53 protein-coding genes and 2 tRNA genes (1 of these 55 cut by a window edge) are annotated in these 55,246 nt (G+C 68.9%); 36 read left to right on the forward strand and 19 right to left on the reverse strand.

What is annotated here, in order from left to right:
- Positions 1–557 precede the first annotated feature (557 nt).
- The 4 genes from ACZ7OI_RS21200 to ACZ7OI_RS21215 all read left to right on the forward strand — a co-directional run bounded on the left by ACZ7OI_RS21200 (position 558) and on the right by ACZ7OI_RS21215 (position 3,359).
- Positions 558–836, forward strand: a complete 279-nt coding sequence (locus ACZ7OI_RS21200) for a DUF397 domain-containing protein (RefSeq protein WP_470265895.1) — start codon at positions 558–560, stop codon at positions 834–836.
- 154 nt (positions 837–990) lie between these two features.
- Positions 991–1,869 carry a helix-turn-helix domain-containing protein gene (locus tag ACZ7OI_RS21205; protein ID WP_470265896.1) on the forward strand — a complete coding sequence of 293 codons (879 nt, stop codon included), beginning with the start codon at positions 991–993 and terminating at the stop codon, positions 1,867–1,869.
- 31 nt (positions 1,870–1,900) lie between these two features.
- A complete protein-coding gene (locus tag ACZ7OI_RS21210; protein ID WP_470265897.1) occupies positions 1,901–2,770 on the forward strand; it encodes an SAM-dependent methyltransferase in 870 nt (289 codons plus the stop codon).
- 40 nt (positions 2,771–2,810) lie between these two features.
- On the forward strand, positions 2,811–3,359 hold the full coding sequence (locus tag ACZ7OI_RS21215) for a phosphoribosyltransferase family protein (RefSeq protein WP_470265898.1): 549 nt from the start codon (positions 2,811–2,813) through the stop codon (positions 3,357–3,359).
- On the opposite strand, the gene ACZ7OI_RS21220 is transcribed toward ACZ7OI_RS21215, so the two are convergent.
- Positions 3,360–4,202, reverse strand: coding sequence for an NAD(P)H-binding protein (locus ACZ7OI_RS21220; RefSeq protein ID WP_470265899.1), 843 nt, complete (start codon positions 4,200–4,202; stop codon positions 3,360–3,362). It lies immediately after the preceding gene.
- Between the two features lie 89 nt (positions 4,203–4,291).
- On the opposite strand from ACZ7OI_RS21220, the gene ACZ7OI_RS21225 reads away from it, so the two are divergent.
- Positions 4,292–4,669, forward strand: coding sequence for a winged helix-turn-helix transcriptional regulator (locus ACZ7OI_RS21225; RefSeq protein WP_470265900.1), 378 nt, complete (start codon positions 4,292–4,294; stop codon positions 4,667–4,669).
- Between the two features lie 50 nt (positions 4,670–4,719).
- Here the strand turns inward: ACZ7OI_RS21225 and ACZ7OI_RS21230 are convergent, their stop codons facing one another.
- The gene (locus tag ACZ7OI_RS21230; RefSeq protein ID WP_470265901.1) at positions 4,720–5,559 is read right to left on the reverse strand and encodes a helix-turn-helix transcriptional regulator; all 840 of its coding nucleotides are present in this window, start codon (positions 5,557–5,559) and stop codon (positions 4,720–4,722) included.
- 101 nt (positions 5,560–5,660) lie between these two features.
- Between ACZ7OI_RS21230 and ACZ7OI_RS21235 the strand changes: the two genes are divergently transcribed.
- Positions 5,661–6,425 (forward strand): SDR family oxidoreductase, encoded by a 765-nt coding sequence (locus ACZ7OI_RS21235; protein WP_470265902.1) that lies wholly within the window; start codon positions 5,661–5,663, stop codon positions 6,423–6,425.
- Between the two features lies 1 nt (position 6,426).
- On the opposite strand, the gene ACZ7OI_RS21240 is transcribed toward ACZ7OI_RS21235, so the two are convergent.
- The gene (locus ACZ7OI_RS21240) at positions 6,427–7,881 is read right to left on the reverse strand and encodes an amidohydrolase (RefSeq protein WP_470265903.1); all 1,455 of its coding nucleotides are present in this window, start codon (positions 7,879–7,881) and stop codon (positions 6,427–6,429) included.
- 376 nt (positions 7,882–8,257) lie between these two features.
- On the opposite strand from ACZ7OI_RS21240, the gene ACZ7OI_RS21245 reads away from it, so the two are divergent.
- Together ACZ7OI_RS21245 and ACZ7OI_RS21250 are read left to right on the forward strand one after the other, a co-directional pair.
- Positions 8,258–8,593 (forward strand): ArsR/SmtB family transcription factor, encoded by a 336-nt coding sequence (locus tag ACZ7OI_RS21245; RefSeq protein WP_370935557.1) that lies wholly within the window; start codon positions 8,258–8,260, stop codon positions 8,591–8,593.
- Complete coding sequence (locus ACZ7OI_RS21250; protein ID WP_470265904.1) at positions 8,590–9,060, forward strand: SRPBCC domain-containing protein; 471 nt, start codon at positions 8,590–8,592, stop codon at positions 9,058–9,060. Before ACZ7OI_RS21245 ends, ACZ7OI_RS21250 begins: the two co-directional genes overlap by 4 nt.
- A gap of 155 nt (positions 9,061–9,215) precedes the next feature.
- On the opposite strand, the gene ACZ7OI_RS21255 is transcribed toward ACZ7OI_RS21250, so the two are convergent.
- Complete coding sequence (locus tag ACZ7OI_RS21255) at positions 9,216–10,445, reverse strand: alkaline phosphatase (protein WP_470265905.1); 1,230 nt, start codon at positions 10,443–10,445, stop codon at positions 9,216–9,218.
- Between the two features lie 134 nt (positions 10,446–10,579).
- On the opposite strand from ACZ7OI_RS21255, the gene ACZ7OI_RS21260 reads away from it, so the two are divergent.
- Positions 10,580–11,302 carry a dienelactone hydrolase family protein gene (locus ACZ7OI_RS21260; RefSeq protein ID WP_470265906.1) on the forward strand — a complete coding sequence of 241 codons (723 nt, stop codon included), beginning with the start codon at positions 10,580–10,582 and terminating at the stop codon, positions 11,300–11,302.
- Here ACZ7OI_RS21260 and ACZ7OI_RS21265 read toward each other — a convergent pair.
- Positions 11,299–12,432, reverse strand: coding sequence for an ROK family transcriptional regulator (locus ACZ7OI_RS21265; RefSeq protein ID WP_470265907.1), 1,134 nt, complete (start codon positions 12,430–12,432; stop codon positions 11,299–11,301). The two genes, ACZ7OI_RS21260 and ACZ7OI_RS21265, sit on opposite strands and share 4 nt — an antisense overlap.
- Positions 12,433–12,511: 79 nt before the next feature.
- On the opposite strand from ACZ7OI_RS21265, the gene xylA reads away from it, so the two are divergent.
- Positions 12,512–13,660, forward strand: a complete 1,149-nt coding sequence (gene xylA, locus ACZ7OI_RS21270) for a xylose isomerase (RefSeq protein WP_470265908.1) — start codon at positions 12,512–12,514, stop codon at positions 13,658–13,660.
- Between the two features lie 289 nt (positions 13,661–13,949).
- Positions 13,950–15,194: an aspartate--tRNA(Asn) ligase gene (gene aspS / locus ACZ7OI_RS21275; protein ID WP_470265909.1), complete on the forward strand. Its 1,245-nt coding sequence runs from the start codon at positions 13,950–13,952 to the stop codon at positions 15,192–15,194.
- Between the two features lie 51 nt (positions 15,195–15,245).
- Here the strand turns inward: aspS and ACZ7OI_RS21280 are convergent, their stop codons facing one another.
- Positions 15,246–15,698 carry a MarR family winged helix-turn-helix transcriptional regulator gene (locus ACZ7OI_RS21280; protein ID WP_067587712.1) on the reverse strand — a complete coding sequence of 151 codons (453 nt, stop codon included), beginning with the start codon at positions 15,696–15,698 and terminating at the stop codon, positions 15,246–15,248.
- Between the two features lie 311 nt (positions 15,699–16,009).
- Here ACZ7OI_RS21280 and ACZ7OI_RS21285 point away from each other — a divergent pair, with 311 nt between their 5' ends.
- Both ACZ7OI_RS21285 and ACZ7OI_RS21290 read left to right on the forward strand, forming a co-directional pair.
- Positions 16,010–17,320: a serine/threonine-protein kinase gene (locus tag ACZ7OI_RS21285; RefSeq protein ID WP_470265910.1), complete on the forward strand. Its 1,311-nt coding sequence runs from the start codon at positions 16,010–16,012 to the stop codon at positions 17,318–17,320.
- A gap of 94 nt (positions 17,321–17,414) precedes the next feature.
- Entirely contained in the window at positions 17,415–17,576 is a 162-nt protein-coding gene (locus ACZ7OI_RS21290; protein ID WP_470265911.1) for a hypothetical protein, read from the forward strand.
- Positions 17,577–17,606: 30 nt separating this feature from the next.
- On the opposite strand, the gene ACZ7OI_RS21295 is transcribed toward ACZ7OI_RS21290, so the two are convergent.
- Positions 17,607–19,118 carry a SpoIIE family protein phosphatase gene (locus ACZ7OI_RS21295; RefSeq protein ID WP_470265912.1) on the reverse strand — a complete coding sequence of 504 codons (1,512 nt, stop codon included), beginning with the start codon at positions 19,116–19,118 and terminating at the stop codon, positions 17,607–17,609.
- Between the two features lie 155 nt (positions 19,119–19,273).
- Between ACZ7OI_RS21295 and ACZ7OI_RS21300 the strand changes: the two genes are divergently transcribed.
- On the forward strand, positions 19,274–23,986 hold the full coding sequence (locus tag ACZ7OI_RS21300) for a HAMP domain-containing protein (protein ID WP_470265913.1): 4,713 nt from the start codon (positions 19,274–19,276) through the stop codon (positions 23,984–23,986).
- Here ACZ7OI_RS21300 and ACZ7OI_RS21305 read toward each other — a convergent pair.
- Positions 23,955–24,028, reverse strand: a tRNA-Gly gene (locus ACZ7OI_RS21305). The genes ACZ7OI_RS21300 and ACZ7OI_RS21305 overlap by 32 nt on opposite strands.
- 100 nt (positions 24,029–24,128) lie before the next feature.
- Here ACZ7OI_RS21305 and ACZ7OI_RS21310 point away from each other — a divergent pair.
- A tRNA-Pro gene (locus ACZ7OI_RS21310) sits at positions 24,129–24,202 on the forward strand.
- Positions 24,203–24,240: 38 nt separating this feature from the next.
- A complete protein-coding gene (locus ACZ7OI_RS21315) occupies positions 24,241–25,305 on the forward strand; it encodes a tyrosine-type recombinase/integrase (RefSeq protein ID WP_470265914.1) in 1,065 nt (354 codons plus the stop codon).
- 364 nt (positions 25,306–25,669) lie between these two features.
- Here the strand turns inward: ACZ7OI_RS21315 and ACZ7OI_RS21320 are convergent, their stop codons facing one another.
- The 3 genes from ACZ7OI_RS21320 to ACZ7OI_RS21330 all read right to left on the reverse strand — a co-directional run bounded on the left by ACZ7OI_RS21320 (position 25,670) and on the right by ACZ7OI_RS21330 (position 26,960).
- Positions 25,670–25,990, reverse strand: a complete 321-nt coding sequence (locus ACZ7OI_RS21320; RefSeq protein WP_470265915.1) for a DMT family transporter — start codon at positions 25,988–25,990, stop codon at positions 25,670–25,672.
- Positions 25,987–26,355, reverse strand: a complete 369-nt coding sequence (locus tag ACZ7OI_RS21325) for a DMT family transporter (RefSeq protein WP_470265916.1) — start codon at positions 26,353–26,355, stop codon at positions 25,987–25,989. Before ACZ7OI_RS21325 ends, ACZ7OI_RS21320 begins: the two co-directional genes overlap by 4 nt.
- A 92-nt stretch (positions 26,356–26,447) precedes the next feature.
- Positions 26,448–26,960: a TetR/AcrR family transcriptional regulator gene (locus ACZ7OI_RS21330; RefSeq protein ID WP_470265917.1), complete on the reverse strand. Its 513-nt coding sequence runs from the start codon at positions 26,958–26,960 to the stop codon at positions 26,448–26,450.
- A gap of 481 nt (positions 26,961–27,441) precedes the next feature.
- Here ACZ7OI_RS21330 and ACZ7OI_RS21335 point away from each other — a divergent pair, with 481 nt between their 5' ends.
- The 4 genes from ACZ7OI_RS21335 (at position 27,442) to ACZ7OI_RS21350 (ending at position 30,536) form a co-directional block, all read left to right on the forward strand.
- Positions 27,442–28,341, forward strand: coding sequence for an NmrA family NAD(P)-binding protein (locus ACZ7OI_RS21335; protein ID WP_470265918.1), 900 nt, complete (start codon positions 27,442–27,444; stop codon positions 28,339–28,341).
- Positions 28,338–28,742, forward strand: a complete 405-nt coding sequence (locus tag ACZ7OI_RS21340; protein ID WP_470265919.1) for a cupin domain-containing protein — start codon at positions 28,338–28,340, stop codon at positions 28,740–28,742. The genes ACZ7OI_RS21335 and ACZ7OI_RS21340 overlap by 4 nt, the downstream gene beginning before the upstream one ends.
- A 179-nt stretch (positions 28,743–28,921) precedes the next feature.
- Positions 28,922–30,100: a saccharopine dehydrogenase family protein gene (locus ACZ7OI_RS21345; RefSeq protein WP_470265920.1), complete on the forward strand. Its 1,179-nt coding sequence runs from the start codon at positions 28,922–28,924 to the stop codon at positions 30,098–30,100.
- A gap of 31 nt (positions 30,101–30,131) precedes the next feature.
- Entirely contained in the window at positions 30,132–30,536 is a 405-nt protein-coding gene (locus tag ACZ7OI_RS21350; RefSeq protein ID WP_470233625.1) for a RidA family protein, read from the forward strand.
- A gap of 76 nt (positions 30,537–30,612) precedes the next feature.
- Here the strand turns inward: ACZ7OI_RS21350 and ACZ7OI_RS21355 are convergent, their stop codons facing one another.
- Together ACZ7OI_RS21355 and ACZ7OI_RS21360 are read right to left on the reverse strand one after the other, a co-directional pair.
- Positions 30,613–31,356 carry an SDR family NAD(P)-dependent oxidoreductase gene (locus ACZ7OI_RS21355; protein ID WP_470265921.1) on the reverse strand — a complete coding sequence of 248 codons (744 nt, stop codon included), beginning with the start codon at positions 31,354–31,356 and terminating at the stop codon, positions 30,613–30,615.
- A 5-nt stretch (positions 31,357–31,361) separates the two neighbouring features.
- A complete protein-coding gene (locus ACZ7OI_RS21360) occupies positions 31,362–32,168 on the reverse strand; it encodes an SDR family NAD(P)-dependent oxidoreductase (RefSeq protein WP_470265922.1) in 807 nt (268 codons plus the stop codon).
- A 163-nt stretch (positions 32,169–32,331) separates the two neighbouring features.
- On the opposite strand from ACZ7OI_RS21360, the gene ACZ7OI_RS21365 reads away from it, so the two are divergent.
- Both ACZ7OI_RS21365 and ACZ7OI_RS21370 read left to right on the forward strand, forming a co-directional pair.
- Positions 32,332–33,267 (forward strand): alpha/beta hydrolase, encoded by a 936-nt coding sequence (locus ACZ7OI_RS21365; protein ID WP_470265923.1) that lies wholly within the window; start codon positions 32,332–32,334, stop codon positions 33,265–33,267.
- 4 nt (positions 33,268–33,271) lie between these two features.
- Complete coding sequence (locus tag ACZ7OI_RS21370) at positions 33,272–34,861, forward strand: flavin-containing monooxygenase (protein WP_470265924.1); 1,590 nt, start codon at positions 33,272–33,274, stop codon at positions 34,859–34,861.
- A gap of 57 nt (positions 34,862–34,918) precedes the next feature.
- Here the strand turns inward: ACZ7OI_RS21370 and ACZ7OI_RS21375 are convergent, their stop codons facing one another.
- The 3 genes from ACZ7OI_RS21375 to ACZ7OI_RS21385 all read right to left on the reverse strand — a co-directional run bounded on the left by ACZ7OI_RS21375 (position 34,919) and on the right by ACZ7OI_RS21385 (position 37,881).
- On the reverse strand, positions 34,919–35,395 hold the full coding sequence (locus ACZ7OI_RS21375; protein ID WP_470265925.1) for a VOC family protein: 477 nt from the start codon (positions 35,393–35,395) through the stop codon (positions 34,919–34,921).
- Positions 35,376–36,053, reverse strand: a complete 678-nt coding sequence (locus ACZ7OI_RS21380) for a LuxR C-terminal-related transcriptional regulator (RefSeq protein WP_470265926.1) — start codon at positions 36,051–36,053, stop codon at positions 35,376–35,378. Before ACZ7OI_RS21380 ends, ACZ7OI_RS21375 begins: the two co-directional genes overlap by 20 nt.
- Before the next feature lie 253 nt (positions 36,054–36,306).
- The gene (locus ACZ7OI_RS21385) at positions 36,307–37,881 is read right to left on the reverse strand and encodes an AMP-binding protein (RefSeq protein WP_470265927.1); all 1,575 of its coding nucleotides are present in this window, start codon (positions 37,879–37,881) and stop codon (positions 36,307–36,309) included.
- A gap of 211 nt (positions 37,882–38,092) precedes the next feature.
- Between ACZ7OI_RS21385 and ACZ7OI_RS21390 the strand changes: the two genes are divergently transcribed.
- From ACZ7OI_RS21390 to ACZ7OI_RS21410, 5 genes are read left to right on the forward strand one after another with little or no spacing between them, the layout of a single operon-like run.
- Complete coding sequence (locus ACZ7OI_RS21390) at positions 38,093–39,202, forward strand: acyl-CoA dehydrogenase family protein (protein WP_470233618.1); 1,110 nt, start codon at positions 38,093–38,095, stop codon at positions 39,200–39,202.
- 26 nt (positions 39,203–39,228) lie between these two features.
- The gene (locus tag ACZ7OI_RS21395; protein ID WP_470233617.1) at positions 39,229–40,449 is read left to right on the forward strand and encodes an acyl-CoA dehydrogenase family protein; all 1,221 of its coding nucleotides are present in this window, start codon (positions 39,229–39,231) and stop codon (positions 40,447–40,449) included.
- Between the two features lie 31 nt (positions 40,450–40,480).
- Positions 40,481–41,269 carry an enoyl-CoA hydratase-related protein gene (locus tag ACZ7OI_RS21400; RefSeq protein ID WP_470265928.1) on the forward strand — a complete coding sequence of 263 codons (789 nt, stop codon included), beginning with the start codon at positions 40,481–40,483 and terminating at the stop codon, positions 41,267–41,269.
- A gap of 26 nt (positions 41,270–41,295) precedes the next feature.
- Positions 41,296–41,700 (forward strand): RidA family protein, encoded by a 405-nt coding sequence (locus tag ACZ7OI_RS21405; RefSeq protein ID WP_470265929.1) that lies wholly within the window; start codon positions 41,296–41,298, stop codon positions 41,698–41,700.
- 16 nt (positions 41,701–41,716) lie between these two features.
- The gene (locus ACZ7OI_RS21410; RefSeq protein WP_470265930.1) at positions 41,717–42,490 is read left to right on the forward strand and encodes an enoyl-CoA hydratase-related protein; all 774 of its coding nucleotides are present in this window, start codon (positions 41,717–41,719) and stop codon (positions 42,488–42,490) included.
- 62 nt (positions 42,491–42,552) lie between these two features.
- Here ACZ7OI_RS21410 and ACZ7OI_RS21415 read toward each other — a convergent pair whose 3' ends face one another.
- Both ACZ7OI_RS21415 and ACZ7OI_RS21420 read right to left on the reverse strand, forming a co-directional pair.
- Positions 42,553–42,966: an acyl-CoA thioesterase gene (locus ACZ7OI_RS21415; protein ID WP_470265931.1), complete on the reverse strand. Its 414-nt coding sequence runs from the start codon at positions 42,964–42,966 to the stop codon at positions 42,553–42,555.
- Between the two features lie 29 nt (positions 42,967–42,995).
- Positions 42,996–43,982 carry a hypothetical protein gene (locus tag ACZ7OI_RS21420; protein ID WP_470233612.1) on the reverse strand — a complete coding sequence of 329 codons (987 nt, stop codon included), beginning with the start codon at positions 43,980–43,982 and terminating at the stop codon, positions 42,996–42,998.
- A gap of 102 nt (positions 43,983–44,084) precedes the next feature.
- On the opposite strand from ACZ7OI_RS21420, the gene ACZ7OI_RS21425 reads away from it, so the two are divergent.
- From ACZ7OI_RS21425 to ACZ7OI_RS21455, 7 genes are all read left to right on the forward strand, one after another.
- Complete coding sequence (locus ACZ7OI_RS21425) at positions 44,085–45,419, forward strand: flavin monoamine oxidase family protein (RefSeq protein ID WP_470265932.1); 1,335 nt, start codon at positions 44,085–44,087, stop codon at positions 45,417–45,419.
- Positions 45,416–46,690 (forward strand): flavin monoamine oxidase family protein, encoded by a 1,275-nt coding sequence (locus ACZ7OI_RS21430; RefSeq protein ID WP_470265933.1) that lies wholly within the window; start codon positions 45,416–45,418, stop codon positions 46,688–46,690. Before ACZ7OI_RS21425 ends, ACZ7OI_RS21430 begins: the two co-directional genes overlap by 4 nt.
- Before the next feature lie 86 nt (positions 46,691–46,776).
- On the forward strand, positions 46,777–49,095 hold the full coding sequence (locus ACZ7OI_RS21435; protein WP_470265934.1) for a LuxR C-terminal-related transcriptional regulator: 2,319 nt from the start codon (positions 46,777–46,779) through the stop codon (positions 49,093–49,095).
- A 221-nt stretch (positions 49,096–49,316) separates the two neighbouring features.
- Positions 49,317–50,378 carry an extracellular solute-binding protein gene (locus ACZ7OI_RS21440; protein ID WP_470265999.1) on the forward strand — a complete coding sequence of 354 codons (1,062 nt, stop codon included), beginning with the start codon at positions 49,317–49,319 and terminating at the stop codon, positions 50,376–50,378.
- Positions 50,379–50,463: 85 nt separating this feature from the next.
- Positions 50,464–51,333, forward strand: a complete 870-nt coding sequence (locus tag ACZ7OI_RS21445; RefSeq protein WP_470265935.1) for an ABC transporter permease — start codon at positions 50,464–50,466, stop codon at positions 51,331–51,333.
- Positions 51,333–52,124 (forward strand): ABC transporter permease, encoded by a 792-nt coding sequence (locus ACZ7OI_RS21450; RefSeq protein WP_470265936.1) that lies wholly within the window; start codon positions 51,333–51,335, stop codon positions 52,122–52,124. The genes ACZ7OI_RS21445 and ACZ7OI_RS21450 overlap by 1 nt, the downstream gene beginning before the upstream one ends.
- The gene (locus tag ACZ7OI_RS21455) at positions 52,117–53,271 is read left to right on the forward strand and encodes an ABC transporter ATP-binding protein (RefSeq protein ID WP_470265937.1); all 1,155 of its coding nucleotides are present in this window, start codon (positions 52,117–52,119) and stop codon (positions 53,269–53,271) included. Before ACZ7OI_RS21450 ends, ACZ7OI_RS21455 begins: the two co-directional genes overlap by 8 nt.
- Positions 53,272–53,696: 425 nt before the next feature.
- Here the strand turns inward: ACZ7OI_RS21455 and ACZ7OI_RS21460 are convergent, their stop codons facing one another.
- Positions 53,697–54,149 carry a molybdopterin dinucleotide binding domain-containing protein gene (locus ACZ7OI_RS21460; protein ID WP_470266000.1) on the reverse strand — a complete coding sequence of 151 codons (453 nt, stop codon included), beginning with the start codon at positions 54,147–54,149 and terminating at the stop codon, positions 53,697–53,699.
- Between the two features lie 105 nt (positions 54,150–54,254).
- Between ACZ7OI_RS21460 and ACZ7OI_RS21465 the strand changes: the two genes are divergently transcribed.
- Both ACZ7OI_RS21465 and ACZ7OI_RS21470 read left to right on the forward strand, forming a co-directional pair.
- On the forward strand, positions 54,255–54,482 hold the full coding sequence (locus ACZ7OI_RS21465) for a hypothetical protein (protein ID WP_470265938.1): 228 nt from the start codon (positions 54,255–54,257) through the stop codon (positions 54,480–54,482).
- A 185-nt stretch (positions 54,483–54,667) separates the two neighbouring features.
- Positions 54,668–55,246: the 5' portion of an enoyl-CoA hydratase/isomerase family protein gene (locus ACZ7OI_RS21470; protein ID WP_470265939.1), read on the forward strand. It continues 240 nt past the right edge of the window; the window shows 579 of its 819 coding nt (coding positions 1–579); it begins with the start codon at positions 54,668–54,670; its stop codon lies off the right edge, out of view.

Below are 55,246 nucleotides of genomic sequence, written 5' to 3' on the forward strand. Positions count from 1 at the left end.
ACCCAGCCCAGCCCAGCCCAGCCCAGCCCAGCCCAGCCCAGCCCAGCCCAGCCCAGCCCAGCCCAGCCCAGCCCAGCCCAGCCCAGCCCAGCCCAGCCCAGAGAGCGTCGGCCCCGGCACCCAGATCCGCAACACCCCCGCGAAGCCCGCACCCCGAGCCGCGCCGCAGCCACCCCACCACCCCCAGCCGCCCCGGAGTCACCGAGCCAGAAAGCCGCATCGCAAGCGGCACAACCGAAACAGCACCGAACAGCCAACCTAATCAACCGCTCAACAGGTGTTACCAACTGCAGACACCCCCACTCGCCCCCCACCCCCGGAAAACCACGAAAAAAGCAATCCAAACCCCACCACCCAACGAAATCCGCAAAATCATTTCTGTATTGCACGTGCGAAAGCACCCCCCAATGCACGAGAAGTGTCCATTCAGGTGAAATCCCCGAAGCACAGCGCGATTGATCCACCGGCCCACTACCCTCAGGAATATTCCGGACACATTCCGTGCATCGCGGAATATTCCATTACCCGACCCGAAAACAAGAAAACGAGGGGTTGCAGTGGACACCTTCGACCCGCACGAGCACCGGCACGCGCTCCCGGCCCGGGCGCACCGCATCCCGGCGGCAGGACCGGGGGCGAAATTCCCCGACCACGCTTGGCGGAAACCCGCTGCGTGCGGGCCGAATTCCGGCAACTGCGTCGAGGTCAACCTGGCCGCCGACGGGCTCGTCGGGGTGCGGGACAGCAAGATCGACAGCTCCCCCGTGCTGGTCTTCGACCGCGGCGAGTGGGCCGAGTTCGTCGCCGCGGTGCGGCGCGGGGAATTCGACGGCTGACCAGGCACGACGACAATCCCGCCCGGCCGAAACCGCCGTCCGGCCGCAGAGAACCTTGCGAAAAAGGCGCCGACCCGGCGAGCACCGCGCCGGGCCGGCGCATTATCATCGGAGGTTCTCACATCGGCCCCTGGACGAAATGACGGAGCCCCTGGTGACCTCGCCGATCCGGCAACCGCCGCCCTCCCTGCGGACCCAGCGTTCCCGGCTGGGGTCCCGGATCCTCAAGTGGCGCACCGAACGCGGGCTGACCCAGGTCGAGCTCGCCGACGGGATCGGCTGCAAGCAGCCCAAGATCCAGAAAATCGAATGCGGCAAGGCGGGCACCCGGCCCGACGACCTCGAGCGGATCGTCGAGGTCCTCGACATCCCGCCCGCCGAGGCCGACCAGCTGCGGGAACTCAACCAGGCCAACGATCCTTCCGCACGGCGCGCCGAGCGGAGGATGATCACGCCGCAGTGGTTCCGCGAGATCCTCGAACGGGAGCAAGCTGCCGCGGAGATCCTCAGCTGGACCGGAAACCGCATTCCGGGGCTGCTCCAATCGGAGTACTACATGCTCGCGCAATTCCAGGCGAGCCGCCAGGAGCGGGTCACCGACCGGGTCGCCGAACGCAAGGCGCGGCAACGGCTTTTCGACGCCTGCCCCGGCCCGCGGGCGATCTTCATGATGGAGTACAGCTGCATCGAGAAACTCGTCTACGGCACCAAGGCCAGCATCGCCACCGATCAGCTCGAGCACATGATCCGGATCGTCGAAACCCACCCGTTCGCCGAGGTCCGGATCCTCCCGCGCGACGCGGCCGCCTACCCGGACGAGGACTTCACCATCCTCCGCTTCGGCCACCCCGACCTGCCCGATTTCGCTTACCAGGAAAGCAAGGTCAAGCTGATCACCGTGCCGCAGGGCCAGGACGAGTTCGCCTCCTACGAGGAATCGTGGGAAGCCCAGCTCGCCGCCACCCTGTCGCGCGATCTGTCCCTGCAGTACCTCAAGGAATGGGCGAGCCGCTGCGCGCCGCCCGCCCGCTGACCGAAGTCCCGAACGAAAGGAACAGCCACCGGTGGCCGACGAACCCTTCCCGCCTCCCGGGGTCGATCTCGACCACCCGAGCGTCGCGCGGGTGTACGACTACTACCTCGGCGGCACCACGAACTGGACGATCGACCGGGACTTCGCCGACGAGGTGATCCGCGAATTCCCGCTGATCCGCCCGATCGCGAAGGCCAACCGGCTGTTCCTGCACCGGCTCGTGCGGCACCTCGTCAAGAAAGGCGTCCGCCAGTTCGTCGACATCGGCTCCGGCGTGCCGACGATGGGCCACGCGCACCAGGTCGCCGACGAGCTCGCGCCGGGCGAGAGCCGCGTCTGCTACGTCGACTACGAACCGGTCGCCGTCGCGCATTCGGAAACCCTGCTGCGCGAGACAGGCGACCTCGACCGGCACGCGGTGATCCACGCCGACATGCGCGACCCGAAGCGGCTGTGGGAGCAGATCGCCGCCACCGGCGTGATCGACGTCGAGAAGCCGCTCGCGCTGCTGCTGATCGCGGTGCTGCACGTCCAGCAGCCGCCCGCCGAGGACAGCGGAGGCACCGACGACCTCGGCCCGTCCATCGTCGCGCAGTACCGCGATCTCCTTGCCCCTGGCTCCTTTCTCGCGATCTCGCACATCACCGACCAGGGCGTTCCCGCCGACGTGGACGCCGGGCTGGTCGAGCTGAAGCAGCTCTACGACAGGTCGAGCAGCCCGGTGATCTGGCGGTCGCGCGAGGAGATCCAGGCGCTGTTCGGGCCGTTCGAGATGCTGGAACCGGGGCTCACCTGGACGCCGTCGTGGCATCCGGAGGAATCCGGCGAGGGCGCGCCGCAGGTCGAGTTCCTGACGCCGGCGCATTCGGTGATCCTGGCCGGAGCGGCGCGGAAGCCGTAAATCGCTCGCTTCGGGCAAGCGCCGCTGCGACCATCGACGCATGCGTACGAGCACCGTGGCGGACCGGATCCGCGAGGCCACCGTCGTGCTCGGGGACCGGACGGACTACGGCCGCTACCCTGACCCGACGGGCTGGTGGCGTGCGCCCGAACTGCTGCGGGAACTGGGGCCGGCGCTCGCCGGGTTGTTCGCCGACGAACGGCCGAATGTCGTGCTGGGCCCCGAATCCCGCGGGTCGCTGCTCGGGCCGCTGGTCGCGGTGGAACTCGGCGCGGGCTTCGTCGAGGTGCGCAAGAACCGGTACCCGGCCTGCGATTCGGACCGGTGGCTCCAGCGCACCTCGCCGCCGGACTACCAGGACCGCCACCTCCGGCTCGGCTTCAGCCGCCGTCTGCTGCAGGCAGGCGACCGCGCGCTGCTCGTCGACGACTGGATCGACACCGGCGGCCAAGCGTTCGCCGCGCAAGCGCTGGTCGCCGACGCCGGGGCGACGTGGATCGGGGTCGCGGTGATCGTCGACGGCCTCCGCCGCCACGAACCCCGTCGACAGCTCGGCGTGCGATCCCTTCTGCACTCCCGCGACTTCTGATCACCGGAACGCATCGGCGTTACGGCTGGCCCACGAAGCGAAGGACGTAGCCGGACGGCCCAGCACCTTCTCGACGTCGGGGCTGACTCGAAGCTCCTCCGGCGTGGGCTCGCCGAGGATGGCGAGCGTGCCGTCGGCGACCGGCTCCGGCATCAGCTGCAGCATCTGCTCCCGGGCCTGTTCGCGGTCGAGTTCGACGAATTCCAGTGGCTCGCCGAGCGCGGCGCCGAGGATCTCCGCACGCTGCCGCGGACTCGTCGCCTCCGGTCCGGTGAGGACATAAGTCCGACCCGCGTGACCGCGGCCGGTCAGCGCGGCAGCGGCGACTTCAGCGATGTCGAGCGGGTCCACGGCAGGGAGGGCGACGTCGCCGAACGGCGAGAAAACCTTGCGCTGCGCCCGAATCGACGGAATCCACGCGAAGGTGTTGGTCGTGAACCCGCCGGGACGAATGACCGTCCACTCCAGACCGGACGACCGGACCGTCTCCTCCAACGCGGCCAGCGGCGCGTGCGAAACCGCGCCGGGCCGAGTACCGGCGGCCTGTGACGACTGCAGGACAACCCTCTCGATTCCAGCGTCGACGGCCGTCTTCAGAACGGCTTCCCCATCGACGTGCGCTCCCGCGCCGGAGACCAGCAGAAACAGGGCGTCCGCCCCCTTCAGCGCCGGGACGAGGCTGTCCGCGTCAGCCAGATCCGCGACCATCGGGGTGACGCCGGGCAGCGAAGGCGGCGGGGACGTCACCCCGCGGGAAACGGCGGTCACGGCATGGCCGGATCCGGCGAGGGACTCGACAAGCAGGCGGCCGACGTTGCCCGTGGCACCAGTGACGACGATCATGACTTGCTCCTCAGCTAGGGGTCGAAAGCGACACCGCGAGGCTAAAAGCCGCCGTACAGTAGGTTCCCCAGGGAAAGTATTGGAGCCGCATGACCGCCGTCTCGGACACCGGGGCCGATCCGCTCGCCGCGTGCCGGATCAGCCCGGCCGTCGACCTGCTGTTCAGCCGGTGGACGACCCCGATCCTGTGGACGCTCAGCCAGTCCGGCCCGGTGCGCTTCGTCGAATTGGAACGGCGGCTCGGCGCGACCGGGAAGGTCCTCACGCAACGGCTCCGCCAGCTCGAGCGCGACGGTTTGGTGCAACGGCGCTACTACGCCGAGGTGCCGCCGCGCGTCGAGTACGAGATCACCGAACTCGGCCGGAGCCTGTCGCCGGTGTTCGCCGCGCTCGCCGAGTGGACTGACGAGCACCTGCCGGACGTGGAAAAGGCCCGCGAGGGGTACACCGGGCCGTTGCCTCGCTAGGGTTCTCGTGAGCGGCAATGCCGGTTAGAACCGGTGCCAACACTCACGAGCTAGCCCGCGAACTGCTCGTTCCCCAGCACGCCCAGCAGCTGGATCTTCTCGAACGCCTCGCTGCGCGGCGGCGCGGTCAGCACCAGCAACGCCTGCGACTGGTCCTCGGTGAACAGCACCTGGCAGTCCACCTCGATCTCCCCGAGCTGCGGATGCACGAGCACCTTGTGGTCCTCGAACCGTTTGGCCACTTGGTGTTCGTCCCACAGCCGCGCGAACTCGCGACTCTCGCGGGTCAACGCGCGCACCAGCTCTCCCGCGCGCGATCGCGGTCCCATCGACCCGTGCGCCACCCGGAGATTCGCCACCAGCGCCCGGCTCTGCCGGTCCCGGTCGTGCGCGGGATAGACCAGCCGTTCGTCCGGGATCGTGAACCACCGGTAGATCTCGCTGCGCGCCAGCCCGCTGTACTGCGACCGGTCGCCGTACAGCGCCTCGGCGAACCGGTTTTGCACCAGCACCTCGCCGAGGTTCGACAGGATGAGCGCGGGAGTGTCCGACAGCCGGTCGAGCACCCGCATCAGCGCCGGCGCGACGTGCGTCGCCGCCACGACCGGGGACGGCGCGGTGCGGCCCGCGAGGTGGAACAGGTAGTCCCGCTCGTCGTCGGTCAGCCGCAAAGCCCTGGCCAGCGCGGCCAGCATCTGCTCGCTCGGCTGCGGTCCGCGCTGCTGCTCCAGCCGGGTGTAATAGTCGGTGGACATTGCCGCGAGCGCCGCGACCTCCTCGCGCCGCAACCCGGTCGTCCGCCGCCGCGCGCCCGCGGGCAGCCCGACGTCCTCGGGCCGCAACCGTTCGCGGCGGCCGCGCAGGAAGACTGCCAGCTCAGCTCGATCCATGCGTCCAGTATCGACTCGGCCGGGCGCGCCAGCCAGGGATCGCCGATCCCCCGATATGCGGTCTCTGCCGCCGTCGCGCCGGCGCGCCGAAACTCAGTGGCATGAACATCACCGGAAACACCGTCTTCATCCCCGGCTCGACCAGCGGCATCGGCCTCGCCCTCGCTCGCGAGCTGCAAGCGAAGGGCAACACCGTCATCGTCGGCGGCCGGCGGGCCGAACTGCTCGCGCGGATCGCCGCCGACAACCCGGGTCTCGACACCGTGCAGATCGACACCACCGACCCGGCGAGCATCGAGGCCGCGGCCAAGGAGGTCCTCGCGAAGCATCCGGATCTCAACGTGCTCGTCCCGATGGCAGGCATCATGCGGGTCGAGGACTGGCATCGTCCCGAGTCCTTTGCAGACAGTGCCGAAGCGACCGTGACCACCAACGTCCTGGGCCCCATCCGGCTCATCGCCGCGTTCGTCGAGCACCTGCAGACCCGCCCGGACGCCACCATCCTCACCGTTTCGTCCGGCCTCGCCTTCGCGCCGCTGAAAGCCACGCCGAGCTACAACGCGTCCAAGGCCGCGATCCACATGCTCAGCGAATCGCTGCGGCTGCAGCTGGCCGACACCTCGGTGAAGGTCGTCGAACTGGTGCCGCCGTCCGTGCGCACCGCTCTTCTGCCCGGACAGGAGGAAAGCGAGTTCGCGATGCCGCTGGGCGCTTTCGTCAGCGAAGTCCTGGAGCTGCTCGAAACGCAGCCGGACGCCACCGAGATCCAGGTGGAGAACGTCAAATTCCTCCGCCACGGCGAAGTCCGCGGCGACTACCACCAGGTGGTGGCGACGCTCAACGCCGCGGACCCGCACGGGAAATGAGCTACGCCACGTACGTCGTCCTCCCCGCCACGATCGTCGCGGACACCGGCATCTCCCTCAGCTCCTTCGCGGACAGTCCACTCGGGTCAGCCGCCGTAAGCACCAGATCAGCCACGTCGCCGACCTGGACGCCGCGGCGGCCGCCCGAGGACGCCGCCAACGCGTCCGCGAGCGGGATGGCCTGCTCCGGATGCCACGGCTCTCGCTCGTCGTCAGTCCGGCCGACCGCGGCGGCGATCCCGTCCCACGGATCAAGCGGCGCGACCGGGGCGTCCGAGCCGAGTTCCAGCCGGGCCCCGGACTCCAGCAAGGCGCGATAGGCATACGCGCGATCAGTGCGGCCATGCCAGTGGCGGTCGGCGACGTCGCGGTCGTCGGGCTGGTGCGCGGGCTGGACACTCGCGACCAGCCCGAGCGCCGCGAACCTCGGCACGTCCTCGGGCCGCAGCAACTGAGCGTGCTCGATCCGGCCCGGACAGCCGATCTCAGCGAAGGCGTCCAGCGCGATGGTATTGGCGTGGTCGCCGATCGCGTGCACCGCCGGAGTCAGCCCGTGTTCGTGCGCGCGGCGCATCAACGGCACCAGTTCCTCCGGCGGCAGCTCCAGCAACCCCTTTTCGCCGGATCCCGGGTACGCCTCGTGGCAGTAGGCGGTGCGGGTGTTGAGCGAGCCGTCGACGAACAGCTTGAACGGGCCGACCGTGAGCAATCCTTCGCCCGCTTCGAGAACGTCGCCGGTCCGGTGTCCTTTTTGGATAGTCTCTTCCAGCAAATACCGTGCGATGACACAGGAAACCCTCGCCGCCGGTTTCGCTGTCGCTGCCCGGCGAGTCCAATCCGCGACCGTGTCCGCGTATTCGTAATCGACCACCGACGTCACGCCCCGTTTGGCCGCCGCAGCCAGCGCGTCCGCAACCCAGCCGTCCTGAACCTCGACGGGCGCGGACGGCAACGCGGCAGTGGCGCTCATGCAGTCGTTCTCGAGCAGGACGCCAGTCGGATGCTCCCGCCCGATGAGCTTCAACGCCGCCGGGCTGAGCCAGAGGGTATGCAGATCCGCGCTGAACAACGCCACCGCGCGGCCGGGGAGCGCCCGCTGCAGCAGATCCTTGTGCGGACGGTCCGGCCACAGCCCGTCCCGGAACCCGACTCCGACGACGAGTTCCCGCGCCGGAGCGTCGAGCAGCTTCTCCATCAGCAACTCGACCGCACCCACGGCGGACTTCGCCCCGTCCAGCGGGATGCGCCTGCGGAAACCCGCCCACTGGACCAGATGCGCGTGCGCGTCGACCAGTCCGGGCAGGAGCGTGCCGCCGTGCCCGTCGAGCACGCGCGCCGCGAACCCGGCCCCGGTGCCCGGTTCCTCGACGGCCGACACGACACCGTCGCGCACGCGCACGTCGGCGAGCGGACCCCGCAACCCGACCCGGACCCGGCGGAGGAGAAGATCGTCCATGCGCCCAGCCTGCCAGCCCGCGCCCGTTCGGGTGAAGCGGGAATTCCGGTGCGGGGGCGGACGTTGGAACGGGTATTCGGATTGCATGGCAGCCGTCGCCCGCCGAAGGGTCAGGGCCGGTAAGGAGCGCCGCCTTCACAAGCCGCGCAGGGTTCGACTCCCTCGGTTGCCACTTCTTCTTCGCTGAGCCGCAGGTGGGCTTTGTCAGCGTTCGACGCTGGATATCCCCGTTCTCGCCCTCCGGCAGCTGATCCGCGCCTCTTGGCGCACGGCTCACGCGATGGGCAAGTTCGGGGAACGCCGCCGATCACCGCCTCGGCCAGCACCAACACTTAGCCCTTGCGCTAACTATCCTCCACCCGCAATACTTAGCCTCATGGCTCAGTATTCGACCACCCTCGACGGGGTCTTCGCCGCCCTCGCCGATCCGACCCGGAGAGCCGTCGTCAGGCGGCTCGGGCGGGGCCCGGCAAGCGTGGGCGACCTCGCGGGCGAGGCGCCGATGACGTTGCCCTCCTTCATGAAGCACGTGCGGATGCTCGAATCGCACGGGCTGATCCGCACCGTGAAGTCCGGGCGGGTGCGGACGTGCGAGCTCAATCGCGAGCGGTTCGCGCTCGTCGAGGACTGGCTCGCCGAGCAGCGGCGCGTCTGGGCCGGGCGCACCGACCGGCTCGAGCAGTTCGTCACCAGTCAGGAGGACCAGCCGTGAACCCCGACCTCGATCTTTCCCTCGACCGCGTCATCCGCGCGCCCCGCAAGCGCGTTTGGGACGCCTGGACCGACCCGGCCAGCCTCGCCCGGTGGTGGATTCCCGCGCCGCTGCGGTGTCGCGTCGACGAATTGGACGTGCGCGCTGGGGGTGCGTTCGTCACGAGGATGAGCGAGGACGGCACCGCTTTCGTCCCGCATCTCGACGCGTGTTTCCTCGTCGTCGAAGACTATGAGCGGATCGTTTTCACGAATGCGCTCGACAGCGGCTGGCGACCAGCAACGCCCCAGCCGGTCGCGATGACGGCGGAGGTCGTGCTTCGCGACCATCCGGACGGCACGGATTATCGCGTCGTTGTCCGGCACGGGGATCCGGCGGCCCGGGAACGGCACGCTGATCTCGGATTCGCTGACGGGTGGGGCACTGTCACCGCCCAGCTCGCGCGAATCGCGGAAAGCGGTTCCTGACGCGGGCGACGATCACGGCGTTCGTCGCTCTCGAGGGCGTCAGGCAAGGGCCTGGATCGTCCACAGAGGACACCAGCGACGGGTTCGGCCGCGGCGGCTGGACACCGTCGGCGCATCCAGTGTCGGCGACTACGACGCCTTCCACGAACCTGGCTTCATGAAAGCCGCGCGGCCGAAACCATCGCGCGGTAGACGTCGGTGTTGTCCAGCGTTCCGCCGAATCGGTCCGAGCCGGGGCCGGTCGCGGTGACCGGGGTCGGCACGCCGCTGTGGTCGCCGGTCGTCCAGTCGACGGTCAGCGAAAGTTTGGTGCCGGGAACGGGAAACGGACCGTCCTCATTGCCTTCGGGGGCGCCGTCGGTGTCCTCAATGGCCAGTCCGCCGGTCTCGTGGTCGCCGCCGATGATCACCAGGGTGTCCGGGTGCGTGCGGGTGAAGCGAAGCACCTCGGCGACGGCCGCGTCGAGCGCTCGGCCGGCGTCGAGCACGCCGTGGGCATTGTTTTCGTGGGACATTCCGTCGATGCCTTCTTCTTCCAGGAACAGGAAGAAACCGCGCGGGTTGGCGGAAAGCGTGTCGAGTGCCTTCTTCGCCATCACCGGCAGTGCGACCTTCGGCTGGTACGCGCCCTTGCCGTCCGGACCGTAGTCGACCATGTCCTCGTTCGCGAACAGCCCGAGCAGCCGCGGCGCGCGGGCGGCGGCGAGTTCGCCGGCGTTGCGCACGTAGGTGTAGCCGGAGCGCTTCGCCTGTTCGATGAGATTGCCGTGCGTGCTGCGGCTTTCCTCGCCCGGCTTGTCCGGCCACGCGCCCGGATCGCCCTTCGGCAGCCACCAGTCCTCGCCGCCGCCGAGGAGGACTTCCGGGCGGCTTTCGGTGATGTACTGCTTGGCGATGTCGCTCTGCAGATCCCGCGACGGCACGTGCGACGCGAACGCGGCCGGCGACGCGCCGGTGATCTGCGCGGTCGTGACCAGACCGGTCGACTTTCCGGCGCGTTTCGCCTGCTCGAGCACAGTGAGCAGACGACGGCCCCGCGCGTCTTGGCCGACCGCGCCGTTGCGCGTCTTGTGCCCGGTGGCCAGCGCGGTCGCCGCCGCGGCCGAGTCGGTGACGAGTTCTTCCGGGTCGTCGGGGTCGGTGTGCACCATGCCGGCGACCGGGAGCCGGTTCATGACCAGGTCGCCCGCGCGGCCGGTCGTCGCCAGCCGGATGAACTCCCGCTGCGCCGCGCCCATGCCGTCGCCCTGGATGTAGACGATGTTGCGCGCCTGGGGATACCGGCCGCCGAAGTCCGAGGCGGGACCGTCCCCGGCCATCGCGACCGCGGGCACCGCTCCGGCCACCGCGAGCACGGCCGCGGTGAGCACCATCGTCTTGCGCATCCGGATTCTCCTTTAGTTAGGAAGCTTTCCTAACATTTTTCGGGGAGCCGCCGCGAGAGGGTCACCTGAATGGACGTGTCCGCCGAGGGTGAACAGCACCCCGCCGGGACCCGGTGCTCATTACGTTGGTTCCCATGGAGACCGTCACGACACGCACCGTCGAGTACCAGGCCGACGGCCTCACCATGGTCGGGCGCCTCGCGCTCCCCGCGGGCACCGGCCCTCGGCCCGCGGTCCTGATCGGGCCCGAAGGCACCGGCCTCAACGACTTTCAGCGCGCACGAGCCGACGCACTGGCCGAACTGGGCTACGTCGCCCTGGCCTTCGACATCCACGGCGGCCGCTGGTTCACCGATCCCGACGAGATGCTGGCCCGCTGCCTGCCGCTGCTCGACGACCCCGACCGGATGCGCGACATCGGCGGCGCGGCGCTCGACGTGCTGCTCGCCGAACCGCGCACCGACCCGAGCCGGATCGCCGGGATCGGCTACGGCACCGGCGGCGCGATCGTGCTGGAACTCGGGCGCGCGGGCGTCGATCTGCGCGCGATCGGCACGGTCAACGGACTGGTCACCGGACGGCCGGGCGAGGCCGCGAACATTCGCTGCCCGGTGTGGGCGGGCGTCGGTTCGGAGGACCCGATCATGGCGCCAGCGCAACGGGACGCGTTCGCCGCCGAGATGCAGGCCGCGGGCGTCGATTGGCAGCTCACGGTCTACGGCGGTGCCCTGCACGCCTTCCACCACCCGCCGATCGGCCCGGAGCAGAGGCTCGTCCCCGGCGTCGGCTATCACGCACGGCATGCCGAGCGGGCCTGGCGCGACGTCGTGACCCTGCTTGCCGAAAACCTGGGCTAGCGGGCGAGGAACGGCCCCGGGTCAGCCAGGACCTGATGGATCGTCCGACCTGCCGCGCCCAGCGTCGCGGCGGAATCGCCGAGGGCGGACGGGCTCAGCACCGGCACCGAACCACGCAGGCCGGTCAATCGCGCCCGCAGCACCGCCTCCACAGCGGGGGCCAGCCACGGAAACAGCGGTCCGAACACCCCGCCGAGCACTACGCGATCCACGTCCACCAGATTGACCGCCGACGCCAACGCTAGCCCCAAAGCCTCCCCCGCCGCCGCGACCGCGGACAGCGCCGCGTCGTCGCCCGCGCTCAACGCGTCGGCGAGAGCGTCCACTGTGGATACTCCAGCCGCGGTCAGCATCGCTTCCTGCCCGGCGTAAGTCTCCAAACAGCCGACCGCGCCGCAGCGACAGGACGGGCCGGACGGGGAAACGAGCACGTGCCCCAGCTCCCCGCCCGTGCCGCGGAACAATCCGGAGCCCACCACCAAGCCCGCGCCGATGCCGATCTCACCGGACACATAAAGGAAATCCGCCGCCCCGGCACCGAACCACAGCTCGCCCAGCGCACCGAGATTCGCCTCGTTGTCGACCGAAACCGGGACCGGCATCTCCAACGAAACAGGAACGTTCCGCCAACCCAGGTTCGGCGCGCTCAGCACCACGCCGTCCCGCACCGGACCCGACACGGCCAGCACTGCCCCAGCGACCGTCAACCCCAGCTCACGCGCCTCCGCCAACTCCGCGGAAGCCAGCTCCCGCACCGCCTCCAGCACAGTTTCCGCCGGCACCGCACGGTTGTCCCGCTCGATCCGGACAGACCGACGGACCGCGCCAGTCAGGTCCAGAACACACGCGGCGAGATAGTCCACATTGGCCTCAAGCCCCAGCGACGCGATCCGTGCCCCGCTCAGCGACACCTCGACACCGGGCCGGCCGCGTTCCCCCGCGCGCACCGCCGCGGTCTCGGCCAGGAAGCCCGCGTTCGCCAGCGAGCCGACCAAAGTGGACACCGTCGACTTCGTCAGCCCGGTCAGCTCCGCCAGCGCGGCGCGGGTCAGCGGACCGCCCCGGCTGATCTCGCCGAGCACCAGCTCGAGGTTCCGCGCACGCATCGCGTCGTGCCGAACCGGCTCCATCGCAACCTCCGCTCTTGACGGCCGGGGCGGCCGCGGCGCAGTATTTAGTCTACATCGTGAACTAAATGAAGGGACGGGCATGGCCGACTACGCCCCCGCGCCGGAAGACAAATTCTCGTTCGGGTTGTGGACCGTCGGCTGGGCCGCGGCCGACCCGTTCGGCGTCGCCACCCGGCCGCCGCTCGACCCGGTCGAGAGCGTGCGCCGGCTGGCCGGCCTCGGCGCGTACGGCGTCACCTTCCACGACGACGACCTCCTCGCCACCGAGCCGGACCGCGACGTCGCGATCGGCAAGTTCAAGCAGGCGCTGGCGGAAACCGGGCTGCGCGTGCCGATGGCGACGACGAACCTGTTCAGCCACCCGGTCTTCAAGGACGGCGGCCTGACCAGCAACGACCGCGACATCCGGCGGTACGCGCTCACCAAGGTCCGGCGCAATCTCGACCTCGCCGCGGAACTCGGCGCGCAAACCTACGTCCTGTGGGGCGGTCGCGAGGGCGCGGAATCCGACGCGGCGAAGGACGTCCGCGCCGCGCTCGCCCGGTACAAGGAAGGCCTGGACGTCCTCGCCGACTACGCCGTCTCGCAGGGCTACGACCTTCGCTTCGCCCTGGAGCCGAAGCCGAACGAACCGCGCGGCGACATCCTCCTGCCGACGATCGGCCACGCGCTCGGCTTCATCTCGCAGCTGGACCGGCCCGAACTGTTCGGGCTCAATCCGGAGGTCGGCCACGAGCAGATGGCCGGGCTGAACTTCGTGCACGGCGTCGCGCAGGCGCTGTGGCAGGGCAAGCTGTTCCACATCGACCTCAACGGCCAGCACGGCCCGAAGTACGACCAGGACCTGATCTTCGGCCACGGCGATCTCACCAGTGCGTTCTTCCTGGTCGACCTCCTGGAGCACGGCGGCTACGACGGCCCGCGCCACTTCGACTACAAACCGCTCCGCACCGAGGATCCCGAGGACGTCTGGGTTTCCGCGGCGGCGAACATGCGCACGTACCTGATCCTGCGCGAGAAAGCCCGCGCATTCCGAGCCGATCCGGAAGTCGCCGAAGCGCTTGCCGCGTCGCGAGTTCCGGAACTGGCCACGCCGACGTTGTCCGAGGGCGAAACGCTGGACGATCTCGCTGCCGACGAGTTCGACGTCGAGGCGGCCGGCCGGCGCGGCTACCACTTCACCCGGCTCAACCAGCTCGCGCTGGAGCACCTGCTGGGCGTCCGGTAAATCAGGCGACGCGGGCGGCGGCGGTGTTTTACCGTTGCGGGCAACACGTTGACGGAGACGAGTAGCGCAGGGCACCGCGAGGGACAGAGAGCTGCCGCCGGTGAGAAGGCAGCGTCGCGGCCCAGCGCGAAGACACTCCTGAGTGCGGGGAGGAAATGCCCCGCCGGCCCGGCCGCCGTCACCCGGCCAGAACGAGGCCGCCCATTCGGCGGCGAAGGTGCGGTGGCACCGCGAGTGTCCCTTCTCGCCCGCACCCCCAAGGGGTCGCCGAGTGCGCTCAGGAGAAGGAATGAGTACCCGCACCCCGGTGGCCTGCCTGCGTGACCGCGTGGGCTCCACCGCAACGATCGCCGGCTGGGTGCACCGCCGGCGAGTGCTGAAATCCGTGGCGTTCCTCGTCATTCGCGACCGGTCCGGGACCGCGCAGGCGGTTTTCGCCGAGCCGCCGGACGTCGCCGAGGAGACCGTCGTACGGCTCACCGGGCAGGTGGTCGCCAATCCGCAGGCACCGCACGGGGTTGAGTTGCGGGAGCCCGCGGTGGAGGTGTTGTCCGCGCCGGAGAAACGGCCGCCGTTCGATCTGTATCGGCCTGAGGTGGCCGCTGGTTTGCCTGTGGTGCTGGACAATGCGGCAGTCGCGTTGCGGCATCCGTTGCTGCGCAGGCGGTTTGAGGTGGCTGCGGCCAGCGTCGCGGCGTTTCGGCGAGCGTTGGACGGTCAGGGGTTCATTGAGATTCATACGCCGAAGATCGTTGCTACCGCGACGGAATCCGGGGCGAATGTGTTTCAGCTGGACTACTTCGGACGTCCGGCTTATCTCGCCCAGTCGCCGCAGTTTTTCAAGCAGGCCATGGTCGGGGTGTTCGAGCGGGTGTACGAGGCGGGACCGGTTTTCCGGGCCGAGCCGCATGACACCGCCCGGCATCTGGCTCAGTACACGAGTCTCGACGCGGAACTCGGCTTCATCTCCGACCATCGCGACGTGATGGCAGTGCTGCGCGACGTCGTAGCGGAGATGGCCGCTGCGGCCGGACCGGACGCGCCGATGGTGCCGGAAGAGATTCCGTCGATCGATTTCGCCGCGGCACAAGAACTTCTGGCCCGGCACACCGGCGAGGACCCACGCGGTGAACCGGACCTCGCGCCCGCGCACGAACGATGGCTGTGCGCATGGGCCGAACGGGAGCACGGGTCGGAATTCCTGTTCGTGACCGGATACCCGATGGCGAAACGGCCGTTCTACACCCACCCGGACCCAGCGAACCCGGTCCGATCGAACAGTTTCGACCTGCTGTTCCGCGGCCTGGAGCTGGTGACCGGCGGCCAGCGGCTGCACCGGTACGCGGACTACCTGGCCGTGCTCGGCGAGTCGGCGGAGCAGTACTCCGACTACCTCGACGCGTTCGCGTACGGCATGCCGCCGCACGGCGGGTTCGCGATCGGGCTGGAGCGGTGGGTCGCGCGAGTGCTGGGCGTGGCCAACGTGCGCGGGGCGACGCTCTTCCCGCGCGACCTGCACCGGCTGCGGCCCTAAAGAGTCGGTGAAGGTCCCCTTGGAGGAATCAGATTCCCCCAAGGGGACCTGTCACTTGGCAGCGAAAGTGAGCGAGCCCAGCGCGGTCACCAGCGGTGCCAGCTCAGGCAGCTCCTCCGCCTCGGCGAGCGCGGCGGAAAGAGCCGTGTCGTGCGTCGGGCGGGCGGCGGCCAGCAGCTTCTGCCCGGACGGGGTGACCTCGGTGTAGATCCCGCGCCGGTCGTCCTGGCACAGGTACCGCGACAGCAGGCCGCGCTCCTCCAGCCGCGTGACCAGGCGGGTCGTCGCGGACTGGCTCAGCACCACCGCGTTGGCCAGCTGGCTCATCCGCAGGTGGAAGCCGTCCTGGCGGCCGAGCACGTCGAGCACCGTGTACTCGCTCACCGACAGCTCGTGCTCGCTTTCCAGCGCGCGGTTCAGCCGGTCTTCGATCCGCGCGTGCAGCGCCGCCAGCGTCCGCCAGCCTTGCGCGCGCGCCTCGACGGCGTCGTCCGACACCGACATGGTGCACCTCCTCCAGGCGGCCCAGGTTGCGGGCGGCCGCGGCCCGGGCGCGTGCCCGTCTCGATGTAGCTGCAAGTATTGCGCGCGCCGGTAGTACCCGGGTGCCACTGTACTCGCGGAACGTCAGGAGGGTCGCCGCAGAACATCGGCCGCACCGACCGGGAGGTCAAGATGCTGTCCGGAGCACGGCTGAGCAGGCACTACACGCCGCGCGTGACCTCGTCGGCCGTCCCCGGCCCCGCCACCGGCTTTTGCCCTCGCCCTCCGGCGAGTAAGTTGTCCCCGCTACCCGGGGGAAAGGTGATCGGCGAATGACCGGCGCTGGCGATTCGGACGCGGGCACGACCGCGAGACGGTTCGCGCTGGGCCGCTACGGGCCCGCGCCGCTGGTCCTGGCCGGCCGGTACGAGGTGGGCGAGCGGATCGGCGAAGGCGCGACGGCCTCCGTGCACCAGGCCGAGGACCGCGAAACCGGAGCCGCGGTCGCGGTGAAGCTCTTCCACGCCGGAGCGGTCGAACTGGGCCGCAACCGCCGGGACCAGGAGATCGCGGCGCTGCGCGCGGTCCGGCATCCGGGGCTGGTCGGGTTTGTCGACGCGGGGGTCGACGAGGGGCACGCGTACCTCGTCATGGACTGCGTGCACGGGCCCAACCTGTCCGAATGGCTGCGCTCCGGACCGCTGCCCGCCGACCAGGTCGTGGAACTGGGCGCACAGCTGGCCGAGGCGCTCGCCCACGTGCACGCGCACGAGGTGACGCACCGGGATCTCAAGCCCGCCAACATCCTCATGTCCGGCGACGGCCCGCGGATCGCCGACTTCGGCGTCGCGCGCATCGTGGACGCGACCCGCGTGACCGACACCGGCGCGGTCGTCGGGACGGCGGCCTACCTCTCGCCGGAGCAGGTGCTCGGCGAGCACCCGGGCCCGGCCTCGGACGTCTACGCGCTGGGGCTCGTTCTCCTGGAATGCCTCACCGGCGTCCGCGAATACCCGGGCACGGCGGCGGAAACCGCGGTGGTGCGGCTGCATCGGGCGCCGCGAGTGCCGTCGGGCACGCCGGAACCGCTGGCGAGAACACTCCGCGCGATGACGATGCGCGTCCCCGAGGAAAGACCGTCCGCGGCGGCGGTGGCACGCGCGTTGCGCGGTACGGAAGCGTTGCGGCTCCCGATCAAAACGCGGCTCGCGGTGTTCTGCCGCCGCCACCAGGTGTCCCGGCGGCGCGCCGTGCTCGCCGCGGGCCTGCCGGTGGTGCTGGTCGCGGCGGGGACCTTGCTGCTGGCGACCCCGCTCCGTCCGGGCACCGGGTCCGCGCCCGGCCCCGAACCGGCTCAGGTTCCGGTTTCCCCGTCCTCTTCCGCTCCGTCCGATTCACCGGATTCCGCTCCCCGCCATTCGCCGTCCGCGCCGCCGGGCCGTTCGACGCAAGCGGAGCAGCCCGCGCAAACGACGACGCCGCCCGGCACGGCGGCCGGGACCATGCCCGCGCTGCCCAGCCGGACGAGCCAGCCCAGTCAGGCGAGCCAGCCCGGCCGGACCCCGCCGAGAACCCCGCCGGGACAGACAAAACAGCCCCGGGACCCCCGCACCGGCCCGCCGAGCGGGAAGACTCCACATTAGACAGACCGGCCACCCGGTCGGCTGACGCGGCGCAATTCGGTGGCGAAGTCGTCTCCGGCGCGCGATCCTGAGGGCGAGCGGGGAGGTGGAGGCGATGACCGCGCACGCACGCCGGTTCGGGCGGCAGTGCCGAGAACACTTCGAGCACCCGGCAACCGCCCGCGCGACCGAGCCGAAGCAGGACGTCGAGACTGCTCCGGCGCCGGAGCGGGCGGCGAAGGCCGAACCGAAGCCGGAAGTCCAGCCCGGAAAGTGAATTTTCCGTGCCGGGCAAGGAAAGCCTGAGCTACTCCGCGCGCGGCGCGGCCTCGATCGCCAGCACCGCGATGTCGTCGTGGCCGGAATTCCCGAGCCACGCCCGCACCGCCTCGCGCAGCCGGCGCACGACTTCCCGCGCCGGCTGCCCGACGCAATCCTCCAGCACCGTGTAGAGCCGTTCGTCGCCGAACAGTTCGGTGGATTCCGTGCGGTTGCGGGCTTCGGTGACGCCGTCGGTGTAGAGCAGGCAGACGTCGCCCTCGTCCAGGTGCGTCGTCGCCTCCGCGAAGCGGGCCTGCGGCGACACGCCGACCAGGGTGCCGGGCACGCTGATCTCCTCGACCCCTCCCCCGCGCCGCAGCACGAGCGGGGCGGGATGGCCGCCGGAGGCGAGCGTGACGTCGAGCCCGGACTCCGCGGCCGCGACCGAACCGAGCACGAGCGTCGCGAACCGGTTGCTGCCGCCGGAGATCAAGAGTTCGTTGAGCAGCCGCAGCATCGTGCGGCCGTCGCGTTCGACGAGGTGCAGCGCGGCCAGCGAATGCCGCACCCGGCCGGTCAGCGCGGCCGCCTCGGCTCCCTTGCCGCAGATGTCGCCGACGACCACGAACGCACTGCCGTCGTCGCGGGAAAGGACGTCGTAGAAATCGCCGCCGACCCCCAGCACTCCGCCTGCCGGCTCGTACCACAGCTCGAAATTCGCGCCGTCGACCTGCGCGGGCGGCGTCGGCAGCAACGTCGATTCAAGCCCGCGAGTGGCTTCCTCCTGGCTCGCGTAGCGCTGCGCGTTGGCCAGCGCCGTGCCGGCCGCGTCCGCGAACGCCTCGACCGCCTGGCCCTGCGACACCCCGAACGCGGGCTCGCCGCGCCTGCCGAGCAGCACCGCTCCGGCCATGCCGGAGCCGAACGAGACCACCGAAACCTCAAGATGGCCCTCGAACGGCTCGGCGACCGCCGCGGGCAACGCCGCGACCTCCGTCGCCGGCACCGCTCGGACCTCGGGCCGGGCGACGTCGGTGACCGCGTCGGACACCACCGGCGCGAGCTGCGCCGGCACCCGCCGGATCCGGCCGTGGCCCGCCGCGCCGTGCTCGGTGCAGCTCCACCACTCCCAGCGGCCGCGGGTCGTCGGCAGCAGCACGAAGGCGCAATCGCCCAAAGCGGACGCCGCCAGCTCCGCGATCACCCGCGCCGTGCCGTGCCGTCCGCGCGCGAGCGCCAGCTTCGGGCCGGCCTCGGCGAGGAACTCTTCGGGACGGCGGCGGCCGTCGTCGACCACGGTCCAGGCACGCCAGCCGCCGGGAAGCACCCGGATCTTGGCCGGCCGGTGGCCGACCTTGCCGGTGGTCTCGGTCACGCCGACGAGCTCGGCGGGGCCGAGCCGCTCGGCGGCGGCGTTCGCCCAGCGCAGCGCGCCTTCGGGGTCCTGCAGGAACACCGGCTCCCGCACGTCGTCGAGCACCGAGCGCCAGAATCCGGCGTGCCCGGGCAGCTCGGCGCCGGGTGGCAGGGCCGACGCCGGAGCGGGCCGTGACACCATGCACGAACCTCCTGCCTCCGGGTCGACCTGACGGTCCTGGTCCTTCCAGGTTGGCACAGTGTGCGCGGGCGGACTGGGTCGAAGTGTAGGGCGAACCATGGCACGCTGGGTCGACGACCATGGCTGGCACACGCGTGGTGGGAAGGTCGGCAAAGATGACAACGACTTCCGGGAGCCCCCGGAACTCCGGGGCCCAGGAACCGGAACTCGTCCCGGCGAGCGAGGTCGCGGCGCTGGAGCGGCTGCTCGGCGCCGTCCACGACCTCGGGGACGGCAACTTCCGGCGGCGGTTCGTCGCGCACGGGGACGGGATCACCGCCCGGCTCGCGTCGGCGTTCAACGACATCGCCGAACGCAACCAGCGGCTCGTGACCGAACTCATGCGCGTGCGCGGCGAGGTGGGCCAGGAGGGCAAGCTCACCGAACGCGTGCGCACCGAGATCGGCCCCGGCGGCTGGGCCACCGCGGTCGAGACGGTCAACGGGCTGATCGAGGACGTCAGCCGTCCGGTCGTGGAGCTGGACCGGGTGCTCGGCGCGGTCGCCGAGGGCGATCTGTCGCAGCCGATGGCGCTGCAGCTGGACGGCCGTCCGCTGCGCGGGCAGTACGCCGAGCTGGCGAAGACCGTGAACGGGCTCAACGCGCAGCTGTCGCGGTTCGCCGCCGAGGTGATCCGGCTGTCGCGCGAGATCGCCGGCGAGGGCCGGCTCGGCGGCCAGGCCGAGGTCCCCGGCGTGGCCGGGACCTGGCGCGACCTCACCGACTCGGTCAACTTCCTCGCCGACAACCTCACCGAGCAGGTCCGGAACATCGCCTCGGTCACCACCGCGGTGGCCCGCGGCGACCTGACGCAGAAGATCAACGTCGACGCCCGGGGCGAGATCCTCGAGCTCAAGAACACCATCAACACGATGGTCGACCAGCTCTCGTCCTTCGCCGACGAGGTCACCCGGGTGTCGCGCGAGGTCGGTTCCGAAGGACGCCTCGGCGGCCAGGCGCGCGTGCCGGGCGTCGCGGGCACCTGGCGCGACCTCACCGACTCGGTGAACCTGATGGCGGACAACCTGACCGACCAGGTCCGCAACATCGCGCAGGTCGCCACGGCGGTCGCGGCGGGCGACCTGACGAAGAAGATCGACGTCGACGCGCGGGGCGAGATCCTGCAGCTCAAGACGACGCTGAACACGATGGTCGACCAGCTCTCGTCCTTCGCCGACGAGGTCACCCGGGTCGCCCGCGAGGTCGGCAGCGACGGCCGCCTCGGCGGTCAGGCGGAGGTCCCCGGCGCGGCGGGCACGTGGCGCGGCTTGACCGACTCGGTCAACCAGATGGCCGACAACCTGACCGACCAGGTCCGGAACATCTCGCACGTGACCACCGCGGTCGCGAAGGGCGACCTGACGCAGAAGATCACGGTGGACGCCCGGGGCGAGATCCTCGAGCTCAAGACCACGATGAACACGATGGTCGACCAGCTCTCGTCCTTCGCCGACGAGGTCACCCGAGTCGCCCGCGAAGTGGGTACGGAAGGGCAGCTGGGCGGCCAGGCCACCGTGCCCGGGGTCGCCGGCATCTGGCGCGACCTGACCGGCTCGGTGAACTTCATGGCCAACAACCTCACCGCGCAGGTCCGCAACATCGCGCAGGTCGCGACGGCGGTGGCGCGCGGCGACCTGACTAAGAAGATCGCGGTCGACGCGCGCGGCGAGATCCTCGAGCTGAAGACGACGCTGAACACGATGGTCGACCAGCTCTCGTCCTTCGCCGACGAGGTCACCCGGGTGTCGCGAGAGGTTGGCACGGAAGGAAAACTCGGCGGTCAGGCGACTGTGCCGGGGGTGGCGGGGACCTGGAAGGACCTCACCGACAACGTCAACTTCATGGCCAACAACCTCACCGACCAGGTGCGGAACATCTCCCAGGTCACCTCCGCCGTGGCGCGCGGCGACCTGACGCAGAAGATCACCGTCGACGCGCGCGGCGAGATCTTGGAACTCAAGAACATCCTGAACACGATGGTCGACCAGCTGTCCGCCTTCGCGGACGAGGTCACCCGGGTCGCGCGCGAGGTCGGCACCGAGGGCCGCCTCGGCGGTCAGGCACGGGTCCCCGGCGTCGCGGGGATCTGGAAAGACCTCACCGACAACGTGAACGTCATGGCCGACAACCTCACCGTGCAGGTGCGGAGCATCGCCACGATGGCGAGCGCGGTGGCGAACGGCGACCTGTCGAAGAAGATCTCCATCGACGCGGCGGGCGAGGTCGCGGCGCTGGCCGGGACGCTGAACGACATGGTCGAGACGCTGCGCGCGTTCGCCGACGAGGTCACCCGCGTCGCCCGCGAGGTCGGCACGGAAGGCATCCTCGGCGGTCAGGCACGGGTGCCCGGTGTGGCCGGAACCTGGAAGGACCTGACCGAGAACGTCAACTTCATGGCGCACAACCTGACCAGCCAGGTCCGGAACATCTCGCAGGTCACCACGGCGGTCGCGCGCGGCGACCTGTCGCGCAAGATCGACGTCGACGCCCGGGGCGAGATCCTCGAGCTGAAGACCACGATGAACACGATGGTCGACCAGCTGTCCGCGTTCGCGGCGGAGGTCACCCGTGTCGCCCGGGAGGTCGGCACCGAGGGCAAGCTGGGCGGTCAGGCCGAGGTCGAGGGCGTGTCCGGCACGTGGAAGCGGCTGACCGAGAGCGTGAACCAGCTGGCGGGCAACCTGACCACGCAGGTCCGCGCGATCGGCCAGGTCGCGACGGCGGTGACCGCGGGCGATCTGACCCGGCACATCACCGTGGACGCGTCCGGCGAGCTGGCGGACCTCAAGGACAACATCAACCAGATGATCGCGAACCTCAAGGAGACCACCTCCGCGAACCGCGAACAGGACTGGCTGAAGACGAACCTGGCGCGGCTGTCCGGGCGGATGCAGGGCCACCGCGACCTCGCGTCGGTGGCGACGCTGATCCTGTCGGAGCTGGCCCCGCTGGTGAGCGCGCAGCAGGGCGCGTTCTTCATCGCGCACGACGAAGAGGACGCGGGCGACCCGGACAAGCTGCTCGACTGCATCGCCGCCTACGGCCTCGCCCAGGCCCGCACCGGGCTGCGGTTCCGGCTCGGCGAATCGCTGATCGGCCAGGCCGCGGTGGACCGGCGGACGATACTGGTCAACGGCGCTCCCCCGGAGTACGCGCTGGTGTCGTCCGGGCTCGGCTCGGCCCCGCCGGTGAACGTGATCGTGCTGCCGGTGCTGTTCCAGGGCGAGGTGCTCGGCGTGCTGGAACTGGCGTCGGTCAACGAGTTCTCCGCGGTGCACCTGGATCTGCTGGAGCAGCTGCGGCACACGATCGGCGTCAACGTGAACACGATCCTGTCGAACTCGCGCACCGAGGCGCTGCTGACCGAATCGCAGCGGCTGGCCCAGGAACTGCGCGCACGGTCCGAGCAGCTGCAGGCCCAGCAGGGCGAACTGCGCCGCTCGAACACCGAACTGGCCGAGAAGGCGGCGCTGCTGGCCCAGCAGAACCGCGACATCGAGGTCAAGAACATCGAGATCGAGCAGGCCCGGCAAGAGCTCGAGGAGCGGGCCGGGCAGCTGACGGTCGCGTCGCAGTACAAGAACGAGTTCATGGCGAACATGTCGCACGAGCTGCGAACTCCGCTCAACAGTGCGCTGATCCTGGCGAAACTGCTGTCGGAGAATCCCGAGGGCAACCTCACGGAGAAGCAGATCCAGTTCGCGAAGACGATCTGGGCGGCGGGCAGCGACCTGCAGCAGCTGATCAACGACATCCTCGACTTGGCGAAGGTCGAGGCCGGAAAGCTGGACCTGCAGATGTCCGACGTGACGCTGCCGGAACTGGTCAACTACGTCGAATCGCTGTGCCGCCCGCTGACCGCGGACAAGGGCCTGGAGTTCGCGGTCATGATCGACCCGCCGGTGCCGGGCAGCGTGCACACCGACGAACACCGCCTCCAGCAGGTGCTCCGGAACCTCCTGTCGAACGCCGCGAAGTTCACCGACGAGGGCGGCGTGCGCCTGCACATCCGGATGGCGGACCCCGAGGAGGTCGAGCAAGAGTCGCTGCGCTCGGCGGCCGGAATCATCGCGTTCGGCGTCGAAGACACCGGCATCGGCATTCCCGAGGAGAAGCTGGAAGTCATCTTCGACGCCTTCCGCCAGGCGGACGGGACCACCAGCCGCAAATACGGCGGGACGGGCCTGGGCCTGTCGATCAGCCAGCAGCTGACTGAACTGCTGAGCGGCGAACTGCGCGTCAGCAGCGTCCCCGGCCGAGGCAGCACCTTCACGCTGTACCTGCCGGTCGGCGCCGCGAACCTGATCGCCCCCACGACGCCTGTGCGGCCCACCCCCAAGCTGCCGGTCCTGCCGAGCACCATCACGGTGGCAGAGCCGAATAGCGCCCCGAAACGCTTCAACGGCGAAAAGGTCCTGATCGTCGACGACGACCTGCGCAACGTCTTCGCCCTCGCGGCGGTCCTGGAGCAAGCGGGCCTGGAAGTCATCTACGCAGATACTGGTGTGGCCGGAATCCGGGCCCTGGAACGCCACGAGGACACCGCACTGGTGCTGATGGACGTCATGATGCCGGAACTGGACGGCAACGCGACCATCGCGGCAATCCGAGCCGAAGCGGCCCACGAAGACCTGCCTGTGATCGCTGTCACAGCGAAGGCGACGGAGGAAGACCGCGAACGAACCCTGGCCTCGGGAGCGGACGACTACATCACGAAGCCGGTGGACACCGATCTGCTGCTGGACGTGATCGCCGCCCGCCTGGAGGCGGATGCGGCGTCGTCCTCATCGGAAACGTTGGAGCGGGTGACGGGAATCGAACCCGCGTAGCTAGTTTGGAAGACTAGGGCTCTACCATTGAGCTACACCCGCAGCGCCCTCGGTGACCCGGGAGCGAAGCCAGCTTAGCGTGCCCGCTAGGGTGGGTCGTACACCCCCCGGGTACCGGGGTTTCCGGAGGCTTCGGGGGTGCCGGGATGTGGCGCAGCTTGGTAGCGCATCCGCTTTGGGAGCGGAGGGTCGCAGGTTCAAATCCTGTCATCCCGACCGATAGGGGCTGGACCTGCGGGTTCAGCCCCTTTTTCGTGCCGTCCGACGCGGCGCGGGAGCTAGCACAGCGCTCAGTGACACTCCTATTTGAGGATTTTCACATGCGCACCCGAGCACCGAAGCCCGCTCCGCCGGCCTGGCAGGCGCTGATCAACGAGTGGGCTATGTCACTCGAGGCCGAGAACAAGAGCCCCCGCACGATCCGCGGCTACAGCGACACCGTGCGCTTCTTCCACATCTGGCTCGCCGACCCGATCGCGCCGCCGGAGGCCGACGACCCCGAAGCGTGGCTCGCCTCCGTTCCGCCGGAACCGGCCGAGCCCGAAGACTACGAACCGAACCACATCAAACGGTGGATCGCCTACCGCCTCGCCACGACCAGCCCCGGAAACGCGAACAACAATTACCGGGCGCTGAGCGCGTGGTTCAACTGGCTTCTGACCGAAGAAGAGATCGAGCACCACCCGATGGCCCGCATGAATCCGCCGCATATTCCGGACCAGCCGATCCCCATCACCCCGGTGGAATTCATCAAGCAAGTGCTCCGGAACTGCCAGGGGCGCGACTTTCACAGCCGACGAGACGAAGCGATCATCCGACTGATCTGGGACACTGGCGGTCGCCTCGCCGAAATCGCCAACATCGACCTGGAACGCGACCTCGACCTAACCCGTCGCGTCGTCAACGTCCTGGGCAAAGGCGGGAAATGGCGCGCACTTCCCTTTAGCGCCGCCACCGGCAAAGCCCTCGGTCGCTATCTCCGCGTCCGTGCGCGCCACCCCTACGCCGACACCACCACCAGGCTGTGGCTCAGCGACCACCGTCGCAGCACGCCTCTGTCGCCGAACGGCATCAAGATCATGCTCCGCCGACGCGGCAACGCCGCCGACGCGCACGGCGTGCTCGGCCGCAATCTCCACGCGCACCTCGGCCGACACTTCCAGTCGCACACTTTCCTCAAGTCCGGTGGCAGCGAAGGCGACCTGATGCTGCTCAACGGCTGGACTACCGCACAGATGGCCCGTAAGTACGGAGCCAGCGCCGCCACTGAACGAGCACACGAAGCCGCCAGGAAAATCCGAGTCGGCGACACCCTATGAGCTAGAGCAAGCACCCTTGCATCGGCCAAGAACAGGCATGCGCCCCGGGCGAGACGAAATCCCGCGAACAACTATTGCCGCTCCGGCCGGGCCTCCGCCGACCGAGCAGGTTTGCGGGAGCCCGACCTGTGATAAAGACGCGCGCCGGTGACCGTGATCCTGTGCGCGTGCTCCAGTGCCCGTAGACGGTCCTGCGCGGCTGCGTTCCAGCGGCCGATGACGAAGAGGGCCAGTTGGCCGCGCGTGTTCCTCGGCCGGAGAGACGATGCTGTGGTCGCCTAGGCCCCGCCGGGGCACGTACAGCATCCGCCACCCCGGGTTGCCACACTGCGGCGAAGCCTGCCTGTGGCTGTGACCGAAGGGGTTAGTGGTTGCCGCCGAGCTCGACGACGAGGACTCCGGCGATGATGCAGGCGATGCCCAGCCCCATGATTTTGGTGAGGGGCTCTTTGAACAACGCGCGGCTGGCCAGCGCGGTGAGGGCGACACCGGCAGCCGCCCAGATCCCGTAGGCGACGCCGATGCCGATGCCGCGGCTGAGGGTGAGGCTCAGGAGGGCGAACGCCACCAGATACCCCGCGGCGACGGCCGCGTACCAGGCCTTCCGGCCTGCGGCGGCCATGCGCAGGCACACGGTCGCGGCGACTTCGCACAGGATCGCGACGGCGAGGAAGACGAACGTCATGACGCCGTGACCTCCGGAGCCTTCTTGGTTTCCTTGCCCCGCTTGGCTTTTTGGGAACCGAGTTCGACCAGCAGGACACCGCCGATGATCAGCACGATGCCGCCGAGCATCACCGGGGTCAGCGTCTCTCCGAAGATCGCCGCGCCCAGGACGGCGGTGAGCGCCACGCCCAGCGCACCCCAGATGCCGTAGGCCACACCGAGCGGGACTCCGGCTCGCAGCACCTTGACCAGGAAGGCGAACCCGGCGAGGTAGCCCACCGCGACCAGGGTGTACCAGCCAGGGTGGTTCGTCGCCGCTTTCAGCGACAGCGAGCCAGTCACCTCGCTGAGGATCGCGCACGCGAGCAACAGCCACTTGGTCATCGTCGAATACTCACCCTTCACTCCTTACAGTTTGTCGATCTCCGAAGGTCGACCCGACGGTGTTGCGTGGCCGCGGTAACCGGAACGTCGTCTTATTCCTCCAACAGCCGATCGGCCAGCGCCCGCACCCGATTCCGCTCCTGTGTGGACAGAGGGTCGACCAGGGCGGCATCGGCCAGCCACGCACCATCGGCCAACAGTCGCACGGCGGTCAGCCGGGTGCGCTCGTCGGCGGACAAGCCGGCGAGCAGATCGGTCCATGGCGCCATTCGCTGCCGCCAGTGCTCGATCAACTGCTTCCGCAGCCGGGGGTCGGCGATCATGACCAGATCAGCCTCGTCGAACGAACCCGACAACGCCCAGTCCAGGTAGGCACGGATCCGCTCCCGTGCCGACGCCTCGGCCGCCGGCATCGGCAGGCGGGCGGTCAGTTCCCGCTCCCAGTGCTCGCCCACCAGGTCGACCAGCGCCAGCATCAGCGCCTCCTTGGAGCGGAAGTAGTGCATCACCCCCGCCTTCGTCATCCCTGACTCCCGCGCCACCGCATCCAGCGACACCTGCTTGCCCGCGCGCAGCAACGCCAGCCCGCAGTCCAGAACACGCACCCGAGAACTCGACACTCCGAGAACCTACCAACCGGATGGTAGGTGCCACCACGCGTTTCAGATCACACGATCTGCCGAACTAGCAGCGGGCCACACCTGCGGCCCGCGCGGCGGCATCTGCAACGAGCGCGAATCCGAAGCACCTAGCGGGTGCACATCGGCATCACCGCACCCCGCATACGGGTGTGCCCGGGCGGGCCCTGGGCGTTCAGCAGCCTGCGCGGCGAGTCGCGAATCACCCCGGGCAGTCCCCGATCACGTGGGTACGACCGGCCAGAATCCTTGTCTGCCAGCGGGATTCGGCGGTTGCGAACAAGATGGCCTCGCAACCGGCGACCCCTGTCCCGGACCTGCTGCCGACCGAGTCGGCTGATCCCGCGATCCCGACCGTCGCCGAGACGAGACCGGCACCCCGCCCGGCCGGGGGTTGTTGTGCGCGCTATCGCACGGTCCAGGGCCGAACCAACGCTCTACTGGCCTGATGGGAAAGACACTCATCCTCGGGGCTACCGGAAATCTGGGCGGCCTCGCCGCCGCCCGCCTGTACCGCAGCGCTCCGCAGACGGTCCGGACCGCGACGAGCCGCGAGGCCGGGCTCCGCCGCCTCAGCCGGCAGTTCCCCGGTGCCGAGGCCGTGCTCTGCGATTGGAACGACGAGGCCAGCCTGATCGAGGCGATGCGGGGCGTCAGCAAGGTCCTCGTGGTGACCCCGGACCTCGTCACCGACGAGTCGGTCGTCACCCCGAACATCATCCGCGCCGCCCAGAAAACCGGTGCCGTCGAACTCCTCGTCCGGCTGCTCGGGATGCCGCCCGGCTTCACCCTCGAACAGGCCGACCCGGCGTACGTCGGCGCCCGCTGCGGCGCCGGGCTGCACGTCGTCGCCAAGCCGCTCCTCGACGCGAGCAGTCTGCCGGTCTGCTACGTCAACGTCCCGGCCTGGCTGATGTTCAACCTGCAGTCCTTCGTGGCCGCGGACGTCAAGGCGCATCGCCGGATCGCCATGCCCGCGACCACCGACTGCCCCCGGATGTGGGTCTCGGAGGGGGACGTCGCCGAGGTCTTCGCCCGGATCCTGTCCGGCGACCCCGCGGAGCACGCCGGACAGGAGTACGTGCTGACCTCGCCGGACCGGCACTCCTACGCCGATTTGGCGCGGCTTTTTACCGAGGTGCTCGGCGAACAAGTGGCCTATGAGGACGACGACCAGCCGCTGCGCGAAGCGATGGGACCGGCCTTCGACCAGCTGATGACCTACCTGAACCACGAGACCGGCTCGTACGCCGCGGTCCGGCACGTCGACACCCTCACGCGGATGCTGGGCCACCCGCGAGAAACCCTGCACGACTACATCACCACCCGCAAGGAGCTCTACTCGTGACCGCGGCCCACCCCGTCCCGGCCAAGCGCGATCACCTCGAGGGCAAGAACCTCCGGCCGATGCCGCTGTGGCCGACCGAGATGATGCCGCGGCCGATAGCGACCAATCGCAACGCTGTGTGGTACTCCGGCGAGGACATCACCACCTGCGTCTACGAGGCCGACGACGGCACGGTCGCCTTCACCGACCTGCCCTACGACGAGCACGTCCACATCCTCAACGGCACGGCCGTCCTGACGTCGGCGGACGGCCGGGTGGACACTTACGGCCCCGGCGACTGGTTCGTCGCGCCCAAGGGTTGGTCCGGCACGTGGGAAATGAGCGGCGGCTACCGCGAGATGATCGTTTTCCACACCGCGTCGCTGCTCGCCGCCGCGAAAAAGTGGGGCATTGATGGCTAACCGGCCAATGCGCGGGCGACGCGGCGCAGGTCGAAGTCGTGCGCTCGCACAGGTTTATCGATATCCCTGCCAGAGTCGTTGACGGAAAAGCGAACGCCGAGCCGGCGGCACTCCCCCACCCGGGCACAGTGACTCCGTCCATGGCCCGGCACTGTCGCCGGAACTTCGAAAATCCCTGCATGACGAACAACCCCGGCCTCGGCGCAGGCACAAGAATTCTGGTGACCGGCGGCGCCGGCGAAATGGCGAAGTACGCCTGCCGGGCGCTCGCTGATTCGGCCGAGGTCGGCCTGGTCCTGGTCTCCGACCGCGACTTCGACCGCGCGAAGACCGCCGCCGCGGAACTCGGTCCCAAGGCCGAAGCGCTCGCGCTCGACATCTCCGACAGCGAGGCGTTGGGCAAGGCCCTGGCCGACGTCGACGTCGTGCTGAACTGTGCGGGCCCGTTCTACCGATTCGGCCGCGAGGTGCTCAGCGCGGCGATCGCGGCGCAGACCCATTACCTGGACATCTGCGATGACTGGGAGCCGACCGTCGACATGCTCGAACTGGACGACGCCGCACGGGCCGCGGGCATCACCGCGATCATCGGCATGGGTTCCAGTCCGGGCACCAGCAACCTTCTCGCGATGCTCTGCATGACCGAACTCGATCAGGTCGACAAGGTCTGCACGGCATGGTCGATCGGCGGCATCAAGCCGGACCCGCCGGAGCGGGAAGGCAAGCCCAACGCAGCGCGCGACCACTGGATCCACAACTGCACGGAGCCGATCAAGGTTCGTCGCGGCGGCACCCTGGTGGACACGTACGCGCTCGACGAGATCAAGCTCGCCTACCCGGGCGTCGGCGAGCACTCGGTCTGGGTCTGCGGTCATCCGGAGCCGATGACGCTCCCGAAGGTCCGCCCGGAGATCCAGGAGTCCTACAACGTCATGGTCGCGCGGCGCGGCTTGATGGAGGCGCTCAAGGCGATCCAGGGCCGGGTAAGGGCCGGCGAACTCGATGTCCCGGCCGCAGGTGTGGCGCTCACGGAAACCCCGGACATCAACGGTCCGGCCGCAGGCGAGCGTCCTCCGTTCGCCGGACTGTTCGCGGTCGCCGAAGGGGTCAAGAACGGCGTCGCCACCCGCATGGGCGCGACCCCGATCGTCCTGCCGAACGCGAACATGGGCGAGTTCACCGGTTATCCGCTGGCTGTCGCCACCGTGATGCTCTGCCGCGGCCAGGTGACCGAACTGGGCGTCCACGGCCCGGAGGGAGCTGTCGACCCGCACATCTACTTCGACGTCCTCGCCGACTTCGTCGAAGACCGGCCCGCTGGCGTCGAGCCGGTCGAGGTCGTCACCGAAACCATCTGAAACCCTGGCAACCCGAAAGCAGAGGAATACCATGGCCGTAAAGAAGGTCAACACCGACACGCTCGCCAAGCCGCACGGCTTCGCGCACGCGATGGTCGCCTCCGGAAGCAAGATCATCACTACGACCGGGCAGATCTCAGCCGACCTCGACGGGCAGATCGTCGGTCAAGGCGACCACCGCACACAGTCGTACCTCGCGACCCTGAACGCGTTCAAGGCACTCACCGCGACCGGCGCGACCGCCACGGACGTCACTCGCATGATGGTCTACGTAGTCGATGCGACCCAAGAGAACCTCGAGAAGGTCTACGAGGGCCTCGGCAAGGGCGTCGGCGAGGCCGGCGGCAAGTCCACGGCCATGACGCTGGTCGGCATCACCGGTCTCGCGAACCCGGACGCGCTCATCGAGATCGACCTCACGGCGGTCGTCGACTGAGCGCCCTGCCACGAAGAACCGCCCCTTCAGAGTTTTCCGGAGGGGCGGTTTCTCGTCGCGGGCGACTTCGATGCCGCTACTGCGCGGTGTACCCGCCGTCGACGAGGTACGACGCGCCGGTCACGAAGCTGGCCTCGTCACTGGCAAGGAACGCCACGACGGCCGCTACTTCCTCCGGTTCGGCCAGCCGGCCCAGCGGATGCCGCTCCAGCAGCGTGGGGTCCTCTTTGATGTCGAGTTCGACCATCGGCGTCTTGACGTAGCCGGGGCACACGGCATTGACCCGGATCCGGTCCGCGGCGTGCTCCAAGGCCAAGGATTTGGTCAGTCCTTCGATCGCGTGCTTGCTCGCGACGTACGACGCCGCACCGGGCGAGGCCACTCGGCCATAGATCGACGCCGTGTTGACCACTGCGCCGCCACCCGCCTCGATCATCAGGGGGATAGCCGCCTTGGCCATGAGGAAGGCACCGTGGAGATTGACGTCGAGGACCTGGCGCCATTCCGGGAACGGCGTGGAGACCACGAAGCTCTCCAGCACAATCCCAGCGTTGTTGAACAGGACGTCGAGGCGGCCGTACTCCTTCTGAACGGATGCGACGGCACCGGCAACCGCGGGCTCGTCGGTGACCGAGGCGGAGTGGAAGACAGCGTCGTGGCCGGCGGCGCGCAACGCCGACTCCGCCCACGCGCCGGCTTCCTCGTTCACGTCGACCAGCGCCACCCGGGCACCTTCGGTTGCGAACCGCCACGCGGCAGCCAGCCCGATTCCTGATGCGGCACCGGTGATGAGGACAACCTTGCCATCGAATCGCGCCATGGCCATCACTCCCACCCCACCTTTCGCTGACGCTCCTCCCCTGACCTCCGAGCGAGCACGCTGAACCGGAGTCCGACGGACGGAGCCAGACCCGTGAACCGGGTGAACAGACCGCTCGTCCGCGGGACCGAACGGACCAATCTGGTGCTGTCAAGAAGTTTCACCGCCGTGGTCGCGACGTCATCGGCATCGAGCTGACGGCCGCCCGCGAACAGGATGGCCGCTCCCGCGTCGTTCGACCGGGACGTGACCATTTCGGTGGCCACCACGTCGGGGCACAGCGCCTGGACCCGAATCGGCAGGCCGGCGTGATCGAGGTCGCCCTGCAGCGAGGTCGAATACGAAAGCACCGCGGCCTTTGTCGCGGCGTAGACAGCGAGCCCTGGCACTGGCCCGAGTGCCGCGTTCGAGGCGATGTTGAGGATGCGTCCCCCATGGGGCATCGCTTTCACGGCTGCGTTCGAGCCCGCGATCACGCCGCGGACGTTGACGTCGAAGCTCGCCGCGATGTCATCCGGGCTGTTGGTCCAGCCGTCGCCGGAGATCAGGATGCCAGCGTTGTTCACCCAGATACCCAGCTGTCCCATCTCGTTCGCGCGTTCTGCCACCTGCTCGTGGCTCGCGGCGTCTCGAACGTCTTGAATCGCCCACGCGCACTCCGCGCCGACGCGAAGGGCTGCTTCGCGAACCAGCGACTCGTCGATATCGGTGAGCAGGACTCGATGGCCTTGCTTCGCAAGCCGGCCGCCGATCGCGAGCCCGATGCCTCTGCCGCCGCCCGTGACCACTGCAACCGTTCCGTTGGCTCTCATAGCGCTCGAGGGTCGTCCTCGTCCGTCCGTCGCGAGTGATTCGCCGCGACGAGGGCGCCCACTTGGGCTACATCCCCCGAATAGGTCCCCATTTCCCCGCTATCGGCCGCTTGGTCTTCAAGCCGAACGAAACTGCGGCGAGACAGACGCCAGGAGGAACACGATGCCCCTTGAGCCGGAATCGGCCCAGTTCGTGGAAGCGCTCGCGGCCGCGGGCGACCCGCCGCTGCACGAGAGCACCCCCGCCATCGCCCGGATGGGAGACATGGTCGCCGCGGGCCTGACCGGCCGCGGACCCGAGGTCGGATCGGTGCGCAACCTGAAGCTGGACGGCAAGAACGGCCGGTTCCGCGTGCGGGTCCTGGCTCCCGCCGGACCTTCCCGGGGAGTGGTCGTCTACTTCCACGGCGGCGGCTGGGTGCTGGGCGACATCGACCTGCAGTACGACTTCGTCGGTCGCGACCTGGTGGACCGCACGCATTGCACGGTCGTCCTCGTCAATTACCGGAAGGCCCCCGAACATCCCTTCCCGACCGCTCTCGAAGACAGCTACGCGGCGCTGACCTGGGTTTCGGAGAGCCTGCACAAGCAAGGCCCGCTGATCGTCGCCGGCGACAGCGCCGGCGGCAACATCGCCGCGGTGATGACCCGGTGGGCGCGAGACAACGGCGGGCCGAAGATCGACGGCCAGGTCCTCGTCTACCCGGTCACCGACTGCGACCTGGATCGCCCTTCCTACCTCGACCTGGCGAACCAACTCCTCGTCGGGCGCGAGGCGATGCGGTGGTTCTGGAATCACTACCTCCCCGACGAGGCGAGCCGCAGCAATCCGGATGCCTCGCCGCTGCGCGCCGCGAACCTCGCCGGTCTGCCGCCCGCTCTGGTCTACACGGCCGAGTACGACCCGCTGCACGACGAAGGCGTTGCGTACGCCGCGGCCCTGCGCGCGGCGGGTGTGGAAGTCACCTCCGAAGAGGCTGCCGGGGAAATGCACGGCTTTTTCCAGATGGCCAACATTTTCCCGGGTTATCACGACGGGATCGAACTGGTGTCGCGCTATATCAGCACCTTCGCCGACAGCTTCGAAAGGGAGGCCTGAGGTCATGGCAGTGCACGAACACGAGGTATTGATCATCGGCTCCGGCTTCGCCGGTCTCTACCAGCTGTACCGGCTGCGCGAAGCCGGGTTCGACGCGCACGTCGTCGAGGCAGGCGAGGACGTGGGCGGGACCTGGTACTGGAATCGCTATCCCGGCGCCCGTTGCGACATCGACTCGATCGAGTACTCCTATTCCTTCGACGACGACCTTCAGCAGGAGTGGGAGTGGACCGAGCGATTCGCGGCACAGCCGGAGATCCATCGCTATTTGCGGCACGTCGCCGACCGGTTCGACCTGCGCAAGGACATTACCTTCGCTACTCGCGTGCAGGCGTTGGAGTGGAGCGAAGCAGCGCGGCGCTGGACCGCGACCACGACGGACGGAACGATGCTGAGCGCGCGGTTCGTGATCGCCGCGACGGGAAACCTTTCGGTGCCGACACAACCCGCCTTCCCCGGGCTCGACGATTTCGAGGGCAAGATCTGCTCCACGTCACGCTGGCCCGAGGGCGGTGTTGACCTCAGCGGCAAGCGGGTCGCCGTCATCGGCACCGGCTCGTCCGGGCTGCAGACCATCACCACGATCGCTCGGACCGTGGAGAACCTGACCGTTTTCCAGCGCACGCCATGCTTTTCGGCGCCTGCGCACAACCGGCCGATCACCGAAGACCTGGCCGTCGCGAAGAGCCGTTACTCCGAGATCCGGGAAAACGCGCGGAACGCGCCCGACGGCTACGAGTGCCGTCCCGGCACGAAGGCGCTGCTCGAGTCGGACCAGATCGACGTCGAGAAGGAGCTGGAACGCCGCTGGGCCGACGGCGGCCTCTGTTTCGGCTGGGCCTTCACGGACCTGGTCCTCGATCTCCGTGCCAACGAGGTCGTCGCGGAGTACTTCCGCGACCGGATCCGGAGCATCGTCGCCGACCCCGTCGTCGCCGAGAAGCTCTGCCCGGCCACCTACCCGATCTTCACCAAGCGGATGTGCGTCGACACCGGGTACTACCAGGTCTACAACCAGCCGAACGTCGAACTGGTCGACTTGCGCGAGGAGCCGCTCGTCCGCGTGACGCCGCGCGGAATCCTCGCCGGCGAACGCGAGCACGAGTTCGACGTGATCATCCTGGCCACCGGATTCGACGCCATGACCGGCGCGCTCAACGCCATCGACATCCGGAACGGCGAGGCGACGCTGAAGGAGAAGTGGGCCCATGGCCCCCGCACCTACCTGGGACTCATGTCGGCCGGGTTCCCGAACCTCTTCACGGTCACCGGACCGCAGAGCCCGTCGGTCCTCTCGAACATGGTCACATCGATCGAACACCATGTCGGGTTCATCGCCCGGGCACTGGAATACGCGCGAGCCGCGGGGTACGAACGCATCGAAGCGGAACCGGAGAACGAGGACGACTGGGTCACCACGACCAACGACCTCGCGAACATGACGATCTTCCCGATGGCGGCGTCGTGGTACATGGGCGCGAACGTGCCGGGAAAGGAACGCATCTTCATGCCCTTCGTGGCGGGCGTCGGGCTGTACAAGCAGGTGACCGACGGCGTCGAGGCGGGGCACTATCACGGGTTCGAGATGGAGTGAGACCGCTGACGACTGCCCGCTTCCCCTGGAAAGGCGGGCAGTCGCAGATCCCACGCCTCAGCGCCGGGGTCGGCGAAGCTCAAGCGCCTCGAACGCGCTCTCCGCGACGGGCTGCATCCAGTGGAACCGCGCGTTTCCGGTCTCCTGCGGCCGGACGAAGAACTCGGCCCAGCCTGCGTGGTCGTCGCTCTCCCCCACCAGCGTCGCGCCTCGCTCGCGGGCCGCCGCCCGACACGCGTTGATGTCGTCGGAGTCGAAGGAGACGTGGTGCAGTCCGCCGCCGGTTCGTTCCAGGAAGCGAGTCAACGCACTGGCGGCATTCTCGAACGGCGAGCACACCTCCAGCATCAAGCCCGAGGAGGCCCGGACCCACGACCAGCGCCCGTTGAGTTCCGCGTCGTCGCCGCTCTGGTTGATCTCCCCCGCGAACAACCTCGCCAGCGAATCGACCACCGTGTCATGTTCGGTGCCGGGAACCACGATGCCGATGTGGTTGAGGCGGCCGAGTTCCACGTCAGCTGGCAAGGCGCTCACTCCCGGACAGTTCGACCTTGACGAGAAGGCCGAGCTCCTGGGCGCGGCTCGCGGCCTCGGCACGGTTCCGTACGCCGAGCTTGCGGTACACCGCGCTCGTGTGCTGTTTGACGGTGTGGCGCGAGAGGTTGAGGCTGGCCGCCGTCTCGGGATTGCTCAGCCCGGCGGCGAGGTGCTGAAGCACGTCGAGTTCGCGGCGGGACAGTCGGTTCTCGGGAGTCGCGTCGGTCTTCGGGAATACCCGGACGCCCTCCGCGACCCGCTTGACGGCGGACACGATCGCACCTCGGGGAAGGTGCTTCGAAAGAGCGCCCGCCGCACCCAGCGAGGTCGCCAACGCCGTCGGCACCCGGCCGAGTCCAGCCATGAGAACCATCTTGACGTGGGGCATCCAGTCCTGGATCCAACAACAGAGTTCGGCGCTCGAACGTCCGCGAAGAGAGGCGCTGACGACCACGACCTGCGGCTGGTGGCGACGGATCACCTGGACCGCGTCCTTCGCCGTGCTCGCCATGTAGCAGGCTGACACCCAGGGAGCAGCTTCGAGGACGGCACAGAGACCCGCCTGCATCAGTTCGTTCTCGTCGACGACCAGGATGCGCTGCAACTGGCAGAAATCGGTCGTATCGGTCATCTCAAGCGGGCGTTCGGCAAGCACTGTCATGGCACGTTCCCTTGCGTTCAGCGAATCCTCACCCGACGTTCGCGCGGCGATAGCCAGCCTGCGCGACTGTGAGCGGGGACACGCGGGGGGAACTACGTGTTTGAACACCCGCATTGCGTCCGCGCGGGCGCGCTGGCCGAGATCGACCGGCAAGGAAGCAATCACCGCCGCGGCCCGGGGCAAGGTCCGTGAAGTTCCAGCTAGAGAGCCGCCACGGGAATCCCGTGGCGGCCCTTCCGCCCAGCCTTCAACGCCGACCGAGCGCCAGGTTCGCGTCCCACGCCGCGGCACTGATCCCGCGCTCGCGGACCTTGCCCTTCTCGACCCGCTCCGACGGGGTTTTCGGCAGGCTGTCGACGACCTCGACGTAGCGCGGAACGGCGAACCGCGGAAGATCCCGGGTGACGAACTCGACCAGTTCGGCCGGGTCGAGGGCGGCTCCGGCAGCCGGGACGACAAGCACCGCGACGTCCTCCTCGCCCACCTCAGAAGGCACCCCGATCGCCGCCACCTCGAGCACCTGCGGGTGAGCGGCGACAGCCTGCTCGACCTCCCATGCCGAGACGTTCTCGCCGCGGTGGCGGATCGAGTCCTTCTTGCGGCCGATGTACTCCAACATCCCGTCCGGGTGTTGACGGACGAGGTCACCGGTGTGGAACCACAGATTGCGCCAAACCTCGGCTGTCTCCACCGGTTTCGCCCAGTAGCCCTGCATCATCGCGAAGGGCTCGCGCGGCCGGTAGACCAGCTCGCCGGCCTGGCCTTCGTCCACAGGCTCGTCGTTGTCGTCGACCAGCTGGATCTCCACCTCGGGGATGGCCCGGCCGATGCGGCCCGGAATCGTCTGGCCGGGAGGTGCCGACGTCAGCAGAACGCACTCGGTCATGCCGTACGCCTCGATGATCTGGACCCCGAAGCGAGCCTCGAAGTCGCGCAGGATCTCGCCGGGAGTGGACGAGCAGATCGCAGTCCGGGCGGGTTGGTCGGTGTCGTCGGGACGCGGCTCCTGTTTGTGGAGCATCCACAGCATCGTGCCGATCGTGGCGAAGATCGTCGCGCCGCTCTCGCGTACCTCGTCCCAGAAGCGGCTGACGCTGAACCTTCGTCCCAACACGCCCTTGCCGCCCACGGACCAGGCAGTCGTCAGGAAGGCGCGCGCATCGATGTGGAAGAGCGGCTGCACACACAGCACCACGTCGTCCGAGCGAACCTCCATCAGCTGAGCCGCATGAGCCGCCTTCGCGGGGTAGTAGCGCTGCGGCAGCATGACTCCCTTCGAAGGGCCGGTCGTGCCGGAGGTGTACATGATCGTCGCGATGTCGCCTGGCAGCGGAGCCGCCAACTCCTCCTCCGAAGCCGAGCCCAGCGCGAGCAGTTCGTCGAAGCCGAGTTGCCGTACGGCGTCCCCGAACGGCTTCGTCGAATGTTCCCCGACGCAGACGACGAACTCGGGCCGATCGGTGATCGTTTCCGCGAGGATCTGAAGGTAATCCTCGGTTCCCACGAGGACCCGCGGCGCCGCGTCGTGCACGAAATACTCCAGGAGCCGGCCGCGCGCCTCGACGTTGAACGGCACGTCGATCCCGCGGGCGGCGTTCGTGCCGAGCCATGCCCAGAGGGTCTCCGGCCGGTTGTCGCACATGATGCCCACTCGGTCGCCGGGCTCGATCCCCAACGCACGCAGGCCCCGTCCGGTGCGCTCGACCAGATCGAGAGTCTCGCGGCGGGTGAAGCTCTCACCGACGATGCGGATGCACTCTCGGTCGGGATCCTCGGCGGCGGCCGTCCGGAGTGCGAGAAGAAGGCTGTCCTGGATGCTCATTCGCCGATCGTGCGCGCAGACCCCGAAAGTGCTTCGGTGCGTGGCTCGCCCGACACCCGCATGGGGGAATTCCGGCGCAGCCAGAGCTGCGCGGCTTCCGGCATACCCACCCAGTCGGGCGGGATACGACGCCGCTGTCGACCACTGTCCGCCAATCGGCGATAGGTCTCGGGTCAACGATCTCACCCGCTATCACAGGAAGGCGTCCTCCATGGATTTCACCTTCGCGCAGGAGCAGGAAGACCTGCGTGACGCCGTCCGGTCCTTCCTGCGCAAACGAGTCGGCGAGGACGCCCGGCGAGAACTCCTCCACACCGGCTACGCCTTCGACCGGGAGGTCTGGCGGAGCATGGCCCGTGACCTCGGGCTCCAGACTCTGACGGTGCCCGAGGAACGCGGCGGCAGCGGTGCCAGCTTCCTCGAGTCGATGATCGTCTTCGAGGAACTGGGGCGCGAACTGTTCTCCGGCCCCTTCTTCTCGACGGTTCTGGCGACCTGGGTCCTCGATGCCTCCGCTTCCGAGGTCGCGGACACCGTCCTCCAGCAGGTGGCCGACGGAGATCTGGTTCTGACCGCAGCCATCGCCGACGAGGCGGGAACCTGGTCGGCGCCCGGCACGGCGACCCGGGCCGTCGCGACTCCCCGCGGTCACCACCTCACCGGGACGAAGGCACGGGTCACCGACCTCCCCGTCGCCGACGCCTTCGTCGTGTGGGCGCAGACAGCCGAAGGACCGGCTTGGTTCCTGGTCCCAGCCGGTGCGGACGGAGTCGAGGCGATCGCCGAGGAGAGCCTCGACCTCGCCCGGCCGATCGGCACCCTGCGGCTCACGGACACGCCCGCGACGCTCATCGTCGGACCCGGACAGGCTGTCGCCGTAAGGGAATCCGTCGACACCCGCGCCTGCGCCGCGCTGGCCGCCGAACTGGTCGGCACCGCCCAGGCGGCTCTCGACCAGTCGGTCGAATGGAGCAAGAGCCGGCATCAATTCGGCCGCCCCATCGGCTCCTTCCAAGCCCTCAAACACCTCTGCGCCGACGCTCTTGTCGAGGTCGAGGCGGCGCGAGTGCTCACCCATTACGCCGCATGGGCAATCGCGGCCGGCCAGGCGGAAGCGCCGGTGCTCGCTTCCATGGCCAAGCAAGCAGCCGCGGATGCCGCAGCACAGGCCGCAGGGAACAACATCCAGATCCACGGCGGCATCGGCGCCACCTGGGAGCACGAAGCCCACCTCTGGCTGCGCCGGGCCAAGGCCTCCGGAGCCCTCTTCGGCACTCCGCGCCAGCACCGCGCCCGGATCTCCGCTCTGCTCCCGGTCTAGTCCTTCCCCGTCACGTCAGGACAGTCATGAACCCCGTCTTTTCGATTCCCGTCCAGGAATTCCAGCGAGAATTCGCCGAGTTCCTCCGGCGGGTCCTTCCGGCCGGCCGGGCCGGGTCCGGTGCCCTGCCGCACGACGAGTTCCCCGCTTTCGCGGCGGATCTTCGCCGGGCCCTCTACGAGGGCGGTTACCTTGGCGTCGACTGGCCCGCCGAGTACGGCGGCCGCGGCCTCACCCCCGAGCACCAGGTGGCCGTCGCTGAACAGCTGACCCGGATGAAGCTCCCCCAAACTTCCCTCAGCGACGTCTTCGGCATGCAGATGTTCGGCACGACCGTGCTCGCGTTCGGCACCGAGGAACAGAAACGCCGGTTCCTGCCGGGGATCCTCAGCGGCGAGGTCAAATGGTGCCAGGGCTATTCGGAGCCGCAATCGGGCTCCGACCTCGCTAGCGTGTCGACGACCGCCGTGCGCGGCGAGGGCGGGTGGCACATCAACGGGCAGAAGATCTGGACCGGCACCGCGCATTTCGCCGACTGGATCTTCGCGCTGGTGCGGACCGACCCGGAAGCGCCGAAGCACCGCGGGCTCACGCTGCTGGCCTGCCCGTTGCGGCAACCGGGCATCGAGATCCGGCCGATCCGGCAGATGTGGGGCGAGGCCGAGTTCAACGAGGTCTTCTTCACGGATGCCGTGACCGCCGACGACAACGTCATCGGCGGCGTCAACAACGGCTGGCGGGTGGCGACGGCTCTGCTCGAACACGAGCGCGGCGGCGCGGCGGCGGTCCTGGCGGTGCGCTTCGAGGAGGAACTCGACCGGCTCTGCGAGCTGGCCCGCGAACACCGCCGCGACACCGACAGCGACATCCGGCAGCGGATCGCCTGGTGCCGCGCGCGCGTGCTCGCCATGAAACTGCTCGGCTACAAGGCTTTGACCAGATCTCTGCGCGGCCAGCCGATCGGTGCTGAGGCAGCGATGACCAAGCTCTACTGGTCCGAGTACCACGTCGTCCTCACCGATCTCGCGATGGACATCCTCGGCGACGAGGCACTCGTGCTCCGAGGCCGCCGGGCCGTGCTGGCCGACGGCCCGGACGCCCCGGGCGCGCCGACCGACAGCGCCGGATGGATCACGACCTTCCTGGCCTCCCGGTCGAGCCGCATCTACGCCGGCACGAACCAGATCCAGCGCAATCTGCTCGCCGAGTCGATCCTCGGCATGCCCCGCGAACCACGCCCCGCCTGAGCCGCCGCCCATCTCCAGGAGAGGAGTCACCATGACCGACGTGGTCGAGGTCGAGGACCGAGGACCGGTGCGGTACGTCGTCCTCAACCGGCCCGAGCGGCTCAACGCGATGAACGAGGCGCTGGCCGACGGCCTGGTCGAGGCACTCGAAAACTGTGCCCACGACGAAAATCTGCGCGTCGTCGTCGTGACCGGCGCGGGAAAAGCCTTCTGCGCGGGCGGCGACCTCAACGCCATGGCGGCCGGACGCGACGCGATGTCCGCCCCGCGCGAGGTGGCCAAGCTCCGGCGCCACGCACGCGCGGCGGAGCTGCTGCGGACAATGCCGGCCGCCACCATCGCCGCCATTCACGGCGCCTGCGCCGGGGCAGGGCTCGGACTCGCGCTCGCTGCCGACCTCCGGATCGCCTCTGAGGCCGCTGTCTTCCGCTCCGCTTTCCTCACGGCCGGCCTGTCGGGCGATTTCGGTACGTCGTGGTCGCTGACCCGGCTGCTCGGCGAGGCGCGCGCCCGCGAACTGATGCTGCTCAACGAAAAGGTGGACGCCGCACGTGCCTTGGACATCGGCCTCGTCAGCGCGGTGGTGGCAGCCGACAAGTTCGCCGACGAGACCAAGCGATTGGCACAGCGACTCGCTGGCTCGGCACCACTCGCCCTGCGGCGGATGAAACAGAACCTGCGCGAAGCGTCGACAGCGTCCTTCGCCGACTGCGTCGCCAGCGAGTCGCTGCGGCACATCGAGTGCGCGTTCAGCGATGACGCCGCGGAGGCCGGAGCCGCCTTCATGGAGCGCCGCACGCCGCAGTTCCACGGGCGCTGAGCCCGCAACAGGAAGAGAGACAGCTCATGGTCGAGTATTTCGACGGAGACGGCCTGCCCGAGCCCATCGGCTACCGCCAGGCGTCGCGGACGTCCGGCAACAGTGTGGTCCGCATCGCCGGACAGGTCGGCGTCGATGCCGAGGGCACTCGGATCGGCGAACCCGGCGACTACACCGCACAGGCAGAACGCGCCGTCGAGAACGCTCTGCTCGCCTTCGCGGCCGGCGGAGCACGCCCCGAGCACATCGCGCACCTCACCTATTACGTAGTCGGACTGGACGAAACCACTGCCGGACAGGTCAATCGCGGGATCGGGCGCGCGGTCCGCAGGCAGGGCATGCAGGCAGTGCCCGCGACGATGATCGGGATCACCGGCCTCATGCGCAGTGACTTGCTCATCGAGGTCAACGGCACCGCAGTGATCGACTGAGAGCAAGGAGCCGAACGTGCACATCGAACGACACGACCAAGTCGCCCTTCTCCGGTTCGGCAATCCTGACGATCGCTCACGGTGGAGCCACACCGCGGAGACCGACTACTTCGACACCCTGGTCAGCCTTGAGGCGGACCCGGCTGTCCGGGTCATCGTCCTCACCGGTGCCAGCGCGGACTTCTGCGCCGGTCCGGAGCTGGACTCGCTCACCTCGCACGCGGTCCGCGATCCCCGAGGCGACGACTTCCCCCGGACCATCGCGAAGCCGATCATCGCCGCCGTCGACGGGGGCTGCCACGGCATCGGCCTCTCGCTCGCCCTGATGTGCGATCTGCGGGTGGCTTCCGGAACCACCCGGATGTCGGCCGGGTTCGCCTCCGTCGGCCTCGTCGCCGAACACGGGGTTCCGTGGCTGCTGCAACGCATCTGCGGCCACGGGGCCGCCGCCGATCTGCTGTTCGCCGATCGCCGGATCGACGGTGCCGAGGCTCGCCGTCTCGGGATCGTGCAGTACCTCGCAGAGGAAGGCACCGCGCTCGACGAGGCGATGGCGCTGGCCGCGAAAATGGCAGGGCGGCTCTCGCCGCTCTCCCTAGGCGTGATCAAGCATCAGCTCAACAACGAGTGCACCGGCGACCTTCACGAGACCGTCGTGCGCGGCGAAGAGCTGGTCCAGCGCGTCTCGGCACAAGGCGACTTCGACGAGGCGATCGCCGCGCTCCGGGAACGCCGCGCTCCGGCCCTTGCCCCGCTGGACCCGGCTGTCCTGCGCAAGGTGCTCGGCTGATCTCCATCGGCTCGCGACCGGGCAACGCCGCCCCCTCCGCCGGGAGGGGGCGGCGTTGCTTGTCACGGCGGCGGGACCGCCTCTGCACGGATCCGACCCCGCTCGTCCGGCCCGAACGGTCGCGACCTGCGAGCATCGGGGTCCCAGCGCACGAGCACCGCCTCAGCCGTCGCGTGGACGCCCGCGGCCGACCGCAGTTCCTCGACGACTGTCACGCTGCGCTCGGTAAGCACCTTGGGCGTGATCGTGATCAGCACGGGTCCGTCGCTGATCAGCAGCTCCTTCAGGAAACGCAGTCGAATCTCCGCGATGACGAACGCCGGTCGTTCGTCCGCCATGACCTCTGACAGCCAGCGCCAGTGCGCGAACTCCACCAGCTCCAAGTAGCAGTGGGCAGTCATGTGCCCGAGGTAGTCCACCTGGTCGTCGCGCAGCGCGACCTCGGTAGACCACGCTGCACCCACAGCTTCAGACATCTTCGTCGGTCCCCGTCCGTTCACCACTGTCAGCCGACGGGGAGCGCAGTGGGCGGATGCAGGCCCGGCGGCAACGCCCGCAACCCTCGCACGGCATGCAGCATCCGCGCGGCAGTACCGGGATAAGGATCGACCGGAGCACTGACCCGCACCAGCAGTTCGCTCGCGTCTCCACCGGTCAGGGTCAGGACCACGTCGGTGTCGCCGATGCCCTCCCGCGCTGCCGGATCTGCGAAACCGGCCCAGCTGAGCCGCAGCCGCTCAGTCTCGCCGTCCGACACGACGACGCTCTGGTCGAAACCCTCGACCTCGCCTCGGCGCACCTCGATACCGGCGACGGTCGTGTCCGCGTCAGCGGCGACCAGGCCGCCCGTGGAAATCGGTTCCCGATCACCGAGGCCGAGGACGTCGGCGATGAGACGAGCCGATTCGCGCAGCAAGGCATCCACGCGCGCCGAGGTGCCCGCGGCCGTGGCGCCGATTCCGAGTTCGTGCGCGAGGACGTCACGTCCCCATGACGAGATGTTCGAGACGCGTTCGGCGCGGACGGAGACCGGTGCGGGCAGACCGCTCGTGAGAAGTGCGGGCAGCACGTCGAGCCAGAGTCCGGGGATCATGCCGGTTCCCACCATCCGCGAACCCGATTCGCTCGCCGCCTTCTCGATCCGGTCGCGGACATCCGGCGCCAGCGCCGAACGCGGATCGACGAAGCACGCGTGCACCAGGTCGACACCGGCGGCGGCGCAGGAGGCCAGAACCTGCTCGTGGCGATCGCCCGTGAGGCCGCCGTACAGGAGGACATCGATCTCGCCACTGCGCAGGGCGGCCTCCAGGTCGGCAGTCGCCAGTACGCCGACGGGCGCTTGTCCGGTGAGTTCCCCGATGTCCTTGCCAGCCTTGTCAGGCGAATGCACCACGGCGGTCGTCAACCGGAGCGGGGTGTGCGGCAGCGCGGCGACCAGTTCGGCGGCCGTGCGCCCGGTGCCGTAGACGCCAATGCGCGGGAGAGTTCTCATCACGCCAGCATGCTGCCCGGGTACGCCGGATTCATCCCCCAGCTGGGCACCGTTGATTTCTCCTGCGCGCACAGCGGCGAGGCACCCTCAGATCATCGGAAGATGCAGAGCTCACAAGAGATTCGGCCGCCGGTCGTCGTCGTCGGAGCCGGGCTCGCCGGACTGACCGCAGCCAAGACGCTGGCCGACGCCGGTATCGAGGTGACCGTGCTCGAGGCGCGTGACCGGGTCGGCGGGCGCACGTTCACCGTCACCGACGGTTTCGCGGACGGCCAGCACGGCGACCTCGGCGGCGAGTTGATCACCGAGGATTACCGCGCTCTCGCGGCGCTCTGCGGCGATCTCGGTGTCGAGCTGTCGGCTCCGGTCTGGATCGAGCGGCCCGACACCCCCGAAGGAGCGAGCCCGGCGGCCGGCTACCTGGCCGAGGGACGCTTGATCGTCGACGGGGAACTGCTCACCGGAAATCGTTTCAGGCAAGCGGAAACCGAGATCCACACCGCGCTCGCGTCCTTTCCGCCGGCACCGCATGAGGTCCTCGAACAGTGGACGCGCCGCGCCGGGCTGAGCGACCTGGCGCGGGCCGCGCTTTCCGGATTCGGCCGCATGCCCACCCAGTACGACGCCTTCCAGGTCGACAGCCACTACCTCACGCACGCGCACATCGGCGAGATCCGGCGCGTGGTCGGAGGCTGCCAACGTCTCGCCGACGCCCTCGCCGCGACGGTGAACGTGCGGCTGGGGGCGCCGGTTCGCGCGATCCGCCAGTCCGGAGGAACCGTTGCGGTGGAACTGGAATCCGGCGAACGCTTCACGGCCGGCCACGCGGTCGTCGCGGTTTCGCCCTTCGTGCTGCCGACACTCGGCTTCGACCCGCCGTTGCCCGCAGATCTCACCGGGGCACTGAGCGCCCTCCAGCGAGCGTCCGGCGGGAAGGTGATCGCGCAGTACTCCGAAGGGGATTCGGTGCGTGCCGCGTTGTCCCGCGCGGTCTTCACGGACGGTCCCGTCAACACGGCGTGGGTGAGCAATCCTTATGTCACAACGGGTCCTGCCGTCGTCAGCGGCTTCGTGTGCGGCGAGAACCGCTATGTCCTCGAGGACGAGGACCTGGCGCTGGCCGAACTCGACGCCGTCGTCGCCACTGCGATCGGCGGCTCGGTGACCCGCTTGGCTCAGCACGTCAAGAACTGGTCGGCGGATCGCTGCGCGCTCGGCATCGGGGGAATGCCCAGCTTCACCGCACGCCGCCCGCAGATCGCCGTCCTGGCCACCCCGGAACGGCGAGTGCACATCGCCGGCGACTTCACCGACGTCTCGCTCTGCGCGACCATGGAAGGCGCGGTCCGTTCGGGGCTCCGCGCTGCCGACGAGGTCCTGCGGGCACCGGCACGCGTACCCCTCGACTACATCGACCGGAAGCTGGTGCGCGCATGAGGACCGTAGTCATCGGTGCCGGCCCGGCCGGGCTCGCCGCCGCCCGTTCGCTGGCCGGCCGGGGCGAGCAAGTCGTCGTCCTCGAGGCACAGCCGTACGTCGGCGGCCGTACCCGGTCGGATCGCGAGCGACTGCTGCACGGCCAGCCCGCCGATCTCGGCGGCTCGTTCATCGACCTCGGGCAGGACGAACTGCTGCGCACGTGCGCCGAACTCGGAGTCGCCCTCACCCCCCAGCTCGCGCTGCTGCGCTCCGACCCGGACGGACGCTTCTCCGCCGCTGCGTCCTTGCGCAACACCACTGTCGTCGACGGCCGGCGCTTGCCCGACGCTGATCGCGACAAGGTCGCCGACGAGGTAAGGGCAGCCCTCGACGCCTGCCCGCCGGACCCGAGCGAACTCGTCCCCGCCTGGGCGGCACGGGCCGGGCTGAGGCCGCTGGCGCGCCGGCTCTTTCGCGCCCTGACCGGATTCAACCCGGTTCACGACGATTCGCAGATCCAGATGAGCATGGTCGAGCCGCCCCACGTCGGCAAGGTGTGCTGGATGATGGCCGACGGCACCGACGCCATGGCCAGGGCGATGAGCGAGGGGCTCGACATCCGCCTTCGCCACGTCGTGCGCGCAGTCCGGCGCACCGGCCGCGAAATCACCGTGGAGACCGACCGCGGTGATTTCACCGCGCGCGATGTGATCGTCGCCGTTCCGGTGACGCCGACGCTGCGAATCGGTTTCGACCCGGTCCTGCCCGCGTGGAAGACCGAGGCGCTGCTCGCCACCCCGATGGCCCAGGGCGGCAAGGTGATCGGGCAGTACGCCGACGGTGCCGAGTTGTTCGAGAAGGTCGACACCGGCGTCATGAGCGACGGCCCGATCTCTCTCGTCTGGGCCCGGCCGGTCGGCCCGGAGGATTCGGTCGTTCTGCTCGGCCTCGCGGCCGATCGCGGCGACGGTTTCCTCCGCGGCGAAGAGTCGGCACTCGCCGCCCTGGACGTCGTCGTGTCAGCCGTGCTCGGCCGGCCTGCGCGCCGGCTCGCGGGGATCGTGAAGGACTGGACTCGCGAGCCCTTCGCCGGCGGAGTGGTTTCCTCGCTGCTCGGCGACTTCCCGCGCCTCCCAGGCCTGCTGGCCCAGAGCGTCGGTCCCGTCCACTTCGCCGGTGAGCACACGGCGGACATGTGGGCTACCGGCATGGACGGCGCACTGCGGTCCGGCAAGAGGGCCGCCGACCAGGTCCTGTCGCGGCGGGCCACGGCCGCGCCCGCCGGCTGACCACGGCTACGGCCGCGATCGCGGCGCACGCCAAGTCACCGGGATAGGCTCGACGCGGTCACCCAGCCGCTCGTGAAGGATGTGACGTGGACGCTCCGCCAGCTTCCGGGCCGACCCGCGGGTCCGCTCCGAACTTGCCGGCGGAGATCACGAGCTTCGTCGGCAGGCGCAACGACCTCGCCGCGATCCGGCAGATCTTCTCGACGACCCGGCTGGTCACGCTCACCGGGATCGGCGGCGTCGGCAAGACCCGGCTGGCCCTGCGCGCCGCCAGCGAGATGAAGCGCGCCCTCACCGACGGCGTCTGTCTCGTCTCGCTGGCGGCCCTCTCGCAGCCTGACCTGGTCCCCCAGACTGTCGCCGACGCGTTGCAGATCCGGGAACAGCCCAAGTTCGGGGTCGTCGCGGCCCTCACCGAGCATCTGGGCCCGCGTCAGATGCTCCTCGTCCTGGACAACTGCGAGCACCTCGTGGACGCCACCGCGGACCTGATCGACCAGATCCTGAAGGCGGCGCCCGAGGTGCGGATCCTGGCGACGAGCCGCCAAGCGCTGCGCATCGCCGGCGAGACTGTCTATCCGGTGACGCCCTTCCTGGCGCCAGATCCCTCGGCTCGCCTCGATCCGGGCAGCTCGAGCCACTACCCGTCCGTCGCGCTCTTCGCCGATCGTGCCGCGGCGGTCGTTCCGGGGTTCGCCGTCACCGGAGAAATCGAGGCCGCGGTCATCCGGCTGTGCCACCGCCTCGAAGGCATCCCGCTCGCGATCGAACTGGCCGCGGTGCAGCTTCGCGTCCTGACCGTCGAGGAACTCGCGGATCGCCTTGACGACCGGTTCCAGCTCCTGCGCTCCGGGTACCGCAATGTGCCGCGGCGCCACCAAACCCTTCGCGCGCTCGTCGACTGGAGCCACGACCTCTGCACTCCGGCCGAGCGCTTGCTGTGGGCTCGCGCCTCCGTCTTCGCCGGCGGCTTCGCCCTCGCCGCGCTGGAAGAAGTCTGCACCGACGACGCCCTCCCGCACGCCGCCCTCCTCGACACGCTGACTGGTCTGGTCGAGAAGTCGATCGTCATCCGCGAAGACCACCGGAGCCACGTGCGCTTCCGCATGCTCGACACGATCCGCGAGTACGCCGCCGCGCGGTTGCTGCGGTCCGCGGAGGCCGACGCCCTCGCCCGACGCCACCGTGACTGGATCGCGCACCTGGTGGAGACCGCGACCGCTGCCTGGGCCGGTTCCGAGCAGGAGGAATGGGCCCGGCGGCTCCAGCTCGACCACGCCAACATCCGGCTCGCCCTCGAATACTGCATGGCCCGTCCGGAAGAGGCGGAGATCGGCGTCCGGATCGTCGCCCAGCCGTGGTTCTGGGGAGCCATGGACCACCTCAACGAGGCCCAGCTCTGGCTCGACCGCGCGCTGAAGATGCTGTCCTCGCCTTCTCCCGAACATGCGTGGGCACTGGCGACGCGCGGCTACATCGCCGCCTTCCAAGGCGACGACGCGAAGCTCGCCGAACTGCCCGAGCGCGCACGCACGATGGCGATGAGCCTCGACGACCTCGCCGCGCTGGCGCTCTCCCACCACGTCATGGGATTTCGCACGTCGATCGAACACGGCGACATCCGCGCCGCGATCCCGTTGTTCACCGAGGCGCTCCGCCAGTACGACGAGTCCGGGATACGCGGTCAGGTCCAGGACAGCGTCGTCGTCGAACTCGCGGTGACCCACATCGCCCTCCAGGAGTACGACCGCGCCGAGGAACTGACCGAGGACATGTTCCTGCGCTGCACCGCCGCCGGCGAACGGTGGAATCTGTCTTATTCCCTGTGGCTGCGCGCCCTGATCGTCCTCCTGCGCGACGATGACGCCGCCGCCGCGGAGAGCAACCTCCTCGAAGCCCTCCGGATCAAGCGCGTCTTCCGCGACACCCTCGGCTTCGCGCTCACCCTCGAGGTCGTGTCCTGGACGGCGGCCCGGGCCAGGGAGGCCGAACGTGCCGCCGTGATTATCGGGAGCACCGACCAGATTTGGCGGACCGTGGGCGCCCGCCAGTTCGTCGGCCTGCGCCGCCGTTTCGAGGCGGATGCGCGTGCCCGGATCGGAGACACCGCCTTCAGTGCCGCCCGGACGCGCGGCAGCCGGCTGAGTGTCGAGGAGACGGTCGCGTACGCACTGCGCGAGACGCCTTCGAGCGGCTCGGACACGTCCGTCAATCCCCTGACCCGGCGCGAGCGCGAGGTCGCCGACCTCATCGCGGATGGGCTCTCCAACAAGGAAATCGCCGCGCAACTGGTGATCTCGCTCAGGACGGCGGAGGGGCACGTGGAGAAGATCCTCGCCAAGCAGGGCTTCAAGACCCGGACCCAGATCGCTGCCTGGGTGACCCGCCAGCGCGCGGGCGCCTGACGCGGGCACGGCCGCCGGACGCACGGATCACTGATCCAGCACCGAGCTTCGGTCCCGCTTCCCTGACTGCGTCCTCTGTGGACTGACGACCCCCGCCCGGAGCACCGCCCGCCTCCCCCACGTGGGCTAACAATGTTCGCGCCGACAGGAACGGGCCGCTGACCAGGCGCATCGTCTGTCTCCCTTCACCGTGTATCCCGAGCAAAGGGTGGACCGTGACCATGAATCCCAAGTCCGTGCTCGCTGCGCTGAGCGCCCTGATTCTCGCATCGGTCGCCGCGTGCGGCTCGCCGGCAGGCCAAGGAAGCGACAGCCTCTCCGGGCAGCAGCTTGTTTACGTGAATTACGGCGGCGACACCCTCAAGGCCGCCCAGGCAGCCTGGCTGGACCCCTTCGCGAAGAAGACCGGCGTCCGGATCGCTACCGATTCGCCGTCGGATCCGGCGAAGGTCAAGGCCATGGTGCAAGCCGGCAACACCACCTGGGACGCCATCGACATCGATTCTGTTTCAGGCGCGGAAGGCTGCGGGACGCTGTACGCGAAACGTTCCGAAATCGGCGTGGACGTCAAGGATGTCGCTCCCCAGTACCTGACCGACGAGTGCGGCGTGCCGATCATGGTGCAGGCCGTGGGGCTCGTCTACAACACCAAGAAGTTCGGCGGCAATCCGCCGACGAAGATCACCGACTTCATGGACGTCCAGAAGTATCCGGGCAAGCGGCTCGTCTTCAACTACGCGCCCGGCAGCATCGACCCGCTGCTGCTGGCGGACGGCGTGGCTCCGGACAAGCTCTACCCGCTGGACACGAACCGAGCCGCCGCGGCGATCAAGAAGCTGGGCAGCAACCTGACGCTCGACTCCACGCTGGCGCAGGAGGCCCAAGGGCTCGAGTCGGGAGACTTCTCGATGTGCCTGTGCTACCTCGGCCGCGCCGCCCTGTCGGCCCAGAAGGGCGCCCCGATCGACGTCGTGTGGGACAAAGCGTGGGAAGGCTGGGACGCCGTCTACGCCGTCAAGGGCTCGAAGTCGCCCCAGGCCCAGGCCGCGCTCATGAACTTCATCGCGGCGCCCGCCGTCCAGAGTGCGTTCACCGAGCGGCTGCCCTACGGCCCGACGACACCCTCGGCCAAGCCCAACGTCCCGGCCGACCTGAAGAAGTGGTTGCCCCAGAACAACATCGACAAGATGGGCCCGCAGGGCGAACTGGTCGCCGACATGAAGTGGTGGGTGGCGAACGCGGACAAGACTTTCGCCGCCTGGACCGCGATGACCGCGGGCTGAGCCCCCTCCCGGAAGACGCGTCCGGCCGCGGTCGTCGCACGACAACCGCGGCCGGCGCCGAGCAAGGCCAAGGAGATATCCAGCGATGAATGTGCTGACAGCAGCGCTGTACCGGTCGAGATGGGTCCTCGCCGCCGCGGCGGCGATGGCTTTCCTCGCCCTGTTCTTCGTCTACCCGCTGGGCACGATGTCAGTGCGGAGCTTCACCGACTTCGTGTCTAGCGGCGACTCCGGATTCGCGAACTACCACTGGTTCTTCACCAGCGACGTGCAGTTGACCATCCTGCGCCGGACCTTCCTGACGTCCGTCTTCGTCACCGTGCTCTGCTTGGCCATCGGGTATCCGTACGCCTATCTGATGACCGTGGTCTCCACCCGGTGGCGGATGATCATGCTGGCCGCCGTGCTGATGCCGTTCTGGACCAGCCTGATCGTGCGCACCTACTCCTGGATCATCCTGCTCGGGGACAGCGGCCCGGTCGTCAAAGCGCTGCGCGCCTTGGGATTCGGCAACGTCCGCCTTCTGGGCACGACGACGGCCGTGACCATCGGCATGGCTCAGATCATGCTGCCGTTCCTGGTTCTGCCGCTGTACTCCCAGCTGACCCAGATCGACCGGACGCTGCTGCGGGCCGCCGAGATCCACGGCGCGACACCGCGGACCGCCTTGCGGACGGTGTACCTTCCGCTGTCGGTTCCCGGGATCACCGCCAGCAGCACCATCGTGTTCGTGCTCACGCTGGGCTTCTACTTCACGCCCGCCCTTCTCGGATCGCCCCAGAACAGCCTGCTGTCGCAGCAGATCGTCAGCCAGGTCAACTCCCAGCTGGCCTTCGGACGAGGTGGAGCCATGGCGCTCGCACTGCTCCTCATCACCCTCCTGATTCTCGCCGGAGGCTCACTGCTCGGACGGCCCTTCACGCGAGCGCTGGGCACGAAAAGCGAGGTGCGCTGATGAAGCAACCACGCCGCATCGCGCTCAAGGCGTTCTGCGCTCTGATCGCGCTGCTTCTCGTCGCACCCGTGCTGGTGGTCGTTCCGATGGCCTTCACCAGCTCACGCACCTTCCAGTTCCCTCCGCCCGGGTTTTCGACCCAGTGGTTCGGCGAGCTGTTCTCCGATCCGGCATGGACCGATTCGTTCGTGCTCTCGCTGAAGGTGGCCGGCATCGTCGTGGTCCTGGCCACCTCGCTGGGCACGTTGGGTGCTTTCGCGCTCGTACGGGGCCGGGGACGGTGGACGACGCCGGTGTCCGCGTTCCTGATGGCCCCGATGATCGTGCCGGGTGTGATCACCGCGATCGGCGTCTACTACGTTTTCCTGAAGTGGCATCTGGCGGGATCGTTCACCGGCTTCGTCGTCGCCCACACCGCCCTCGCGATCCCGATGGTCGTGATCCCCGTGCGCGCTTCCTTGCAGGGCTTCGACCGCCGGCTCGAACGAGCGGCCGCCTCCCTCGGGGCGGGACCCGTCGCGACTTTCTTCCACGTCACCGTGCCCCTGCTCGCGCCCGGCATCCTGACCGGCGCGCTGTTCGCCTTCCTGGTGTCCTGGGACGAAGCGATCGTCTCGCTCTTCCTGGCCAGCCCGTTCTCCCGCACCCTCCCCGTGCAGCTCTACCAGAGCGTGACCAGCTCCCTCACCCCGACGATCGCCGCGGCGTCGACCGTGATCATCGCCGTGAGCACAACGCTTTTGGTCGTCGCCGGGATCATCGCCGGCAGAAGAGAGGCCAAGAATGCCTGAACGCGTCCTCGGCGCCGCCATCGAAATCCGCGACCTGAGCAAGCGCTACGGCGAGGTCGCCGCTCTGGACAAGATCTCCCTGGATCTTCCGGCAGGCGAGTTCGTCACCCTGCTCGGGCCCAGCGGCTCCGGCAAGACCACCACCCTCAACACGATCGCCGGCTTCCTGCAGCCCGACAGCGGTCATGTCCTGCTGGACGGCAAGCCGATCGAGCAAGTGCCGCCCTACAAACGCAACATCGGCATGGTCTTCCAGAACTATGCGCTCTTTCCGCACATGACCGTCGCCAACAACGTCGCTTTCCCGTTGAAGCGGCGCAAGACCCCCAAGGCCGAGATTCGCGAGCGGGTGGGCCGGAGTCTCGAACTGGTCGGACTGGGCGGCATGAGCGCGCGGTATCCGCGCGAACTCTCCGGAGGCCAGCAGCAACGCGTGGCTCTCGCCCGCGCGCTGGTGTTCGAGCCGCGGGTGCTCCTCATGGACGAGCCCCTCGGCGCGCTGGATCGCCGCCTTCGCGCCAGCCTCCAGCTGGAGTTCAAGCGGATCCACCGCGAGCTGGGCATCACCTTCGTCTACGTGACCCACGACCAGGACGAGGCGCTGGTCATGTCCGATCGCATCGCGGTCTTCAACAACGGCTCCGTCGAACAGGTCGGCACCGCGACAGATCTCTACGAACGGCCCCGGACGCTTTTCGTCGCGGAGTTCCTCGGCGACTCGAACGTTCTCCCCGGCACAGTGGCCGACACCGGCGCCGGGCGCCTGCTGCGCGGCGACGGCTACGACCTGCGGCTGCCCACATCCGGCTCAGTCCTGCCCGCCGGATCGTGCGGAGTCGTGACCGTCCGCCCGGAGCGGGTGCTCGTCCGGCCTGATACGGGGACGGCGGTCTCCGCCTCCGGGACGAACGTTCTCCCGGGTCGGGTCTCCCAGGTGATCTACATGGGCGGCATCCGGCGGCTCGATCTCCAGCTCGACGCCGGCTTCTCGATGATCGCGCAGGAACAGTCGGGCAACCAGTCGTCCGTCGCCGCGGGCGACCCGGTACTGGCGACGTGGGACCCCGAGCATTCGGTCGCGCTCCCCAATTCCGATGGAGCTGCCAAGGCCGGCGTGGTCATCGGAACCGTCGACGCAGCCGATTGACGGCTAGGTCCGTGAAGGCCCCTTCAGGGGAGATTCCTTCAAGGGGCCTTTCATTGACCGCAAACCCGATGCCGCGGACTCAAGGCGGTGCTGCGGGTGTGGCTGAAGCGAGGCTGCCCAAGTCGAAGGGGCCGGCGGGAGCGGCGTGCGATCCGTGAGGGGAACCCTCGCGGACTCTGATTTCCCATGCCGGGAACTTCAGCTGCGTGGTCCCCCGCCTGCCGACTGTCCACAAAGGATGCCAGACTCGGCGCAATGCCCGATCAGTGCCCGCATGACCGGGTGCGCAGGTCCGTGAGGGCCTCCCTGAGGGAATCTGATTCCCTCAGGGTTCCCCTCACGGACACGAAGACCAGGTCAGGCGGGGTCAACCAGGTATTTCGGCGGGCTTATCCGCCGGCGACGGCGGTGCTCCCCGACCGAGATCAAGAGATCGACTGGCCTGGCCGGCGCCGCGTCACGGGCGGCTCGTACGCGCGGCTCTTCGGCGCCTCCGGGAACGCGGAGATGCGGACGAGACAAGTCTGTGCGGAACTGGCTTGGGCGAGGCGTGATGTCCCGAGATCGGGGGTGAGCACGTTCGGGTTGCCCTGGAGGTCGAGGGAGCCCGGCTCGCCGGGATTTTCCGGGTCATACCAGCCTCCGGTGGCCATCACCACGACACCGGGCAGGACACCGTCTGTCGTCCGGACGGCAGCCACGCATGCCCCGCGCCGGTTGCTCACCTTCACGACCTCGCCGCCGGCGACGCCCAGCGAACAGCGACAGTCTGTCCGGCCAAAGGCTCGTTTACGTGAACTACGGCGGGGACACACTGGCCGCTGCCAAGAAGGCAGGCTCGAGCCCTTCGCGCATAAGACAGCAGTCCAGGTTGCCACCGACTCGCCTTCCGACCCGGTCAAGGTCGTCCAGAACCACAGCTTCGCCGCGCGGGCGGCGCTGTACGCGATCAAGGGATCGAAGGCCCCGAAGGCGCAGCCGCATTGCTGAACTACATCGCGACGCCGGAAGCGCAGGCCGCGTTCACCGAGAACACCCCTTACGGCCCCACGACTCCCAAGTCGAAGCCGAAGGTACCCGCGATCTTCGAGGAATGGCTCCCGCAGAACAACGTCGACAAGATGAACGGCGAGGCCGCGTATAACAGCAAGTGGTGGGCACAGAACACGGAACCTGCCTTCTCTGCCTGGGCCGCGATGACTGCCGGATGACCTGCTGGACCGGGGTGTGGCCACCGGGGTGGCGACACCCCGGTCTGTCACCGGCCCGGAGCACTCGCACCGCCCGGCTGCCGCGTGGTCCGGTCGGGGCGCGGCGAACCCGCTGATTCCCCCGGCTGGGTGCGGTTGGTCTGCGGCCGACAGCGTGCACCACCTCGCGTGCCGACGATGCCTCCATGACGGAAGCCTTGGTGCTGACCTCGCTCGAAGACGACGTTCTGACGATCACCCTGAACCGGCCGGCACGACTCAACGCCCTCAATCCCGAACTCCTGCAGGCATTCGACGAGGCCTTCGAGCAATTGGACGCGTCGACCCGGGTCGTCGTCCTGCGCGGAGCGGGTCGTGCGTTCTCCGCGGGGCACGACCTCAAATGGTCCGCCGAACAGGCCAGCAGACCACCGATGACCGAGGACGAACTGGCCGCCGCCACGGACCGGCTGCACGAGATCACCCGTCGCATCCGGTCCTGCCCGGTTCCGGTGGTCTCCCGGGTGCAGGGCTACGCGATCGGCGGCGGCGCCGAGATCGCGCTGAGCGGCGACCTGGTGATCGCGGGCGGTTCCGCGGTGTTCCGCTTCACCGAGACCGCCGTCGGGCTCGTCGTCACGAACAGCTTCACCGCGGTGCTGCCGCGTACCGCCGGTCCGGTCGTCGCGAAAGAGATCATCTTGCTCGGCGAGCCCTTCGACGGTGCGCAAGCCCAAACATGGGGGCTGGTCAACCGGGTGGTCGACGACGCCGAACTGGATGCC

The organism is Amycolatopsis sp. NPDC114503 (assembly GCF_055633655.1).

Excerpts from the sequence above, each read along its gene's own strand:
- ACZ7OI_RS21215 (WP_470265898.1), top strand. The coding sequence starts at position 2,811 with ATGCGTACGAGCACCGTGGCGGACCGGATCCGCGAGGCCACCGTCGTG.
- ACZ7OI_RS21220 (WP_470265899.1), bottom strand. The coding sequence starts at position 4,202 with ATGATCGTCGTCACTGGTGCCACGGGCAACGTCGGCCGCCTGCTTGTC.
- ACZ7OI_RS21225 (WP_470265900.1), top strand. The coding sequence starts at position 4,292 with ATGACCGCCGTCTCGGACACCGGGGCCGATCCGCTCGCCGCGTGCCGG.
- ACZ7OI_RS21230 (WP_470265901.1), bottom strand. The coding sequence starts at position 5,559 with ATGGATCGAGCTGAGCTGGCAGTCTTCCTGCGCGGCCGCCGCGAACGG.
- ACZ7OI_RS21235 (WP_470265902.1), top strand. The coding sequence starts at position 5,661 with ATGAACATCACCGGAAACACCGTCTTCATCCCCGGCTCGACCAGCGGC.
- ACZ7OI_RS21240 (WP_470265903.1), bottom strand. The coding sequence starts at position 7,881 with ATGGACGATCTTCTCCTCCGCCGGGTCCGGGTCGGGTTGCGGGGTCCG.
- ACZ7OI_RS21245 (WP_370935557.1), top strand. The coding sequence starts at position 8,258 with ATGGCTCAGTATTCGACCACCCTCGACGGGGTCTTCGCCGCCCTCGCC.
- ACZ7OI_RS21255 (WP_470265905.1), bottom strand. The coding sequence starts at position 10,445 with ATGCGCAAGACGATGGTGCTCACCGCGGCCGTGCTCGCGGTGGCCGGA.
- ACZ7OI_RS21260 (WP_470265906.1), top strand. The coding sequence starts at position 10,580 with ATGGAGACCGTCACGACACGCACCGTCGAGTACCAGGCCGACGGCCTC.
- ACZ7OI_RS21265 (WP_470265907.1), bottom strand. The coding sequence starts at position 12,432 with ATGGAGCCGGTTCGGCACGACGCGATGCGTGCGCGGAACCTCGAGCTG.
- xylA (WP_470265908.1), top strand. The coding sequence starts at position 12,512 with ATGGCCGACTACGCCCCCGCGCCGGAAGACAAATTCTCGTTCGGGTTG.
- aspS (WP_470265909.1), top strand. The coding sequence starts at position 13,950 with ATGAGTACCCGCACCCCGGTGGCCTGCCTGCGTGACCGCGTGGGCTCC.
- ACZ7OI_RS21280 (WP_067587712.1), bottom strand. The coding sequence starts at position 15,698 with ATGTCGGTGTCGGACGACGCCGTCGAGGCGCGCGCGCAAGGCTGGCGG.
- ACZ7OI_RS21285 (WP_470265910.1), top strand. The coding sequence starts at position 16,010 with ATGACCGGCGCTGGCGATTCGGACGCGGGCACGACCGCGAGACGGTTC.
- ACZ7OI_RS21290 (WP_470265911.1), top strand. The coding sequence starts at position 17,415 with ATGACCGCGCACGCACGCCGGTTCGGGCGGCAGTGCCGAGAACACTTC.
- ACZ7OI_RS21295 (WP_470265912.1), bottom strand. The coding sequence starts at position 19,118 with ATGGTGTCACGGCCCGCTCCGGCGTCGGCCCTGCCACCCGGCGCCGAG.
- ACZ7OI_RS21300 (WP_470265913.1), top strand. The coding sequence starts at position 19,274 with ATGACAACGACTTCCGGGAGCCCCCGGAACTCCGGGGCCCAGGAACCG.
- ACZ7OI_RS21320 (WP_470265915.1), bottom strand. The coding sequence starts at position 25,990 with ATGACGTTCGTCTTCCTCGCCGTCGCGATCCTGTGCGAAGTCGCCGCG.
- ACZ7OI_RS21325 (WP_470265916.1), bottom strand. The coding sequence starts at position 26,355 with ATGACCAAGTGGCTGTTGCTCGCGTGCGCGATCCTCAGCGAGGTGACT.
- ACZ7OI_RS21335 (WP_470265918.1), top strand. The coding sequence starts at position 27,442 with ATGGGAAAGACACTCATCCTCGGGGCTACCGGAAATCTGGGCGGCCTC.
- ACZ7OI_RS21345 (WP_470265920.1), top strand. The coding sequence starts at position 28,922 with ATGACGAACAACCCCGGCCTCGGCGCAGGCACAAGAATTCTGGTGACC.
- ACZ7OI_RS21350 (WP_470233625.1), top strand. The coding sequence starts at position 30,132 with ATGGCCGTAAAGAAGGTCAACACCGACACGCTCGCCAAGCCGCACGGC.
- ACZ7OI_RS21355 (WP_470265921.1), bottom strand. The coding sequence starts at position 31,356 with ATGGCGCGATTCGATGGCAAGGTTGTCCTCATCACCGGTGCCGCATCA.
- ACZ7OI_RS21360 (WP_470265922.1), bottom strand. The coding sequence starts at position 32,168 with ATGAGAGCCAACGGAACGGTTGCAGTGGTCACGGGCGGCGGCAGAGGC.
- ACZ7OI_RS21365 (WP_470265923.1), top strand. The coding sequence starts at position 32,332 with ATGCCCCTTGAGCCGGAATCGGCCCAGTTCGTGGAAGCGCTCGCGGCC.
- ACZ7OI_RS21370 (WP_470265924.1), top strand. The coding sequence starts at position 33,272 with ATGGCAGTGCACGAACACGAGGTATTGATCATCGGCTCCGGCTTCGCC.
- ACZ7OI_RS21385 (WP_470265927.1), bottom strand. The coding sequence starts at position 37,881 with ATGAGCATCCAGGACAGCCTTCTTCTCGCACTCCGGACGGCCGCCGCC.
- ACZ7OI_RS21390 (WP_470233618.1), top strand. The coding sequence starts at position 38,093 with ATGGATTTCACCTTCGCGCAGGAGCAGGAAGACCTGCGTGACGCCGTC.
- ACZ7OI_RS21395 (WP_470233617.1), top strand. The coding sequence starts at position 39,229 with ATGAACCCCGTCTTTTCGATTCCCGTCCAGGAATTCCAGCGAGAATTC.
- ACZ7OI_RS21400 (WP_470265928.1), top strand. The coding sequence starts at position 40,481 with ATGACCGACGTGGTCGAGGTCGAGGACCGAGGACCGGTGCGGTACGTC.
- ACZ7OI_RS21405 (WP_470265929.1), top strand. The coding sequence starts at position 41,296 with ATGGTCGAGTATTTCGACGGAGACGGCCTGCCCGAGCCCATCGGCTAC.
- ACZ7OI_RS21415 (WP_470265931.1), bottom strand. The coding sequence starts at position 42,966 with ATGTCTGAAGCTGTGGGTGCAGCGTGGTCTACCGAGGTCGCGCTGCGC.
- ACZ7OI_RS21420 (WP_470233612.1), bottom strand. The coding sequence starts at position 43,982 with ATGAGAACTCTCCCGCGCATTGGCGTCTACGGCACCGGGCGCACGGCC.
- ACZ7OI_RS21425 (WP_470265932.1), top strand. The coding sequence starts at position 44,085 with ATGCAGAGCTCACAAGAGATTCGGCCGCCGGTCGTCGTCGTCGGAGCC.
- ACZ7OI_RS21430 (WP_470265933.1), top strand. The coding sequence starts at position 45,416 with ATGAGGACCGTAGTCATCGGTGCCGGCCCGGCCGGGCTCGCCGCCGCC.
- ACZ7OI_RS21440 (WP_470265999.1), top strand. The coding sequence starts at position 49,317 with ATGAATCCCAAGTCCGTGCTCGCTGCGCTGAGCGCCCTGATTCTCGCA.
- ACZ7OI_RS21445 (WP_470265935.1), top strand. The coding sequence starts at position 50,464 with ATGAATGTGCTGACAGCAGCGCTGTACCGGTCGAGATGGGTCCTCGCC.
- ACZ7OI_RS21450 (WP_470265936.1), top strand. The coding sequence starts at position 51,333 with ATGAAGCAACCACGCCGCATCGCGCTCAAGGCGTTCTGCGCTCTGATC.
- ACZ7OI_RS21455 (WP_470265937.1), top strand. The coding sequence starts at position 52,117 with ATGCCTGAACGCGTCCTCGGCGCCGCCATCGAAATCCGCGACCTGAGC.